This window comes from Fusicatenibacter sp. (genome assembly GCF_977045365.1).
On record NZ_CDRRUH010000019.1, the window covers coordinates 1 to 45,214 of the forward strand.

Below are 45,214 nucleotides of genomic sequence, written 5' to 3' on the forward strand. Positions count from 1 at the left end.
CGCCGGAAATTGATCAGATTCTGCGGGAGAAAAAAGAATCCGCGTTCCAGATGGCGTACGAGAGCGGGGACGATCTCTACATACTGCGCGGCTACGGAAAGCAGAAAAGCGGAGGCTTTTCCATACAGATCGAAGAAGTATCGAAATCGGAGAATGCCGTTTTCGTGCGGACAAAACTCGTCGGACCTGCCGCAAAGGAGGAGCAGAAAGGCGCCGCCTCCTGCCCTTACGTCGTGCTGAAAACGAAAGCAGCGGCGGGAATCTCAGTCGTATTTGAGGATTAGAGTGGGAGGAGCCTTATGGATTTTGTAAAAAAGATTCTGCATCAGATCTGCAGAAAAAGCGAAGCCGTATCACAGATTACGTTTGATGAGGACTACAACGTGCCGGACGCACGGCCCGATGTGGGGCGGATGATTCAGAAAAAAGGCGAGGTGACGATCGGGGATGTGCAGATTTCGGAAGGAAAAGCGCGTGTATTCGGCGGCCTCACCTTTCATCTGCTGTACGTCTCCGACGGCGAACGGCGCCGGATCTGCCAGCTTTCCGGAGAGCTTCCGATTGACGAGACGATCCACCTCGATGGGCTGACCGGCGGCGACAAGGTCTGCATTACCTGGGAAGTGGAGGATCTGAACCTGCATCTCATCAACTCGCGGAAGCTGGGCGTGCGCGCGATCGTCACGCTGCACGCGTGGATCGAGGAACTGTGCGACCTCGCCGTGCCGATGGAAATCCGCGGGGAGAGCGATGTTGCGGTAAAAAGGCAGGAATACCGTGTGGTTGAGCTTGCAGTGCAGAAAAAGGATGTGCTGCGCGTCAAAAAGGAGCTTACGATTCCATCCGGCAAGCCGGAGCTGCATGAGATCCTCTGGCAGGATCTGGAAGTGCGCGGCCTCGATCTCCGCTCTGAGGAGGGGCGGGTCAGTGCGCAGGGAGAACTCTTTGTCTTCTGTCTGTACAGCGACGGCGAGGAGGATCACCCGCTGCAGTGGGTGGAGCAGGCGCTCCCGTTCCAGGCAGAAGTGGAATGCCAGGGATGCACCTCCGAGATGATCCCGCGGATCGAAAGCACACTCGGCCAGACCACACTCGAAATCCAGCCCGATTCCGACGGCGAGGAGCGGGTCCTGCAGGCAGAGGCCGTGCTCGAACTTGATATCTGTCTGTATCAGGAGGAGACAGTATCTTTGCTGCAGGATGTCTACCATCCGCACCGAGAATGCATTCCAAAAGTGCAGGAGGAGACTTTGGAGAGCCTTCTGATCCGCAACTCCTCCAAATGCCGCCTGACCGACAAACTGCAGATGCGCGTGCCGAAAAACAAAATTCTGCAGATCTGCCACAGCGACGGCAAAATTAAGATCGACGAGGAAAGAATCGTAGAAAACGGCATCGAAGTAACCGGCGTGGTGGAACTTGGGGCGCTCTATGTCGTGAGCGACGATGAAATGCCATTCTATGCCGCCGAAACCGCCATCCCCTTCCGCCACACCATCGAAGTCCCGGGAATCGGACCGGACTGCCGCTACGAACTCCAGTCCTCCATCGACCAGCTCTCCACAACCATGCCGGACAGCAGCGACATCGAAGCCAAAGTCGTACTGAACCTGAATGCCCTCGTCTTCCGTCGCAGAAAAGAAATGGTAATGCAGTACGTCGAAGAAAAAGACCGCGACCCAGAAGAACTCCAGAGCCTACCGGGAATCACCTGCTACTTCGTCAAGCCGGGGGATACACTGTGGAATATCGCGAAGAAATTCTATACGACAACGGAAAAAATTCGGGAACTGAACGACCTTAAAACCGAAAATCTTACGCCGATGCAGCAGCTTTTAGTAGAGCGGGTATAGTAGGAAAAGACAGCCTCCTGCCTTAAGAATGGAGCCGATTCATCAGGCAGGAAGCTGTCTTTTTGCGAGTTAACGAAATTACGAAATTTTGATATGAGAAGCCTTTAAATCAATCAGCCTTTGCGCATAGCCCGTAATTCGTGATATCTGCTCTGCGGTATAATCAGCAGAAAGATATTCTGAGAACGTGTCATCAGGCAGGAGCAGTTCAATGGCAAAGGTATCAGCTTCGGTTTCATATTCTGCCGTTTTTAAATGAGTTCTGGTATCCATAAAGATGGCATTTGCCTTTTTGTGGAGAAACAAATGCCCAAGTTCGTGTGCCAGAACCAGCGTGCGCTCCTGCTCGGAAAGAGTTTCATCGAGATAGATGATATGGTTTCTCTGAAAATACTGATAAAAACCACGGACTCCGCTTAAAGGAGCATCCACGAGAATCACATTCAGTCCACGGACAATTTCGAAAGGATTCCGTGACTGGAATCGGTGAGCGATCTGATTCGCTCTTTTTTTTATGTCCATAGACATCAGTCCTTTTTATATTTTTTCGGTGTGTATTTTTCTTTGTTCTTCTTTTTAGCGAGTTCCATACCGATCTGCATTGCCGAAAGAATGGAATCGATGGCTTCCGGGGAAGCGGGATCGCCGTCAAACATCAGCCCCTCCTGAGAAAGAAGCTGTTCTTTGGTACGGGCGAGAATTTTTTCGATATCCCGTTCATCACGAGAAGTCAGTACCGGATCTGGTGCAGATTCCTCTCCGTACATCAGATATTGCGGGGAAAGACTCAGATAGTCGGCAATTTTGGAAAGACGCTCAGCAGGGAAGGAGCCTTTTTTTAGCTGACCGACATAACCGTTGGAAAATCCAAGGTCTTTTTCCAGCTTCGATATTGGAATTTTCCTCTCTTTACAGATTTGCTTTACACGTTCTACGCAGTTCATAACATACCTCCAATAAAAAAATAGATAAAAGCCTAAAAAATGTATTGACAAAATAGATGATACCCTATATAATAAGATCAAATTTAGAGAAAAGCCTAAAATGAATAAGATTATATTTCTATATTAGAGTTTTCATAGAGAAAAGTCAATAGGTGATTATCTAAATTTAGAACTTTATCAGAAGCGCGCAGATAAAGCATTCACGAAACCAGAAACGATACAGGATGAAGAAAAAGGAGAAATTAAAATGAGTCATAAAACAGATCGCGTAATTGCGGAAATTTTACAGAAACGAGACCGTTTTACCAAAACCTTCCGAACAGAAAATCATGGCGGTGCAGCCGTCATTTACGGATACCCGGTTCATTATAAAGAAGGGGAAGCGTGGAAGGAAATCGACAACAGACTGGAAAAAACAGAAAGTGGTTATCAGAACCATGCCTCCCGGGTAAAAGTACATTTTGCAGAAAGCAGTAATACAATTGAAATGGTTACTATTGAAAAAACGGGAAGAAAACTGAGCTGGGGATTTCTGGCAGAAAAGCAGAAAAAACAGAACATCCGAAGCCAGGCGGCAGTACAGGCACAGAAGCGTGAAGCTGTATTTCAGCCGGAAAATCTCTATCCGACAGAAGAAGGAATGCAGAACAGAGCCGCAGTGCAGAAAACAGAAGAAAAAAGCGTGGAGCAGGAAAATCAGGAGAAAATGAGTGTTCCGGGTCTTGTGGCTACAGGACATTATGCCGAGATTGCAGAGGATGTAGATCTCGAATACAAAATTATCGGAGAACAGGTAAAAGAAAACCTGATCTTAAAATCGGTAGAAGCAACAGCTCTTGAATATTCGTTTTCCCTGCAGTTTCCGGGGATGATGATTGTCATTCGGGAAGACGGAGGAATTGACCTGATTGATGAAGAAACAGAAGAAGTTTTTTACTATTTTGCCCCACCGTGCATGTACGATGCAGCCGGAAATTATTCGGAACAGGTACACTATGAACTGGAAACCGATGCGGAACAGCATTGCAGTATTTTAAGCGTCGTACCGGATCAGAAATGGCTTCAGGACGAAAACCGAGTATATCCGGTTGTGATTGATCCATCGGCAGAAACCTCGAAAACAAATAAGGCAATTGACGATACATTTGTCAGAGAAAAAAGTCCGGACAGCGCGGTGGTAGCTTCTTATGGTTCTTTTACCGTAGGCCATAACCGGGAATATGGAAAATGCCGTTCTTTCCTGAAATTCACCAGTCTGCCTGCCATGGAGCCCGGAGCAGTCATCTACGATGCAAAAATCTATGTATGGCAGTACCGGTATTCTTCGGATAGCAACCAGCCGTTTTTCATTACTGCCCATAAAGTAACGGGAGGATGGAATCCGGGTTCAACCACATGGAACAATCAACCGGCATATCAGTCGAATGTACTGGATTACTGCAGTGTAAAGCAGGTACAGTCCGGAAACACAATTACCGTTACACCGTGCGGATTCAACGTGACAAAACTGGTGCGTGAGTGGTACAACACAGGGGTAAATCATGGAATTGTTATCACGGCACAGAATGAGACACCATATCAGGAAGCCGTTTTCATTTCTTCTGATTATCCATCCAATAACTCTTATGGAATTACTTCCGAGTATTTCCCGCAAGGAATCTTTTATTACCGTAGTACAACAGGACTCGAGGACTATTACAGCTACCATGAGCAGGATGCCGGACGCGCAGGCCATGGCTATGTTAATGACTTCAATGGAAACCTTGTATGGGTGCATGAAGATGCGTCAACCAGCGGTGGACTGCTGCCGATTCATATCCGTCATGTGTATAATCTGTCAGAACGGAGTAAAAACAACCGTATGGGAAAAGGCTGGAGAATGAACTTCATCCAGGAAATGGAAGCCACAGGAAACGCAAACTTCCCGTATGTCTACACAGATGGAGACGGAACCCGACATTACTTTTATAAAGACACAGCGGATGGAAATAAATTAAAGGATGAAGATGGCCTTGGATATGAGCTGACGCAGACAAGCTCCTCCAACGGAGATTCCTATTACATCATGAAGGACAAAAACGGCTGGGAATATGCGTTTGGTCAGGACAAATACATGCGGAGTATCAAGGATTCCAATGGAAATCTGCAGAAAGCGCAGTATGGCCCGTCCACAGCAGGAAACTATCTGGCATATCTGATTGATCCGACCGGTGCAAGAATGGATTTCGGATATGGAAAAAATAATAATCTGGGCAATCTGAATGCGAATGGAAGAAGCATTTATTTTACCTATGACAGTGCAGGACATCTGACCAGAATCAGTTATCCGGACAATAAAAATACGGAATTCTTCTACGATGGAGATATTCTGGTAAGCGTGCAGAATAATGATGGACGACAGATTTCATATAAATACCAGGACGACTGTGGTGTAAAACGAGTATCAGAAGTTTTTGAACACACAGGACCGCAGAACGGTCAGAGAATGAAGATTTCCTATCGAAATGGAAATACCACGGTGTTTGAAACACAGGGATTGGATGGAGAAATCAGTCTGACAGGTGATAACCGAAAGTTTACCTACCATTTTGACAATTTCGGCTGCCCGGCGGATGTGTCGGATGAAGACGGTGCTGCAAACAGTTATCAGTTCCTGCGAGAAGGAAGAAAGAATAACAAGCTGAGCAAAACAGGTACACTGCAGAAGGTTGTGATGAATCGGATGGAGCCAGAACCATATTTTGTACAGTGGGATAAGATTAAAACCGGAAGTGAAAATACGATCGCTGACTTAGATATTCCAGACGGATTTCCAGTTAAAAAATGCTGTATCATAAGTAAGAATACAGTAAACGGAAGAAATGGATTTTCAAAGAAGCAGGTTTTAGAGAAAGGAACGTATACTTTTTCTTGTTATGTTAAGGTTGAAAAATGCGTACCAGATCCGGAGAAAAAGCGTTCTGAATGCGGCGCCGGAATTTTACTTTCTTCTGGAAATACAGAGAAAATGGATCTGGTAAAAGAGGTGAAAGATACAGATTCGGATGAATGGACTCGTGTATCGGCAACTATTACGATTGCATCTCAGGCGGAGGTAACTACTGCGTTTTTCTTGGATAATATGCAGGGATGGGCTTATTTTTCCTGCTTCCAGCTAGAAAAATCGGCAGCGGCAAATAAATTCAATATGCTGCGGAATGCGTTTTTTGAAGAGGCATTTAATACAACCGGAGAAAATGGCTGGAAATTAAGCCAGGGAGAAAGCACAGACCAGATTGTGACAGATTCTGTCAAGGGAAAATGTGCAAGACTCCGCGGAAACCTGTCCAAAGACAAGAGTCTGATGCAGACGGTAAATGTGAGCGGAAAAGAAGGCGATGTATTTGTCTTCGGATGCAGTGTAAAAGCAGATGCCATTCCGGGAAGAACCTTCCGTGTTCGTGCAGTGGTTCAGTTTACCGACAAAACAACGACAGAGACAATTGTGAACTGCAACCCGTATGTAACAGAGTGGCAGTTTGTCAATGGCGTGATCCTGACAAGAAAAGATGGCTCCACTACGAATAAGACCTACGAATCCATTCAGATCTATCTCGAATACCAGAAGCAGCAGAACGATGCATTCTTTACCGGCTTACAGCTGATCCGTGACGATGCAGAAAGCTATGTATATGATACAAATGGAAATATTGTCAGTGCCAAGACAGCAGCGGAGCAGAATGCATTTACCTGCAACAAAACTGACCTGCTTTCAAAACTGATCAAAGTAACAGGTTCTTCATTTGAGTATGAGTATGATGGAAATAAAAATATGACGGCGGCAAGAAACTCCGAAGGAGTTCAGTACCGTTATACATATGATACCAAAGGAAATCCACAGAACGTAGTAATTCATCATGACCGGGTGAGCACGGCGGTAATGGCAGGAAAAAGCTATTTTATCCGTCAGCGAAAATCCGGAAAATATCTGGATGTCAACGGCGCAGTCGATGCAGATGGAACAGTAGTTCAGCAGTATGAATTTAAGGGGACAAATGCACAGAAATGGAAACTGGAGGATGCAGGAGAAGGCTATGTGATTCTGAAAGCATTTAACGGAACAGGAACCCGTGTGCTGGATATCGGAACGGATGCGAATGGATCAAAGACAGTATTAAATGTGTATGCGAACAAAGATTCACAGAAATTCCGAATGAAACCAGTAGGAGGTGGTGTGTACTTGATTACAAGTAAGCTTTCCAAAGATCAGAGAGCAATTGATCTTCTGAACGGAAAGATGGATAATTCTGTACAGCTGCAGATTTGGGATCAGTCGGAAGTGAATGTAAATCAGCAGTGGTATTTGGAACCGGCAGAGTATGAAGGAAAGAGTGACACACCGGTATCCGGAAAAGTTTATATGATGCGTCTGCGCCACAGCGGTCAGTATATGCGGGTAAATGGTACAGAAGCAGGTTCCAGAATTGTACAGGACCGCTATTGGGGCAGCGAATCTCAGATGTTCCTGTTGAATACAGATGGAAAAGGTGCATTTTTCCTGGAACCGGCAAATGCAGAAGGAAAAGCACTTTCTATGGCTTCAAATGGAACACTCACGCTGCAGGAAAAAGATGCTTCGGACAGCAAACAGAAATTTACTTTTGCGGCAAATGGAAAGAACTACTGTATCAAACAGGGAAACTTCTATCTTACAATGCCAAGTAATTCCTACAATGAAAATGCATGGATCAAAGGAGTTCAGCAGACAACGGCGGCGACCGATGCGCAGAAATTCATTTTAGAGGCATGCAGCGAACGCATGACGGCTCAGTATACCTACACGGCAACCGGCCGAAATGTAAAAACACTGACAGATGCCAGAGGATTTGTAACAACAAACGAATACGACAGCAAAGAACGTCTGTTGACGGGAGTTACCGATGCAAAAGGGAATAAGGTAACGTATACGTATGATACCAAGAATGACCTTCTGACCGGTGCAACGGCTTCTGATGGAACAAATACGGTAAAACTGGGTTATACGTATGATGAAGGTGACCGGTTAAAAACGATTGCCCACAATGGATTCGAATATACCTATGAATATGATTTCCTCGGAAACCAGACCAGAATTCTGGCAGGCGGAAATGCACTGGAAGAATACGATTACCTTCCGTCGGATGGCCCGCTCAGCGAAGTAAAGTATGCGACAGGAGAAGTGCTGAAAAACAGCTATGATAAGTACGAACAGATCGTGGAGCAGAAGTGGAATGGAACGACAGTCTTCCGAAATGTCTATGACGACTATGGAAATGTATTTTACCATGAGGATCTGGAAAACGACAGAAAGATTTTCTTTGACTATGACATGATCCAGAGAATGGCAGGATACCGCACAACAGATGGAGAAACGGCGCGTATTCAGTATGACAACAAGAACAGACGCACAGGCATGGTACATCAGATTGATGACAGCAAAATTTCAACATCATGCGTATTTGGAGAGATTGGAAAAGCACAGGCACCGGATGTGATTTATCAGATCAAGGTAAATGATGCAGTCAAAATTTCGTATACCTTTGATACGTTATGCCGCGTTACCAGAAAAACTATTCATCTGAAAGATAAAACGTATCCAGTTGACTATACTTTTGTACCGGGAAGAAAAGCGGGAATTACAACTTTACTTCTTAAAGAAATCAACAACAACGGAAAGAAACTGTCATTTACTTACGACGCAGTAGGAAATATTGTTACGATTTCCGAAAATGGTGTTCAGAAAGTAAAATATACGTATAATGCACTGAGTGAACTGACTCGTGTGGATTCTGCATGGGAAAATAAGAGTATTACGTATACCTACGATGCCGGAATGAATATGACGTCCAGAAAAGAGTATTCCTATACAACGGGAACACTGGGCAATGCGGTAAAGACAGATCTGTTTACCTACCGCACTTCAGGATGGAAAGATCAGCTTATTTCCTACAATGGCAGCAGTATTTCTTATGATGCAGTCGGAAATATCACAGCTTATCAGGGAAAAACACTGACCTGGTACAGAGGAAGCCTGCTGCATAGTCTGACCTTAAACGGAAAGAAAGCAGTTTACCATTACGATAGTGAAGGACACCGAATCCAGTGGAAAGACCTGAATGGTATAAGTCATAAGAACTACTGGTGCGGAAACAAACTGATGGGAACGAAGTATGGAGATGTACTGGTTCAGTTTGTTTATGGCGCGGATAAATCCCCGATGATGCTGAAAAAAGGAGAAAAAGAGTATTATTACTTGTACAACAGCCAGAATGATGTCATCGGACTGATTGACAGCGATGGAAAACAGGTAGTAAACTATTCTTACGATGCATGGGGAAAGCAGACTGGTCTGACCGATACCAGCGGAGAAAATATCGGAAAACTCAACCCATTCCGTTATCGTGCTTACTGCTATGATGACGATACCAAACTCTATGTCACCGCCAGCCGTTATTATGATCCGGAACTGTGCAGATTCCTTTGCGCAGACAACTTCGATGTTGTAATAGAGAAAATGTTCAGCATGAATGGAAAGAATCTTTATGTATATTGCTGCAACAATCCGGTGAATGCGGTAGATGAGGAAGGCAGTTTGGCGCAGGTAGTAGGGGCGATTGAAAAACTGCTTGAAACACCATATGGAAGATTTTTTGTATTTGGAGTAGTAGGAGCAGTTGTATATTGGATTCAATGTGAACTTAGCGGTGATGAGGTGACAAAAGAAGGATTGTGTGTAGCGGCAATTTCAGGTGGAATTGATGGAGCTTTTGAAGATCCAATGCTGTCGACGATGGTAGGCGTTATGGGAAGTGTCTATTTAGAGTATCATGAAACAAAGGATATTAAAAGAGCTATTGCAGCAGGAATTTATGATAGGATTGTGGCAATATTAACCCCAGAAACTTATAATGCTCATGTGAAAAATCAAACAGAGGAGATGGTACTGTCAGCCTTTTCAAAATTTTTTGAAACACCAATTTTGGAACATGGAAAAAGCGGTGTATTAGATGGTGTGTGTGGAAAACCTAATAATCAGAGAAAAAAGAGTGGATCCTCAGCTAAAAATAGCAACTCTAATACAAAAAAATCTGGAGGAAAACAAAAAAGATGGCAGAGTAATAAGCCTGCGATTTCCCGAAAAATGCAAAATATAGGACTTCCAGCACTCAGATAGAAAAGTTTTAAGATGCCTTTGCACGAGATAAAGTATCTTCGTGCAAAGGTAAAAGTTAAATTAGTAGGTGAAATATGAAGATAGGATATCGTAAATTTAATAAATATTTTAATATATTGGTATTTATGGGGTGCGGATACCTTATGCTGAATTTTTGGGAAGAGGGAAAAGGCCAAATTAGTTCCTATAACATGCAAGATAAAGCGTTTATGATATTTTGGTTTATGATTTATACTTTTGGTGCAGCAAATGGAATTATAAATGCTTTAACCAGTATTTACATTTATGAATGGGGAATGAAGATTTTATTTTGGGGCTATGGAAAAAGCGTAAGATGGGAAGAGTTCATTGATATACAAAAACGTAATAATCATTTTCTTTTTCAGATGTCAAAACGAGAAGTTTTTTTGAACTTCCCTTATAATAGTCGTTTTTCTGTTAATCTATCAAAAAAAAGAGATCCTAATTTGCTTTTGGCTGTGTATCATCCCTTCACCAGTTTTGTAATCTGTGATAAAACAGAAACAATGAGTGCAAATATTATCCCGCTCAGTGCCGACGAATTTTGTGACCTCCTTACTTCATACGGTGTCAAGTATACGGAAAGTAAATAAAGTATGAGAAGAGTGGAAGTGGCCGTAAGATCCCACGAATTACCAGCCACTTCCCTTTTTATACGTAAATTTGGAAAAAGAAAGAAGGAAATGCCAATGAAATCAATTTATTGCACGATCATTGCCGCAGCAGGCAGCTTTCTTACGGCACAGTTTGGAGGCTGGGATGCGGCGCTGGAAACGCTGGTCTGCTTCATGGCAATTGACTGGATCACAGGAGGCGTTCTGCTTCCTATCGTTTTTAAAAAGAGCCCGAAATCTGAAAACGGAACATTGGAGAGCCGTGCGGGATGGAAAGGACTTTGCAGAAAAGGTATGATGCTGTTCTTTGTGCTGATCGCGGAAAAACTGGATCAGCTCACACAGACCAATTACCTGCGGGATGCCGTCTGCATTGGATTTATTTTAAATGAAGCAGTTTCGATCCTGGAAAATGCAGGACTGATGGGAGTGAAAATTCCTGAGATTCTGCGGTCGAGGATTGATGTGCTGAGAAAGGAGGAGCAGAGCAAATGAGGATTGACAGAAGCTATTGCAGTAACCAGAATACCTGGCCGGAAAATCATCCGCAGTGTATTGTGGTACATAATACAGACAACTTTGCCGCCGGAGCCGATGCCCGCGCACATGCAAGAGCGCAGTACCAGGGAAATTTTCAGGATATGTCGGCGCATTATTACGTAGATGACGGAGAAATTGCTTATCAGGCTGCGCCGCACAGCAGAGGATGCTGGCATATCGGGAGAAATTATGGAAGTAAAAATCTGTTCGGCAGATATGGAAACCGGAACAGCATCGCAGTTGAGATGTGCGTGCAGAAAGGATATGATTACGAAACCGCATTTTTACATACAGTGGAACTGGTGAAAGACCTGATGAACGAGACAGGGATTCCGGCAGATGCAGTTTACCGGCATTACGACATCTGTAGCAAAAACTGCCCGTCCCAGATTCAGAAGCGGGGAGACTGGGAGCGGTTCCAGCGTCTGCTTCGAGAAACGGAAAACGGCGGTGGAAAAAGTGAATACAATCCCGGCATTTACCGTGTAACGGACCCGGCACTAAACATCCGCACAGGCCCCGGAGTAGAATACCCAGTGGTGGGAGTCATCAAAGACCAGGGAAGCTATACGATCACAGAAATCAGAAACAAAAGCTGGGGCAGACTGCTGTCGGGAGCGGGATGGATCAATTGCCATAAAGCATATTGTTTTTACGGAGGAAAGAGTGTAGAATAAATGCAGATAGTATGACGGATCTGGAGGAAAAACAGTTGCTTGACTGGATTAATGTTTTTAAAGTAAACCGGAAAATTAAATCCCGTCTCTGGCCGTGGATCAAGATTATTTTGAGTATTATTCTTTTCTTTGCGGTATTTTACGGGGATACGTATGTTCACATTCTGGATAAAACAAAGACGGGACGAATCGTGGAAGCACTGATTCTGGTTGTGTTTTCGTTTCTGGACTATCTGGTCTGCTTTATTTCCGTAGCTGAAATGGACTGCCTGAAGGACCGGCGGTACGCGGCGGCGAAAGAAAGCGGCGAATTTTATAAGGTTTCTGAAATAGAAAGCTCTCTGTTTAATTATGTACCGCGTACCTATACGATTTATTACCGGAGGGGTAGCAGAAGACTTACATTCGGTGTACGGACAAGAACGACAGGAAATCCGCTGGAAATGGGAGGCAGGGAATATTTCATAGGACCGACAGGAAAGCGGGAGCAGATTGTGAAAGACCTCGATGCGTTGATGAAAGAAGTAAAAAAATACGCAAGATTTGACAAAGTCCTGGTACAGACAGTGAACGGAGAACCGGTAAAGAGATGATGATGCCGGTTCTCCGTTGTTTTTTGTAAATGGATTGACAAGGAGAGAACTTGCCATACGAAGGGATGAACTTTCAGAAGTAATTGAAAAATACCAGATTGAGTTAAAAAAAGTAAAGTAAGAGAAGGTGAATAACGAGAAATGAAAATAAAAAGTTTTCTGCCATCCAAAATAATTGCATGTATGGAGTGCTTTGGGCTTTATGTGACATTAGTATATTTGTTTGTTGAACTAAAACCTGAAAAGCATGAAGCAGTCATTTACCTATGTTTTCTCTATGGGGTGATATGTCTCGGATTAACCGTGATATTCTATAATCTTCGAAGAGTATATTTTTATCGTGAAAAGTGTGTTCTTCATTTTGGAAAATATTCAAAAACAATTTCGTGGGATGAATTTGAAGTAAAACGAATCGTTCAGTTTAAAAAAGATACATGGCATGAAATTTGTTTTTCTTTATATCCAGGTATAGACGAGCATAACATGGATTATTTTCATCCGTTTACGATTGTTATAGTAACGTTGGAAGATGGTTATTATTGGGCTGACGGATTGTTTATGAAAAGTGAAGATATTGTTCCTGTTCTGGAAGATTATGGAATTCAATTTACAGAGAGAAAATAAGGAAGAGGGCAAACAGTAAACGGAGAACCATAAAGTGATGATGCCGGTTCTCCGTTTTTTTTTTTTTTTTTTTCTGTCACCTTTCCAGAAACTGATGCGCCCAGCGTCCCGCGTCCGTATTTTTGAGGTAGACGACATTCAGTTCGTGCGCCCCGGTGAGCGGGGGGCAGAAGAAGCGGCCGAAGCGGGGGTCGTCTTTGACGACGGCTTCGTAGACGAAGCTGATGCCGCAGTTTTCGCGGACGAGTTCTTTTAACAGTTTAAAGGAACTGATGCAGGCGCAGTCGGAGAAGGCGCTGACGTGGTAGCCGGACTGGGTGAGTTCGCGTTCGAGGATTTTCCGGGTGCCGGAGCCTTCTTCGCGGAGAATCAGGCGTTCGGAGAAGAGATCCGGGATGGGAATCTGTTTTCCGGCGAAGGGATGGATGGCGGCGCAGATGCCGAGATACGGTTCCTCGCGGAGCAGGAAAAAGTCATAGCGCTGCTTGTCAAAAAGTCCTTCCAGAACAACAAAATCGAGTTCGCCGTCTTCCAGCTTGGCAAGAAGATGCGCCGTGTTGTCAACGAGAAAGTGAAGCTGCTGATCTGGTTTGGCGAGAAAGCGGCGGATTTCCGGCAGCAGAATATAATCGCCGATGGATTTTGTTGCACCGATGCGGAGCAGGGTCTTTGAAGTTTCGTGAAGACGCGAAAGAAGCGTTTCCTCATTGTAGCGCAGGGAGAATGCATACTGCTCGAGAAGGTCGCCCTCGCGTGTCTTCTGCAGCCGCCGCGCCTGATACGTAAAGAGACGGACACCGTACTGCGCCTCGAGTGCCTGAATGTGCTTGCTGACGGCCGGCTGCGAGAGATGGAGCAGTTCCGCGGCGCGGCCGTAGTGCATGGTCTTGCAGAGGGTTAAAAAAGTTTCCAGTTTCTGATCCATAAAAACTCCTTTGTAAAATTCTCAATAACAAAATGGAATGAATACATTCTTGCTTATGCGTTTATTTTATCATGAAAGCATATTAAAATAAACGGGCAAAGAGAGAAAATGAAAAAGAAAACTGGAGGAAACGTATTGTGAAAAACGGAAAGAAACTGATTCCCGGAGCGGTGATGGCACTGGTGATTGCAGCTGCGGCGAAATTCCTGGAAAGCCTGGAAGAGAGCGCCGGTCTGCACTTTATCGGAGCTTCGGTCATCGCGATGTTTATCGGTATGATTGTAAATGCCTTCTACAAACCGAACAGCGTGACAGCGCCGGGAATTAAATTTACATCGAAAAAGATCCTGAAATTTGCGATTATTCTGCTCGGCGCGAGCCTGAATATCCGCACGGTGCTGACAGTCGGAAGATTTTCCCTCACGGTTATGGTCTTTACCCTGGCAACGTGCTTCGGTCTCGGCGCTCTGATCGGAAAAGCGCTCGGCCTGAACTGGAAAACAAGCAGCCTGATCAATGCCGGTACCGGTATCTGCGGCGGTTCTGCGATTGCAGCGATCGCGCCGGTCATCGAGGCGACCGATATGGATATCGCCTATGGCCTGTCCGCAACGTTTTTATTTGACACGATCATGATCGTCGTTTTCCCGATCCTCGGCCGCTGGATGGGCCTGTCAGATGCCGCTTTCGGTCTCTGGGCAGGAACCGCAGTCAACGATACTTCAAGCGTTGTTGCCACCGGCTACGCATTCAGCGAGGCAGCCGGTGATTTCGCGACGATGGTAAAACTGACGCGAACCCTCGCCATCATCCCAGCCGTCCTTGCATTCGCTGCCATCAACGTGCATCTGAAACGAAAAGCACAGGCAGAAGAAGGAACCGCCGTAAAGGTGAGCATCAAATCCATCTTCCCGTGGTTCATCTTAGGCTTCCTCGCCATGTCCGCCCTGACCTCATCAGGCCTCATCCCGGCAGGCGCAGCAGCCGTATTAAAAACGATCAGCAAATTCCTAATGGTAGCCGCTCTTGCGGCCATCGGCCTGAACACCGATTTCAAATCCCTCTGCCGCTCCGGTGCAAAGCCGATGCTGCACGGATTCATCATTTCGCTGCTGGTAGTCATTGTGGCGATCGCTGTTGAATTTGCTATCGGCATTGCGCCGCATGGGGTACTATAAAGGAACAGAGGATTAAAAATCCAGACATCTGTATAAGATGCCTGGATTTTTTGAAGTTGCGGGATAATTGAATCTCTTACATATTACTGCTTATGCGAGGGATTACAGATTCCCTTGCGGTTATAGACAAGATGGAGATAATAGCACGCCTGGAAGAGATACCGGATGGGTGTACGGAACAGATGTAGAATAATTGTGGAAGCAATGATTCTGGTTGTGAAGTCTTGGTACAGACAATCAATGGAGAACCGGTAAAGAAATGATGCCGGTTCTTCTTGCTTTTACGTAAAAATGCAGGTAAGATAAAAACAGCATGAGCGTAATACGCATGCGTGAAAACTCATCAACGGAGAAGGTATGAAAATGGAGGGAACCAAAGATGAATTATCTGAAGGAACGGGATGGTGACCTGTTCTCCAATGCGGATCTGAAACGGCTGATTGTGCCGCTTCTGATTGAACAGCTTCTTGCCATCGCAGTCGGCATGGCGGACTCAATTATGGTATCAAGTGTCGGCGAGGCGGCGGTGTCGAGTGTGTCGCTGATTGATACAATCTTTATTCTGCTGATCAACATGTTTACCGCGATTGCAACCGGCGGAGCCGTCGTGTGCGGCCAGTATATCGGAAAGAAGCGGCCACAGAAAGCATGTGAGGCAGCTGACCAGCTTCTGCTGGTGACAACGGCGCTGTCAGTTGTGATCATGGCGGCGGTCTATCTTTTAAAGCCGTTTATTCTGCATGTTGTGTTTGGAAACATTACGGCAGAGGTAGAAAGAAACTGCAATATTTATCTGATGATCGTAGCGGCTTCCATTCCGTTTCTGGCGGTTTACAACGGCTGTGCGGCCATTTTCCGCGCGCAGGGTGATTCGAAAACGCCGATGAAAATATCCATCGTTATGAACCTGATCAATATTTCGGGAAATGCGTTTCTGGTCTATGCGCTCAAATTCGGCGTGGACGGCGTTGCGATTCCGACGCTGCTTTCGCGTATGTATGCGGCTGTGGCAGCATTTGTTCTCGTACATAATAAGCGGTATCCGGTGCGGTGCTCTTATCCGGTGAAATTAAAACCGGATTTCCATATGCTGAAAAAAATCCTTGGCATCGGCATTCCGAACGGCCTCGAGAACAGTATGTTCCAGCTCGGCAAAATTATGGTCTTAAGTATGATCACACAGTTCGGAACAGCGTCGATCGCGGCAAATGCCGTGTCCAACACGATTGCTGTCTTCCAGACACTGCCCGGTATGGCGATCGGAAATGCAGTGCTGACCGTAAGCGCACAGTGCGCGGGAGCGGGAGACTATGAGCAGGTAAAATACTATGCGAAAAAGCTGCACATCATCATTTATGGCCTGATGATCGTCTGCTGTCTCGGTGTCATCGCGGCGCTTCCGGCAGTGCTTCACGTTTACAGTCTGTCTGCGGAGGCAACAGCCATGACGGAAGATATCATCGTTTACCATGGTATCTGCTGTATGGTAATCTGGCCAATTGCCTTCACCCTGCCGAATGTACTCCGCGCGTCCAATGATGTGGCATTTTGCATGATTCTCTCGATTCTTTCCATGTGGATCTGTCGAATCGGCATGAGCTATGTGCTCGGTGTGCGTATGGGATTCGGCGTATTCGGTGTATGGGTCGCCATGACGATGGACTGGGTTGTTCGTGCCATTTTCTTTGTCATTCGCTATCGAAGCGGGAAGTGGCAGCATCAGATGTGATGAAAAATACGGAATGTTTTGGGGAGAGAGAAAGAAAAAACGATACATCTGGAGGAAGCTGATTCCCGGAGCGGCGATCGCTGTTGAATTTGCTATCGCACGGGTTTGTCGTTTACTTCAAAAACGTTTTCAGAACCTGCAGCACCCCGTTCTCCCAGTACGGCGGGCAGGTGTGTTTTGCCGAGGCGATGACTTCCGCTCGGGCGTTGGAGACGGCGTAGCTTTCGCCGGCGTTCTGAAGCATCTCGATATCGTTCAGGTTGTCGCCGAAGCAGCAGACTTCGTCCGGGGTAAGGCCAAAGTAGCTCATCAGGAACGAGAGACCGGTCCACTTGCTGACACCGCGGGCGTTGCAGTCCAACCATTCCTTACCGGCGACAGCGAGTTTTGCCTGATGCTTCCACGCCGGGATGAAATTTGGGGAGCAAAGCTCTTCACAGGAGGTTGGATGGTAGATTGTGAATTTGATAATGTCCTCGTTTTCTACCTTCGACAGATCCGGCACTTCGCGGACATCGAAGCCGTAGGAGTCGCGGAGCCAGTGAAACATGCGGCTTCCGGCATCTTCGGCGAGACAGTAGTCCGGGGTAGCGGCGAAGCAGTCGCAGGACGGGAGTTCGTCGTGTACCATGCGGCACATGGATTTCCAGAGTGCCGTTTCCATCGGATATGTTTTCAAAATCTTTTCCGGTGTGCGCACGACAGTTCCGCCATCGGAGATGTAGAGCAGGCGGTCCTTGATCGGAGCGAAAAGCTTCTGCTCACTGGAAAACTGGCGGCCGGAACAGACAACAAAATGGATGCCCTGGTCGACAAGCCTGGAAACAACAGTCATATATTCCGGGTCGATCAGAAGTGTGCCGTCTTTGACGAGCGTTCCATCGACATCGGTTGCAATCAACTTTATCATAATAGAAAATCTCCTTATCTTGTCACAGAAAAAATTCAAACTATAGCAAGACCAGAAAATAACGCAAAAAAGGCAGTGCTGAATTTTTTGCATTATTTTCTGGTCTTGCTATAAACATGATTATATCGTGAATTGCTTCGGGGTGCAAGCCGGAACCGGAGGAACGCAAAACTCCACGTTGACGAAACGCAGAAATAAGGCGTAAAATAAAGAAAAATATATATCCACAGGGGGATTTTTATTATGGCATTTATTCAGGTAAGCTTCATGTCAAAAACTTTAATGCGCACCGTACCGCTGCAGGTTATTCTGCCGGTCGACAAATTTACCTTTGGGCAGCCGGAGCGCGAGGAAAAACCGTTTAAAACGCTGTATTTGCTTCACGGCATTTTTGGAAATGAGACAGACTGGGTTCATGGAACCAGAATCCAAAGATGGGCAGAGGAGAAAAACCTTGCCGTTGTCATGCCGGCCGGCGAGAATGCGTTTTATGTGGATCAGCCGTCCATCGGTGCCATGCACGGACAGTTTATCGGAGAAGAACTGGTTGAGATTACAAGAAAAATGTTTCCGCTGTCCAGAAAAAGAGAAGACACCTTTATCGGAGGCCTTTCCATGGGTGGTTTTGGCGCACTCAGAAATGGCCTGAAATATCACGATACCTTCGGGGCTGTGATCTGCCTGTCCGGTGCACTTCATGTGCTGGAAAATCCGGAAGAGAGCAGAGCGGACAGCTTTGCACATGAAGAAGGTTATTTCGGAAATCTGGTCGAAGCAGCAAAGAGTGACAAAAACCCGGCTGTTCTTATCGAGCAGTTAAAGGAAGCACGGAAAAAAGATCCGTCTGTCAATGTGCCGACCGTATTCCAGGCGTGCGGAACAGAGGACGGACTTCTGGAAGTAAACCGTCTCTACCATAAACGGATGGAAGAGAGCGGCATGGACATTGTCTACTATGAGAGCAAGGGTGGCCATGAATGGGATTTCTGGGATGAGTGGATCAAAAAGGCACTGGACTGGCTGCCACTTGAGGAAAAGACGGAAGGTCTGAACAGCGGAAACGTAAATGTTTAAAGGAAAAAGGGAGACAGGCAATGCCAGAAACGAGAAATGACGAATTGTACCGTGCGTTAAAACACAACGGTTACCCGGACGACTTCTGCCGGGAAATTGCATACCGCCAGATGAACACCGATTTTACCGCCACGCGGATGCTCGGCTATCTCTACCGCGTCACAAGCCCGCGCGCCGAGGACGTTGTCGATGAGATGCTGGCTATCCTGAGTGACCGCAAAGCATGGATTGAGAAAAAACAGTCTGAGGAAGCCCAGGCGGCAATCAGCAGAATGTACCGGGAAGGCCTGTAACCTGGGCGGGCGTTTATGCAGAAAAAGCAGAAGGAACGGGCTTGCATTCTTTTCCGGTTTCTGCTACAATCAGTGCAGTGAAAAAGCGACGAAAAGAAACAGTAGCGACAGAGCGCATTCAGAGAGAAAGCGGCAGGTGAAAGCTTTTTGCAGAATCTATCGTGAACCGGTCTTGGAGCTGTGCACCGAAGAGAAGAAAATCCATCAGGGAAAATTTATTTCGTAGGCTGCACCGGGATCTCCCGTTACAGAGAAGGTACAGAGAGCAGAGATCACGCGTATTACAAAATACAAAAATCGTGGGGTCAAATGCTCTGTGTCAGAGTGCAGGAGTTTTCCTGAATTTAGGTGGTACCGCGGATAAAAAAATTCGCCCTAAACTGCAGCTTGCGGTTTAGGGCTTTTTTCTGTTTGAAAATGAAGCATCGCATTCTCGTTACTTCAGTGATGAGTTAGATGCGTAAAATGTTGACTAAAAGCTTAAAATCGGACAGGCTGGAATGTTCTCGCGTCTGGAAGACTTCAGATGTTGAAAACCCAAAGAATAAGGAGGAAATCAGAAAATGAAACTTGAAAAATTAGTAGGAGAGCGCTTCAAAGAAAGACCTGCTGACTGTGTCATCGACAGCCATGCTATTATGGTAAAAGGCGGATACATCAAATATATGGCAAACGGAATCTATTCTTCCTATCTGCCGCTGCGCCGCATTGTGCGCAAAATCGAGCAGATCCTGCGCGAGGAAATGGACAAAATCGACGGCCAGGAAGTGCAGTTCCCGGTTGTCATGCCGGCTTCTCTGTGGGATGAGTCCGGCCGTTACGATAGCATCGGCGATGAACTGCTGCGTTTCACCGACCGCAACAATGCCAAAATGGTACTCGGCATGACCCACGAGGAGGCAGCCGTACACCTTGTACGCGAGTATGCACAGAGCTACACCAAATATCCGTTTATGATCTATCAGATCCAGACAAAATTCCGTGATGAGGCCCGTCCGAGAGCCGGACTGATCCGTGTGCGTGAGTTTACGATGAAGGATGCTTACTCCTTCCATACCAGCCAGGAAGATCTGGAGCAGTATTACGAGAAATGCCACGCAGCATACGAGCGCATCTTCGAGCGTGTCGGCGTGCCGGAGGTGGTATCTGTCAAATCCGATTCCGGTATGATGGGCGGAAATATCTCCCACGAGTTCATGCTTCTGACTCCGGTCGGAGAGGATTCCATCGTTCTGTGTGATTCCTGCGATTACAGAGCCAACATGGAAGCAGCTGAGAACATTTCCGACATCGCAAGAGACGCAGAATCCGCTGCACTCGAAAAGGTTTATACACCGAACGTCCACACCATTGAAGACGTCTGCAATTTCTTCGGAGACGAGACAAAGAACTCCTGCAAAGCCGTTGTTTATCAGCAGAATGTTGATGATAAATACGTTGTCCTTTTCATCCGCGGTGATCTCGAAGTCAACGAGACGAAGCTGGTCAACTTCCTCGGCGAGCAGGTTCACGCAGCCGTGATCACCGAAGAATGCGGACTGAACGCAGGCTATATCGGACCTGTGGACCTGAAGGTGAACGGAGATGCCGTTGTTCTCTATGATAAATCCCTCGAGGGAAGAAACAACCTTTCCTGCGGAGCCAACGAGGCAGAGCATCATTACAAAGGACTCGACATGGAGCGCGACGTTCCGAATGCCGAGTATCACGATTTTGCAAAAATCCAGGAGGGCGGCATCTGCCCGAAATGCGGCAAAAAGACCGTAAAGATCTCCAGAGGTATCGAGGTCGGAAACATTTTCCAGCTTGGAACCAAATATACAAAATCCATGAATATGACCTATGTCGATGCAAACGGCGAGAGCAAGACCCCGATCATGGGATGCTACGGTATCGGTGTCGGCCGTCTGGCAGCATCGGTCTGCGAGGCACATCACGATGAGTACGGCCCGATCTGGCCGAAAGCTATCGCTCCGTGGCAGGTACACCTCTGTGCGGTCCGCGTCGATGACGAGGAAGTAAGAGCATACGCGGACAAGCTGTACGAGGATCTGCAGAACGCAGGCATCGAAGTGATCTACGACGACAGAAGCGTCAGAGCCGGCGTAATGTTTGCCGATGCCGACCTGCTCGGTATTCCGCTTCGCATCATCGTAAGCCCGAAAAATATGAAACAGGGCGTTGTCGAGGTTGCATCCCGCGATAAGACTCTGAAAACACAGATTCCGCTGGAAAATGTGATGGAAGAGATTAAACAGTATCTGTAATGATTCAGAACCATGCGAAAGGGAAGAAAAATCGCGATGGGGTTCGGAAGAAGTTCGACAGGAGAAAACACGATATGGAACTCTGGGATATCTATGATGAAAACAAACAGCCGACCGGCCGCACGATGAAGCGGAATGACTGGCATATGAAGCCGGACGAGTTTCACCTGACGGTGCTCGGCGTAATCGCAAGACCGGACGGAACCTTCCTTATCACAAAACGTGTCATGACGAAAGCCTGGGCACCGGGCTGGTGGGAGGTTTCCGGCGGCGCGGCACAGGCAGGAGAGAGCTCGTTGGAGGCCGTGCGCCGTGAGGTCAGAGAGGAAACCGGACTCGATGTGAGCAAGGCAGACGGCGGCTACCTCTTCACTTACCGGCGTATCAACCCGGATGAGGGAGACAACTACTTTGTCGATGTCTATCGCTTCGTGATGGATGTCAAAGACGAGGATCTTCACCTTCAGGAGGAAGAAACGGACGGCTACCGTTTTGCTACGCTGGACGAAATCAAAGGATACGCCGCAGAAGGCAAATTCCTGCATTACGACAGCATCTGCCAGGCATTTGAACTGTAACAGAAAAATAAGATAAGAAAAACGCGTTCCCGCCGGAAACCACAGGGGTTTCCGAAAACGGGAACGCGTTTTTGTAATTTACAGGATTCTTTCTTGCCGTAGGCATGCCTGAAAAGGGCTTTTCGTAAGCGCGTAAGCAGTTCATTGCGGTTAATTGCGATTGAATACTTCGCGGTTGAGCGCCTTTTCCTGATGGCTGACAATCGTTGTGCAGACAGCATCGCCTGTGATGTTGACTGCGGTGCGCAGCATATCGAGAATACGGTCGATACCCATGATAAGAGCGATACCCTCCGTTGGCAGTCCGACGGAATTCAGTACCATAGCCAGGGTAACAAGTCCGACGCTTGGGATACCGGCGGTACCGATGGAAGCCAGTGTTGCGGTAACAACAACCGTTGCGAGGTTTGCCGGGGTCAGATGAATACCGTACGCCTCTGCGATGAAGATGACAGCGACACCCTGCATAATGGAGGTACCATCCATGTTGATGGTTGCGCCGAGCGGAATGGTGAATGAAGAGATCTGTTTCGAGACACCCATCTTTTTGTTCAGCGTATCAATCGACATCGGGATTGTCGCGTTGGAGGTTGCGGTGGAAAATGCAAATCCCATAACCGGAAGGAATTTTTTTACGAATTTAATCGGATTCAGCCGTGTGAATACGAACAGAAGAACCTGATAAATGATGAAGCACTGCAGTGCCAGCGCCAGTGTTACATTTCCCATGTATTTCAGCATCGGTGCGAACGCAGAAAAGCCGACCGTTGCAAAGGTACGTGCAATCAGACAGAAAACGCCGACCGGGGCCACCTTCATGACCGTCATGGTCATTTCCATCATGACATCGTTAAACTGGCTGATAAAGTTGGAAACGACCGAAGCGCGGTTTCCGAGCTTTGCCAGCATTACGCCGACAAACAGGGCGAATACGATGATGGGAAGCATATCGCCGTTTGCCATGGAACCAATCGGGTTCTTCGGGATGATGTTGAGCAGTGTATCCACCAGGCTGACGCTGGAATCTGCTGCTGTCGAGGACAGGTCGGCTTTCTGAACCGCACTCATGTTAAGTCCGAGCCCCGGGTGAATGAGCAGGGCGGTTCCAAGTGCGATGCAGACGGCAAGTGCTGTGGTAACAAGGTAAAAGCCGATCGTTTTTACGCCGACCTTTCCGAGGGTTTTGCTGTCTCCGATGGACATACTTCCGCAGACGAGGGAGCAGAAGACAAGCGGTACGACAAGCATCTGCATCAGGCGGATAAAGCCCTGTCCGATGACATACAGCACACCTTCTACGATGACGGTGTCCTTGATATAGCTGGACGGGATCCAATAGTGAATCACCACGCCGAGCAGCGCACCGGCCAGCAGGGCAATAAAAATCTGGGTGGAAAGCCCGAGCTTCTTTTTTGACTTTTCCGTTGTTTCTTTTCTGTTTCGGACCATTATTCGATTCCTCCGGTTTCTTCGAGATATTCTTTCAGTGCCGTTTTCCAGTCGAGCGGCTCAGGAATACCGGTCAGGCGGAGCATCATGTTGTCCAGAACAGAATAGGTCGGGCGGACATCATCGCGTGCGACAACCGGGTAGAGATCAAGGTCACCGGTTTTTCCGGTATACTCGAGGATGGTTCTTGCAAACTCATAGCGGCTGCAGCTTCCGGGGCAGACAACGTGGTACAGACCATACTCCTCGCTGTCGATAAAGTGGCAGATCACGCGCGCAAGCTCAAAAGCACTGGTCGGAGCCGCATACTGGTTGTTTGGAACCTCCATCGTGCCGCCCTTTGCCGCATTGCGGAGTACTTCGTCCACAAAATCGCGGCCGATCCCGTAAATCCAGGAGCTTCGGATGATGACAAAGCGGTTCAAAAGCTGTGTCAGGATTTTCTCTCCGGCCTCTTTTGATTTTCCGTAGATCGTACGCGGATGCACGGTATCAAACTCGTTGTACGGGATGCGGGATTCCTTGTCGAAAACGTCATCCGTTGAGATCTGAATAACCTTTGCGTCGATATCATTGGCGGCAAGCGCTACGTTGCGCACACCGATGGCATTGACACGATAGGCTTCGTCGATGTTTTTTTCACACTCGGCAACGTCGGTCATACCGGCGCAGTTGATGATAACGTCGGGACGGTTGACATAAACAAACTGTGTGACTTCATCGATTTTGGTAATATCAACCTCGTGAATATCCGTTGGAAGAAGCTGATATTCCACACCCTCCAGCAGTTCCAGAAGGGCAGTACCGATGTGGCCTTCGGCACCTGTAATCCATATTTTTTTCATAGGTTCTCTCCTGTCCTTGATTTATATACAGAAAAACTGTAATTGTATTTATTTTACCTGTGGACTTTACAGAAGTCAATAAATTATGGAAAGTCTCTGTGCAGAACCGGAAAAAAGTGGTATCATTTCTGTATATGTCTGCGGTGTAAGACTGCATATCTGCTACAAAAGAAGGAGGAGTATTTTTGAAAAAGAACAAATATGAAATCGACATGTGCAACGGCACGATTATGGACAAGCTGATTTCCTTTTCGCTGCCGCTGATGGTGTCCGGCATTCTGCAGCTGATGTTCAACGCGGTGGATATCATCGTCGTCGGACGGTTCAGCGGAAGCCAGGCGCTTGCGGCTGTCGGATCGACAACGGCACTCATCAACGTGTTCATCAACCTGTTTATGGGAATCTCGCTCGGTGCGAATGTGCTTGCGGCGCGGTATTATGCAGCGGGGCGCGACCGGGAGATGTCGGAAACGGTACATACATCGATCATGCTGGCGCTGATCAGCGGCGTTGTGATGGCGTTTGTGGGCGTATTTTTTGCAAAAGGCGCGCTGGAGCTGATGGATACACCGGCGGATGTCATTGATCAGTCGGCATTGTATATGAGAATTTACTTTATGGGAATGCCGTTTTTCATGCTGTACAACTACGGTGCGGCGATTCTGCGTGCCGTCGGCGACACGAAGCGGCCGCTGTATTTCCTGATTGTATCGGGTGTGATCAACGCTGGTCTGAATATGTTCCTCGTGATCGTGTTCAGTCTCGGCGTGGCAGGTGTGGCGATTGCAACGGTGGTTTCGCAGGCGATCTCCTGCGTGCTGGTTCTGCGGTGCCTCTATAAGAGCGAGGGAAGTTATCAGCTCCGGTTCTCGAAGCTGTGCATGAAAAAGGATTACATCATCCCGATTTTCCAGGTCGGCATCCCGGCGGGTATTCAGAGTACCGTTATCAACTTCTCGAACGTGCTGCTGCAGTCATCCGTCAATTCCTTCGGTTCGATTGCAATGGCAGGCTACACGGCGGCCAACAATGTGCTGGGATTTTTATACACCTCAGTCAACTCCGTCACCCAGGCGTGCATGAGCTTCACAAGCCAGAACTATGGTGTCGGAAAATACAAACGAATGGATAAGGTGCTGATCGACTGCCTGATTCTCTCCAGCGGCATCGCACTGGTGATGGGTGGCGGCGCGTATCTGTTCGGTACGGAAATCCTGCAGATTTACACCGGGGACCCGGAGGTTATCCGCTGCGGTATGGAAATTCTGTCGATCACGACGGTTCCGTATTTCCTCTGCGGCATCATGGACCTCTTCCCGGGAGCCCTGCGCGGTATGGGATGCTCGGCGGTGCCGATGATTCTGTCCGTCATCGGAACGGTCGGAACGCGAATCGTGTGGATCTTCGGCATTTTCCCGCAGCACCGCTCGCTGTATGTGCTGTTCATTTCGTATCCGGGATCGTGGATCATCACGATTATCCTGCAGGTGATCTGCTATCTGATTGTGCGGAAGAAAGTCCACAGCCGGGCAGCAGCCGTATAAAAAAGAGAAAAAAGACAAAAAGCCAGAAAAACCGCGGATAAATCCATTTTTAGGTGGAATTATCCGCGGTTGTGTGATAAGATGGCCGTATGCGAAGAGGCAGGTAGAAGATACAGGGACACCTGCCTCTTACTCTGTGAAAAAGGAGAGAAGAGAGAACATATGAAAAAGTTTTATGCATGGTATCAGAAGCATATTACAGGTGCGATCTTTACCGGACTGATTCTCGGTATCTTAACCGGACTTCTTCTGGCGGACCGCTTTACGCCGATTCTGACCGTAACCGGCGTCATCGGCGGCATCTACATGAACGCCTTGAATATGATGATTTTCCCGATGGTATTCTGCTCAATTGTCATGGGCATCTGCAGCATCGGAAATGCAAAAACGACAGGTAAGATCACCGGCTACTCGATGATTTTCTTCCTGTGCACCACCGCGATTGCAAGTGCAGTCGGCATTATCATTCCAAGACTGATCCGCCTCGGAAAGGGAGTCCATTTTGAGATGGCAACTTCCGATATCCAGGCGACCGAGATGACCAGCATCCTCGACACGATCAAAAACCTGATCCCGTCCAACCCGGTCAAGGCGTTTGCGGAGGGTAATATGCTTCAGGTGCTCGTCTTCGCTGTTGTGGTCGGCTTTACGCTGATTGCGGTCGGAGAGAAGGGAAAGGCACTCTTAAATGTGATCGATTCGTTGAATGAGGTCTGCTTAAAGGTCATCAGCACGGTGATGTACTTCACGCCGATCGGAGTCTTTTGTACGATCGTGCCGGTTGTCGAGGCGAACGGAACAAAAACCATCGTTTCGCTGGCAACACAGCTGATCATTCTGTACGTCACATTTTACGGCTTTGCGATCGTTGTTTACGGCGGGTCAGTCAGATTTCTTGGAAAAACGAGCCCGGTGAAATTCTTTCAAGCGATTATGCCGGCAGCCCTGAACGCATTCGGAACGTGTTCGAGCTCCGCAACGATTCCGATCAGCAAGCGCTGCGTCGAGGAAGAACTCGGCGTTTCCAATCAGATCAGCAGTATCGCAATTCCGCTCGGCGCTACCGTCAATATGGATGCGGTATCGATCCTGATGTCGTTCATGATCATGTTCTTCGCAAATGCCTGTGGCATCAACGTCAGCGTTTCCATGATGGTGGTCATTCTGCTTGCGAACGTGTTACTTTCCGTCGGAACACCGGGTATCCCGGGAGGCGCGATTGCATCGTTTGCGGCACTGGCTACGATGGCAGGTCTTCCGGCCGGTGTCATGGGTGTTTACATCAGTATCAACACGCTGTGTGATATGGGCGCGACCTGTGTCAATGTCATCGGCGACCTGGCAGGCTGTGTTGTTCTGAAAGAGAAAATCAAACTGGAAGAAAACTAAAAAATAATACATAGCATAAAAAAGAGGGATTCCTTTCACGGGAGTCCCTCTTTTGTTGGACAGAAAAACCATTAAATATAATCTGAAACGTATGGAATATGGTGGAACAGCAGATCATCCAGGCATTCCACGGCTTCCGGTGTCGTCTCAATGCGCGCCATCTCATACAGTTTGGCAGCCGTCTTGTAGCCGAGCAGCAGCGTCGTGAGTGATGCGATCGTCATTTTCATCACATGGTCCGGCTCGCGGTCGGTCGGCATGCAGCTTCCCTTCTGGAAGAAGAACGTAAAGCTGTCGTTGTTCCACGGAAGCAGTTCGTCCTCGATCTCAAAACGGATACACACATCCGGCTCGTCCGGGTCGCAGGCGTAATGTTCCATAAACTGCACGACATCGATGATGCGTCCCATCGAGTACGGGCGGATCGTCTCTTTGATGTCGCTGTCCTCGAGCTCGAACGCGATCGGCTCGCTGTAGTAGTTGTTTCCCTTGACCTCATCGATCATGGAATCGTGTGCATGAATATACTCCCAGAGTCCCAGCTGCGCCTCGCGGTTCAGATAGATCATCTCTTTGATATGCATGATATCGGAGCTGATCAGATAGACCATGTAGCCGTACGGCACATCATCAGCGGAATAGTAGATCGCAACGACGGTATCATCCTCATCCCAGCGGAAATATTCTTCCCACGCCAGATTGTTGCGGTAGAGGCAGCCGTGCGTCTTCGAAGCAAATTTGGTATGTAGTTCCTTGAAATCCTTGTCATCCCATGCCACGCGGCGCACATAGCCAGGGGCTTTGAGTTTCCGCGGCACCTGCGTGTCCTTGATGGTGTACGTCATCTTATTGGAAATGATTTCCCATCCGAGATTCCGGTAGAGCGGAATGGAGTAGGGATAGAGAAGCGCAAAGGAACGGTGGTTTTCCCGCATGCGCGTGAGACTCCGGATCATCAGCTTTTTCATGATGCCCTGGCCGGTGTATTCCGGGTAGGTGCAGACGCTGGTGACAAAACCGACGGGATAGCGGACACCGTAGATATTCATGTCCAGCGGATAAACCGCGAACTGTGATACCAGATCCTCCTCGCAGAAACAGCCGAGCACATCGGCACGGACGAGAACCGGGAATTTGGACTGCTTGATTTCATCGTCTTTCCATCCGCTTTCGGAAAGCTCCTGCTCTGTAACCTGAAAGGCGTAGCGCAGAAGTGCGTTGTACTGCTCTGCGTCGTCGATGGTCAGCGGGCGGAAGGTTAAGTTCGAATCTTTCGTTTGAATCATGGATTACTCCCTCATTTTATTGTGAATCAAAGTATAGTGAATCAGATACTTTATTTTTTTCGTAAATATTCTATCATAAGAAATGGAATTTGTGCAGTTAAAAATAAAGCCCATTCCGCAAATTTGGTAAAAAGATCAAAATAGTGTTAGAAATCGGATAAAAACTTCAAGAAACAGACAAAAAGGAAAAACCGGCTGTGATCCGAACCGTCCGTTTTTTTGGGGGGGGGCAGGATTCTTTCTTACATTACGGAATAGTTTTTCCTTGACGAAACACGAAACAATCGTTACACTATACATGTAGCTATAATTAAAATGGGGAAATGTAGCAGAACAGCGGAAACACACAAAAACAGAACTGGAAAATTGTGTGTACCGGGGAGAAGAGAGGGAAACAGATGAATCGGACCGAATTGCCGGAATGTGAAAAAATAAATAAGAAAGAATCCAGAAAAGATGTTCAGATGACACAGGAACAGGCAGACCGTCTGGTGGAACATCTGAAAAATATTTTCATGTATGTGCGGGTTCTCCGTCCGGATGAGATCGGAGATTTTGTTATCGATGAAGAGAATGGCAAGCTGTGTGAATGCTACGCAGTATGGAACAAAGCGATGCCGTGCCTTAACTGCATTTCCGAAAAAGCCCTGCGGGAGAAATCGCAGAAATCAAAACTGGAATGCGTTGCGTCGAATGTATATCAGGTCATTGCAAGATACGTGGAGATCGAAGGAGAACCATGCGTGATCGAGATGATCAACCGTCTCGACGATGAAACACTGATGGACTCCGAAGGACGCCAGAATCTGGTAAGCAAGCTGAACAGCTACAGCGAAGAGCTGTACCGTGACGCGCTGACCGGAGTATTCAACCGCCGCTACTTCGAAGATCAGATCCGGGACGCCAGCTTTTGCTGCGGCGTAGCCATGATCGATCTCGATGATTTCAAATTATACAACGATACATACGGCCACAATGCCGGAGATATGGCGCTTGACACCATTGTAAAGACTGTCAACCGCTGCATCCGACGTACTGACCGTCTGATCCGTTTCGGAGGAGACGAATTTCTGCTGCTTCTGCCGGAGCTGGATGAGGAAAACTTTGTACAGAAATTAAAACAGATTCAGTCACAGATCCATGAGGCGCAGGTGCCGGGCTACTCGAAGATGCGCCTTTCCGTCAGCGTAGGAGGTGTTCTGACAAGAGATGAGACGATCGGCGAAGCTGCGATGCGTGCCGACCAGCTGATGTATCTTGCAAAACAACGGAAAAACATGGTTGTCACCGAGAAAGACCAGATCCAGGGTTGTCAGGACGATGTTGTCCGTCAGGAAAACCGCAGAGAAAAACAGCGCATCCTGATCGTGGATGATTCCGAGATGAACCGTATCATCCTCTCGGAGATTCTGCAGGATGAATACGATATCATCGAGGCCTCCACCGGCGAAGAGTGTCTGCGTCTGCTGGAAGAATACGGAACAGGCCTTGCGCTGATCCTTCTGGATATCGTCATGCCGGGCATGGACGGTTTCGGAGTGCTTGACTACATGAACCGCAACCACTGGATTGAAGAGGTTCCGGTCATCATGATATCGAGCGAGGATTCCACCGCATTTGTGCGCCGCGCGTATGAGCAGGGTGTATCCGATTATATCAGTCGTCCGTTTGATGCAAAAGTTGTTTACCAGCGTGTCTTCAACACGATCAAATTATATGCAAAACAGCGCCGTCTCGTGACGCTCGTCACCGAGCAGATTTACGAAAAAGAGAAAAACAATCAGATGATGATCAGTATCCTGAGCCATATCATGGAATTCCGGAATGGCGAGAGCGGACTTCATGTCCACCACATCAACGTTCTGACCAGTATGCTCCTCGAGCGTCTGGTACAGAAGACAGACCGCTACCACTTAAGCTGGTCCGATCAGCTGATGATCACAACGGCATCCGCGCTGCACGATATCGGAAAGATGGGCATTGACGAGAACATTTTAAATAAGCCGGGAAGGCTGACGAAAGAAGAGTTCGAGGAGATGAAGAAACATACCCTGATCGGAGCGTCCATGCTGAGGAGCCTGGAACTGTATCAGGACGAGAAGCTGGTACAGATTGCGTACCAGATCTGCCGCTGGCATCATGAGCGGTACGACGGAAAGGGTTACCCGGACGGCTTAAAAGGTGAGGAGATCCCGATTGCAGCCCAGGTTGTATCGATTGCCGATGTTTACGATGCGCTGACAAGCGAGCGTGTCTACAAATCGGCATACACGCACGAGAAAGCCATCGAGATGATCCTGAACGGCGAGTGCGGTACCTTCAGCCCGCTGATGCTCGAGTGTCTGCTCGACATCAAAGATGCCATCTGCGAGGAGCTGAACACCATATCCGAAGAAGAACAGACTTCGATTCAGATTGAAAAGCTGAAAAAGAATCTGAAGTCGGGGGGGGGGGCAGAGCTGAGTTTTCTGAACTCTGATGAAAAGTTATCCACAGAAGATGCCTGGGAGAACAGGCATCTTGTGGATTCGAAAGACGATCTTAAATAAAAATATACCAAAACCCATGGATTTCTGAAAAGATTCCATGGGCTTTTCGCATCTTTGTGCAAATTTTTGTTGTGATTCCGTAGGACAACTGCTATAATAACAGAAAATGTCAAAAAATACGACAAAAATACCGGAAGAGGGCTGTGCGAACAAGTACACACAAGTCTGGAAAGGATAAAAACATGAATCAGTTGGAAGTATTACGAGAAAGCCTTGGACAGTGCGATGAGATTATTCTGGATGCGCTGCTGATGAGAAACCGTATTGTCGAGGACATTATGGTATATAAAGAAGCAAATAACGTGCCGATTCTCCAGCCGGAGCAGGAAGCAAAACAGAAGGAATGGCTGAACCGCCGGATGCAGGAAAAACGCCACAAAAACGAAGTGGCAGATGTTTTCGAGAGCATCACCAGAAACAGTAAAAAGATTCAGGCAAGAAAGCTGTTCAATTATAATATTGTACTGATTGGCTTCATGGGAGCCGGAAAGAGCACCATTTCCGATTATCTCAAAACCGTGTTTGCCATGGATATCATCGAGATGGATCAGATCATCGCAGAGCGTGCCGGTATGAGCATCTCCGATATTTTTGAGACTTACGGCGAACAGTATTTCCGTGACTGCGAGACGAATCTTCTGATTGAAATGCAGTCGAGAACAAACGTTGTCATTTCGTGCGGCGGCGGAACTCCGATGCGTGAGTGCAACGTTGCGGAGATGAAAAAGAACGGCCGCGTTGTTCTTCTGACTGCAAAGCCGGAGACGATTTTAGACCGTGTCAAAGACAGCCACGACAGACCGCTGATCGAGAACAACAAAACCGTTCCGTTTATCGCAGATCTGATGAGCAAGCGCCGTGAGAAATATGAGGCCGCAGCCGACATTATCATCGAGACGGACGGAAAGAGCGAGCTGGAGATCTGTGAGGAGCTGATCCACAGCCTGCGGCAGATGGATGCAAAAGCGGAATAAAAGAGAAAAAGCAAAGAAAAAGAAGAAGCAAGAAAAAGAAAGAAAAAGAAGAAGGAGAATGCTGTGTGCGACGGCAGCCTCCTTCTTTTCCTTTTGATACCGAATTGTTGCGCACTTAAAAAATACAAAATGTGTAGGAAAAAAGATTGACAAAAAAGATATTTTTCGATATTCTGATAAAAGTTGGGCTAAAATCACGTGAAAAGATTGAAAAAACAAGGTATTATTTCGTGCTATTGTCCGAATAAGAGAAAAAATTCAGGATAATTATATGAAAAACAATGGCCCGTGTGCAGACATAGCCGGATCAGCCGGGGAGGGTCTGCGGAAAACAAAGGAGGAACACCAATGAGAAAAAGAAACAAAGTCGTTTCTCTGCTTTTGGCAGGATGCATGGCAGCCGGTCTTCTGGCCGGATGCGGAAGCAGCGGAGAGGCACAGGTAGCAACTGCTGACAATGCTACAGCGGCATCAACCAGTACTGGAGCAGCGGATTCAGCAGCACCGGAGACTGCAGGTGAAGTGGACGGACAGATCAATCTTCGCGCGGTATCCTTTGGAAACAATTTCGATGTGCAGGATATGGGATGGCGCTGGATGATGGCGGAGTGCTATGAAGGACTGATGCGTGACGTGGCAGATGAAAACGGAGACCGTTTCGAGTATGCCGGTGCAGAATCCATGGACGTATCCGATGACGGACTGGTTTATACCTTCCATCTGAGAAAGGATGCAAAATGGTCCGACGGACAGCCGGTTACCGCAGCAGATTATGAGTACGGCTGGAAACGTCTGTTAAATCCGGAATACGGATATTCCTATTCTTTCTTCCTGTTCAACGTAGTAGGAGCAGAGGAGTATTATAACGGACAGGGTTCTGCCGATGAGATCGGAATCAAAGCAGTTGACGATTACACCTTCGAGGTTACCTTAAAGGTAGCGGATCCGACCTTCCAGTCCAAGCTGGTAGCAACTCCGCTTTACCCGACCCGTCAGGATGTCGCAGAGGCAGCCGGAGACCAGTGGGGAAAAGACTGGACAAAATGTGTCTACAACGGACCGTTTGCCATGACAAACCTGGTAGAAGATAACTCCATGACATGGGTGAAGAATGACCAGTACTGGGATAAGGACAACGTAAAACTGAATCAGGTAAACTGGTACTGTGTAGCAGAGAACGCAACAGCAGCAACCATGTTCGATAACGGACAGCTGGACGTTTTCGATGCAGCAGGCGATTACATTGCAAAATATGACAAAGAAGTAGAAGCAGGCAATATGCAGACCATGACCACCGAGTACCCGGGAACTATGGTTCTGTGCTACGAGCAGTCTGAGGGCGGAAAATCCGGTCTGATGAAAAACGTAAACATCCGCAAGGCAATTTCCTACTCCATCAACCGTGAGGAGATGGTATCAGCTGTTTACGGAAGATACACCGCAGCTTACGGCTTCGTTTCCCCGGCGATCACGCTCGACGGAACTTCCTACCGCAAGCAGGCGTCGGAGACCATGAAAGAGGAATATGAGCAGTATGCAGGAGATGCAGACAAGTTAAAAGCACTGTTCCAGAAAGGCCTTGATGAGCTTGGTATCACCGACAAACCGGAAGACATCACCATTACACTGCTGTCCCAGGGTTCTGCTACCGAGAATCAGCTCGAGAGAGAGTACCTGCAGCAGTCCATTTCCCAGAATCTGGGCGTAAAGGTAGAGCTGAACACCGTTGGCGATTACCAGATGTTTGCAAACGAGCGCGATAACAAGAACTACGATATCTTTGTAGGCGGATGGTTCAGCGATTACAACGATCCGCTGGATTTCCTGAACGTCATGAAGACAGGCGTTTATGATTCCTACGGCCTCTATAGCAACAGCGAGTACGACAGCCTGATCGATTCTCTGACCGGAGAGAACGACAACGCAAAACGCCTTGAGATTTACCAGAAGCTGGAAGATCTGCTGGTTGCACAGGATTGTGGTGTTGCACCGCTGTACTACTCTGATAAACATTACTATTATCAGAACTGGGTAAAAGATTTCTACACATCCTCCTTCGGCGCAAGCCAGGAGCTTTACAGAGCATCTGTACAGAAATAAAAAAGCAGCAAAACAGAAGAAATGAGGGAAGAAGGGCTTATGAAACAATAGGCTCTTCTTTCGCTATCATAATAAAAATTCCGGTCGGAAAAGACCGGACAGGGAGAGGATTTTTATGCCAAAATATTTACTGCGCCGTTTTGCAGAAATGCTGATCACACTGTTTCTGATTGCAACGGCCACGTTTTTCCTTCTGGAAGCGGTTCCGGGAGATCCGCTGACGGAGCGTGCGAGCAAGCTCTCGCCGACCGTAAAGGAAAACCTCTATAAGCGCTACGGCCTCGACAAGCCGATGATGGAGCGCTATGTGATCACAATGAAGGGAATCTGCAAGGGAGAGTTCGGGGAATCTGTTGTCTATGCGGGACAGACGGTACAGAAGCTGATTCATGACCGTCTTCCGGTATCCGCCCGCCTTGGTATCCAGCAGGTGCTGGTCGGTATCACGATCGGTCTGCTGCTTGGAATTCTTGCGGCAATGAGGAGGGGAAGCTTCTGGGACTATATGGTGATCGCCCTGTCGGTCCTCTTGATTTCCATTCCGAACCTGATCTTTGGTCTGATGCTTCAGAAAATTTTCGCAGGTAACCTGAAGGTTCTGCCGACGATCGGCTGGCCTGCGGGAAAGGATCTGTGGTTCGGAGGATGGGAATACACGATTCTTCCGACCCTGACAGGATGCTTTTCTTATATTGCAACGTATGCGCGTCTGCTGAAAACCTCGATGCTCGATGTGATCAATCAGGATTACGTGCTGACTGCTGAATCGAAGGGCTTAAGCCGCGGACAGATTATCCGCCGCCATATCCTTCGGAACTCGTTTATCCCGGTTATCACACAGCTTCCGATGTCGGTTGCCATGTGTATCACAGGCTCCTTCTTCATCGAGAGCATCTTTTCCATCCCGGGAATCGGACAGTATTATGTGACGGCGGTCAATAACCAGGATCTTTCCATTATCATGGGAGAGACGGTTATTATCGCAGCACTTTACATCGGTGTTCTCTTTATCACGGACCTGCTGTACGTGGTCGTTGACCCGAGAATCAGTCTGACAGGAAAGAGCAGATAAGGAGGATATTATGGCAGCATTAACACCGGAAAAATTTAAAGTAATAGGATACACCGAGGAAGATGCGAACCGGATTGACCGCCCGACCATTTCCTACTGGCAGGACGCCTGGAGACGGCTCCGCAAAAATCCGATCGCAATGGGATCTCTTGTTGTGCTCGGCATTCTGCTTGTCATGGTCATCATCGGACCGCATATCAAAGGATATGATTATGTATCCATGAATATCGCCGAGAAAAACCAGGGCGTATCGTCAAAATACTGGTTTGGAACCGACAACCTGGGACGTGACCTCTTCTCAAGAGTCTGGGTCGGCGCGCGGGCATCACTGATCATCGCGATCGTTGCAACGGCAATCAAACTCATCATCGGAACGGTATATGGCGCGCTGATGGCACATTTCGGCGGCTGGGTCGATGAGGTTCTGATGCGGATCATCGAGGTTATCAACTCGATTCCGTCTCTGCTTCTTACGATTCTGATCATGATGATTCTTGGAAATAACCTGTTTGCACTTCTGGTCGCGCTTAGTGTCACCGCATGGTGTAACACGGCACGTCAGGTGCGCGGTATGATCAAACAGCTCCGTGAGACGGAATACGTTTACGCGGCGGAGGTGCTCGGTGCAAAACCGCTCCGCATCATCTTAAAACACTATGTACCGAATATGCTGGGTATCCTGATTCTGGATACGGCGACGGCAATCCCGATGTTTATTTTTACGGAGGCAGGTCTTAGCTTCCTCGGCATCGGCCTCAAGGCACCATCGATCAGCCTTGGTGTCCTGATTTCGATGGGACAGCAGAACATGGATTTCTATCCGTCACAGCTTCTGTTCCCATGTCTCGTGCTCTGTATCATCGTTATGGCATTCAACCTTCTGGGAGACGGCCTGCGCGATGCCCTGGATCCGAGACTTCGCCAGTAATAAGTGGGAGATAACGATATGAACGAACAAAACAATCCGATTCTGGAAGTAAAAAACTTAAGAGTCTCTTATCACACCTATGCCGGTGAAGTAAAGGCAGTCCGCGGTGTACAGTTTTCTCTCGAGAAAGGTCAGGCGCTCGCAATTGTGGGCGAATCCGGCTGCGGAAAATCTGTAACGGCGAAATCCATCATGGGCCTCATCAAGGCCCCGCAGGGTGAGATTAAAGAGAACAGTGAAATTCTCTATCATGGAGAGAATATTCTGAAATACAACAAAAAACAGTGGCAGCATTACAAAGGCGGCGAGTGTGCAATCATTTTCCAGGATGCGCTGGCTTCCTTAAATCCGACGATGCGTGTCGGAAAACAGATTATGGAAAATCTGATGGGCCATAAAAACATGACAAAACAGGAAGCGGCAAAGGAGGCTGTCGAGATGCTGCGCATGGTCGGCATCCCGGAGCCGGAAAAACGTGTCAGACAGTATCCGCACGAATTTTCCGGCGGTATGCGTCAGCGTGTTATGATCGCGATTGCATTTGCCTGTGATCCGAAAATTCTGATCTGTGACGAGCCGACGACCGCGCTCGATGTGACAATTCAGGGACAGATTCTCGATATTATCAAAAATCTGCAAAAGAAAAATCAGACGTCCGTCATCATGATCACACATGATCTCGGTGTTGTGGCAAATATCGCACAGAAGATTGCTGTTATGTATTCCGGTATTATCGTGGAAAGCGGAACGTGTGAGGATATTTTCTATCGTCCGCGTCACCCGTATACCTGGGCGCTGATCCGTTCCGTACCGCGTCTGGATCTGAAAAACAAGCAGGAACTCGCGACAATTCCGGGAACTCCGCCGGATCTTTTAAACCCGCCGGTCGGATGTCCGTTCTGCACGCGGTGCAGCTACTGTATGCCGATCTGTAAGGAAGAGATGCCGGAGGCAACGGAATTCGGCGGCGAGCATAAGGCTGCCTGCTGGCTCCATCACCCGATGGCACCAAAAGTAGAAATGCCAGATCTGGAAGGAGGAGAACTGTAATGGAAAATAACGAAAAAGAAGTGCTTTTTTCCGTTTCCCATCTGAAAAAATATTTTCAGGTCGGAAACCATGCGACCTTAAAGGCCGTGGATGATGTCTCCTTCGAAATTTACAAGGGTGAGACACTTGGAATGGTTGGCGAGTCCGGATGTGGAAAGACAACGTGCGGCCGTACCTGCATCGGCCTGTATGACAAGACCGACGGACAGGTGCTCTACAAGGGAACCGATGTCCATGCATTAAACGGAAAAGAGCGGTTTGCCTTCAAAAAACAGGTGCAGATGGTCTTCCAGGATCCGTATGGATCGCTCGACCCGCGTATGACCGTTGCCGACATCATCGGCGAGGGCATCGACATTCACCATCTGGCAAAGAATAAGAAAGAGCGCCAGGAGATGATCTACAAATATCTGGAGCTGGTCGGACTGAACCGCGAGCATGCGAACCGTTTTGTGCACGAGTTTTCCGGCGGACAGCGCCAGCGAATCGGTATCGCGCGTGCGCTTGCCGTGCAGCCGGAATTCATCGTTCTCGATGAGCCGATCTCCGCACTCGACGTTTCGATTCAGGCGCAGATCGTCAACCTGCTTGTGGACTTACAGAAGAAGATGGGTCTGACCTATCTTTTCGTTGCGCATGATCTGTCGATGGTTAAACATATTTCCGACCGTGTGGCGGTTCTGTATCTGGGAACGCTCGTCGAGCTGACGACATCCGAGGAGCTGTACGCCAACCCGCGCCACCCGTACACACAGGCACTGCTCTCCGCGATTCCGATTCCGGACCCGAAAGTAGAGGCAGAGCGCGACCGCAAAAAAATCCGCCTCGAAGGCGAGGTGCCGAGCCCGATCAACACGAAGCCGGGCTGCAAATTCCAGGGAAGATGCAAGTACGCAAAAGACATCTGCCGACAGCAGATGCCGGAATTAAAAGACGTGGGCAACAATCACTTTGTGGCATGTCATTTCTGCGATGCGTTAGAAGAAAATAAGGAATTATAAAACATGGAAAAGATAAAGAACATCTGCCGTGATCTCGGCAAAGCATTTACAATCGGCCTGCTCTCCGGCGGCGCTGCGGCAGCTGTGCTGCTGCTGGGAGGATTCCTCTTTGGGGGATTCACGTTCCGCGCTGCCCTTGAGGCGGCGAAAGACGGCCTGCTGCTGATCGCGGCCCTCGGCATGTTCGTGATCGCCGGAATGCTGATGGTAAAAGGCAAAAACCCGGAGAAATTCACGCAGAAGGAAAAATGGCGCGTCCACTTTGCCGTGCTCGGATATAAGAGTGTGTTCGCAGTTCTCTGCGTTTCCTGGGTGCTGTGGGCGGCAGCGGCGGATTATCTTTTGTATCGGATGTGAAAATAGTTTCTATAAATAAAAAGAGAATTTTGCAGACTGTAAAAATGAGGTCCGGCAAAATTCTCTTTTTTCGTTTAGTCGTTATTCGTCTTCGAGACGGGAGATAACCATCTCCATGGATTTCTGATATTCTTCATCCGAAGAATTGTAGAACAGCATCAGATCGAGGCAGCTGCTCATTTTCTTCAGTGCTTCCGGGATGGAGTAGTCGATCGTTTTCACATATTCATCCCAGTGCTCCAGCTTCCACGTATCGCGCACGGAGTTGCGGTCGATCATGCGCTGGTGGCAGATCTCCGGTTTTGTGACAACCCAGATCACAACAAGCTTTGCCCCATGGTCAGCGAGCTTTTTGGAGAAGTTTTTCAGGAACTTCTCATCATGCACTTCGCGTGTGAATGGTGCGTTGATCAGCACAATATCGTCATACTCGAGTGCTTCCAGTCCGAAATTGACCGTTACTTCATATTCATAATCGCGGATATTCTCCTCGAAGAAATCAGAACTGCGGTTGATTTCCTGTCCGCCCGCTTTGAAAACGCGGTTCGACAGCGGAATGACTGTGTCCTTGTCGAGATAAACAACGTGTTTCAGCTCCTTGGCGAGCTGTTTTGAAATGTATGTCTTTCCGCACGCCGGCGGCGAGGTTACGAGGATCATCTTTTTCATCGTTTGTATGTCTTCCTTTCCAGTTGAATCAAAAAAAATCACTCCTAGCATTATAGAAAATTTGGGAAAAAATTGCAAGAGAAAAGACGGTTGTGCCAGAGAAAAAATTGTCTTATAATAAAATAAGATTTTTATGCCATCACGGAGAAAATAAATGGAGGAAAGACAATGAGCAGAGCAAATACACGAGTTGTGAAAATCGGCGACCGGGTCATCGGAGGCGGAAATCCGATTCTGATCCAGTCCATGACGAATACCAAAACAGAAGATGTGGAGGCAACCGTAAAGCAGATCCAGGCGCTCACGGAAGCCGGATGTGACATTATCCGATGCGCCGTCCCGACCATGGAGGCAGCCAGGGCGCTGTCCGAGATCAAAAAGCAGATCTCGATTCCGCTTGTAGCAGATATTCATTTTGACTATCGATTGGCGATCGCCGCGATCGAAAACGGAGCCGATAAAATCCGCATCAACCCGGGCAACATCGGCAGCCGCGACCGGATCCAGGCGGTTGTAGATGCAGCAAAAGAACGCCAGATTCCGATCCGCGTCGGCGTCAACAGCGGTTCACTCGAAAAAGAGCTGGTGGAAAAATACAACGGCGTAACGGCAGAGGGCCTGGTGGAGAGCGCGCTCGACAAAGTGCGGATCATTGAGGAGATGGGCTATGACAATCTCGTCATCAGTATCAAATCGTCTGATGTGATGATGTGTGCAAAAGCGCATGAGCTGATCACGAACCAGACGGATCATCCGCTTCATGTCGGCATTACGGAGGCAGGAACGCTGTATTCCGGCAACATCAAATCGGCAGTGGGGCTCGGTATTATTTTATATCAGGGCATCGGAGATACGATCCGTGTTTCCCTGACCGGCGATCCGCTCGAGGAAATCAAATCCGCAAAACGGATCTTAAAGACCCTGGGACTTCGAAAAGGCGGCATTGAGGTCGTATCGTGTCCGACCTGCGGACGGACCCAGATTGACCTGATCGGACTGGCAAACCAGGTGGAAACACTGGTGCAGGGCTACGATCTTGATATCAAGGTTGCCGTCATGGGCTGCGTGGTCAACGGACCGGGCGAGGCAAAAGAGGCGGATCTTGGTGTTGCAGGCGGAAAAGGCGTCGGCATTTTAATTAAAAAAGGTGAAATCGTGAAAAAAGTACCGGAGAGCGAGCTGCTGTCCGTCTTAAAGGACGAGCTGGATCACTGGGGCAAGTAAAAAAGAAAGCAGGAATAGGAATGGAAAAACAGTTTCAGGAAGTATTTCCGGATTTGAGAATCGAAGGGGGCATGGCAGAGCTTCTCGATACCGTGGAGGTTTCGCGGGTATCGATCAATAAGAAAAAAGATCTGCTGCGGATCTATGTGGTCAGCCATCAGTGGATTCACAAAAAATATATTTATCAGCTGGAGCGCCAGATCGAGGAGCAGCTCTTTTCCAACGTGCCGCTGCGCGTGAAGATTATTGAGCGGTTCTATCTGTCGCGCCAGTATACGCCGGAAAACTTTCTGGAGGTGTACCGTCCGAGTATCCTGCTCGAGCTGAAAAACCACAGTGTCTTTCTGAATCATCTGTTTTCGACTGCCGAGATTACCTTCCCGGAGACGAACAAAATGCACCTGGTGCTCGTGGATTCCGTTGTGGCAAAGGAGCGCGAGGAGGAGCTGGTCCACATTCTCGAGAAAATCTTCTGTGAGCGGTGCGGCTTCGACCTGATCGTGGAAACCGAGATGAGAAAGCCGGAGGGCGAGAGCCGCGCCATGAGAAATTCCGAGCTCCGCATCCGGGAGGAAGTGCGCCACGTTCTGGCGCATACCCATTACGGTGAGATGCTCGGCGAAAAAGAGCAGAACCGGATGGAAGAGCAGGCGGAAGCAGCAGGCGAACAGCCAAAAGCAGCCGCAGCAGCCAAGGGCGGCGAGGCGAAAAAAGAAAAAGCAGCAGACGGCGGAAGGGGAAAAGGTTTTTCCGGCGGCGGACGCGGTTCCTTCAAGAAAGGCAAGGGCAGTTTCAGCCGGAATGCGGACAATCAGCCGCGCAAATCCTCCAATCCGGATGTGCTGTACGGAAGAGATTTCGAGGATGAGAGCGTGGAGATTCTGAAAATCGGCGATGAGATCGGTGATGTTGTCATCCGAGGAAGAGTCCAGAGTGTGGATATGCGCGAGATCCGGAATGAGCGTACGATTTTCATGTTCACGATCACCGACTTTACGGATACCATCGGCGTCAAGATTTTCGTCCAGAACGCGGAAGTGCCGGAATTAAAGGATGCGATCAAAAAAGGCGCGTTCATTAAAGTAAAAGGAAAAACGACGGTTGATGCATTTGACCACGATCTGACGGTTATGTCTGTCTGGGGCATCAAGAAGATCACCGATTTCCGTACCGGCCGTCAGGATACGAGTCCGGTGAAGCGTGTGGAGCTGCACTGTCATACAAAGATGAGCGATATGGACGGTGTCACCGATGCTGCCCGTCTGGTACAGCGTGCCTACGAGTGGGGCCATCCGGCGATCGCGATCACTGACCACGGCGTGGTGCAGTCCTTCCCGGAGGCAAACCATGCGATCGAGGCGATCGACGGCGCTTACCGGAAAAAATACCAGGCAGAGCACCCGGATGCGACAAAAGATGAGCTGAAAAAAGTTTCGGCTCCGTTCAAGGTCATCTACGGCATGGAGGCTTATCTCGTCGACGACTTGAAAGATATCGTTGTCAACAGCAAAGGACAGGACATCCACGGAAGCTACGTTGTGTTTGATATCGAGACGACGGGATTTTCCCCGGTTGTCAACAAAATCATTGAGATCGGTGCCGTCCGTGTGGAAAACGGAGCGATTGTCGATAAGTTTTCCACCTTCGTCAACCCAAAAGTCCCGATCCCGTTCCGGATTGAGAACCTGACCGGCATCAACGACAACATGGTTCTTGACGCGCCGGACATCGAAACGGTGCTGCCGAAATTCCTGGAGTTCAGTGAGGGAGCCGTTATGGTTGCCCACAATGCTTCGTTCGATATGAGCTTTATCGAGCACAACTGCGTCCTGCAGGGGATCGAGCGGGAATTTACAACGGCGGACACCGTCGCCATGGCGCGTTTCCTGCTGCCGGGCCTGAACCGTTTCAAGCTGGATACCGTTGCGAAGGCGGTCGGCGTATCGTTGGAAAACCATCACCGTGCGGTGGACGATGCCGGCTGTACGGCGGAAATTTTCGTGAAATTCGTAAAAATGCTGGAGGAGCGCAATATTCTGACTCTGGATGACCTGAATGCGCAGGGAAAAGTATCGGAGGAGGCTGTGCGCAAGCTTCCATCGTACCATGCGATCATTCTGGCAAAGAACGAGACGGGACGTGTCAATCTGTACCGCCTCGTGTCGGAATCCCACCTGAAATACTACAACCGCCGGCCGAAGCTGCCAAAGAGCGTCTACCTGAAATACCAGGACGGTCTGATGATCGGATCTGCCTGCGAGGCGGGCGAACTCTACCAGGCAATCCTGCGCGGTGAACCGGATGCGGCGATTGCGCGTCTCGTGGACTTCTACGATTATCTGGAAATCCAGCCGATCGGCAACAACGCGTTCATGATCAAAAAAGAGGACGTTTCTGCCGTAGAGAGCGAGGAGGATTTAAAGGAGATCAACAGGCGCATCGTCAAACTTGGCGAGCAGTTCCATAAGCCTGTTGTGGCAACGTGCGACGTCCACTTCATGGATCCGCAGGACGAGATCTACCGCCGCATCATCATGACCGGAAAAGGTTTTGACGACGCGGATGAGCAGGCACCGCTGTTCCTGCGCACCACCGAGGAGATGCTTGAAGAGTTTTCGTATCTCGGAAGTGAGAAAGCGGAGGAGGTCGTCATCACCAATCCGCGCAAAATCTCCGACCTTGTCGAGAAAATCTCCCCGATCCGTGCCGGAAAATTCCCGCCGGTCATCGAGGATTCCGACAAGACACTGCGAAGAATCTGTTACGACCGCGCGCATGAAATCTACGGCGAGGAGCTGCCGGAGATCGTTTCCGCGCGCCTCGAACGGGAGCTGAACTCCATTATTTCCAACGGATATGCCGTTATGTACATCATCGCACAGAAATTAGTGTGGAAGTCGAACGAGGACGGCTACCTCGTAGGATCGCGTGGTTCCGTCGGTTCCTCGTTCGTTGCGACGATGGCGGGAATCACGGAGGTAAACCCGTTGAGCCCGCATTACTACTGTGAATCGTGCCATTACAGCGAGTTCGATTCGCCGCGCGTCAAAGAGTACGTCGGCCGTGCCGGATGCGATATGCCGGACGCCGTCTGCCCGAACTGCGGCAAGCCGCTGAAAAAAGCCGGATTTGACATTCCGTTCGAGACGTTCCTTGGATTCAAGGGAAACAAAGAGCCGGATATCGACCTGAACTTTTCCGGTGATTACCAGAGTAAGGCGCACAAATACACAGAGGTTATTTTCGGCGCCGGTCAGACGTTCCGTGCGGGAACCATCGGTACGCTGGCGGATAAAACAGCGTTCGGTTACGTGAAGAACTATTACGAAGAGCGCGGCCAGCACAAACGGAACTGCGAGATCGACCGTATCGTGGAAGGATGCACCGGCATCCGCCGTACCACCGGCCAGCACCCGGGCGGTATCATCGTTCTGCCGTTCGGTGAGGACATCAACTCCTTCACCCCGGTGCAGCATCCGGCGAACGATATGACAACCGACATCATTACGACCCATTTCGATTACCACTCCATTGATGCCAACCTCTTAAAGCTCGACATTCTCGGACACGATGATCCGACCATGATCCGTATGCTCGAGGATATCACGCACCTTGATGCGCAGACGATTCCGCTCGATAACCCGGAGGTCATGTCGCTGTTCAAGAGCACCGAGGCGCTTGGCATCAAGCCGGAGGACATCGGCGGCTGCCCGCTTGGATGTCTTGGCGTGCCGGAGTTCGGTACCGATTTCGTTATCCAGATGCTTCTGGACACGAAGCCGCAGTCGTTCTCTGACCTGATCCGTATCTCCGGTCTGTCGCACGGAACCGACGTATGGCTCGGCAATGCGCAGACCCTGATCGAGGAGGGCAAGGCGACGATTTCCACCGCCATCTGTACCCGAGACGATATCATGATCTACCTGATCGACAAGGGACTCGAAAGTGAGCTTTCCTTTACGATCATGGAGAGTGTGCGAAAAGGAAAGGGCTTAAAACCGGAGTGGGAAGAGGAGATGAAGGCACATGACGTGCCGGACTGGTACATCTGGTCATGTAAAAAGATCAAGTACATGTTCCCGAAAGCCCACGCGGCGGCGTACGTCATGATGGCGTACCGCATCGCTTACTATAAAATTTTCTATCCGCTGGCGTACTATGCGGCGTACTTCTCCATTCGTGCGTCCGCATTTTCCTACGAGCTCATGTGCATGGGACGCGACCGGCTGGAATATTATATGAAAGATTACGAAAAACGGAAAGACACGCTGACTCAGAAGGAGCAGGCAACCGTCAAGGATATGAAGATTGTCCAGGAAATGTACGCCCGCGGCTTCGATTTCGTGCCGGTGGACCTCTATAAGGCACAGGCGCACCGCTTCCAGGTCTACGATGACAAACATCTGATGCCGGCGCTCGACTCGATCGAGGGTCTGGGCGACAAGGCGGCCGACGCCGTTGTCCTTGCGGCACGAAACGGAAAATTCCTCTCGAAAGATGATTTCCGCGACCGCACCAAGGTCAGCAAGACGATTATCGACTTTATGGCGGACCTCGGTGTCTTCGGAGATCTGCCCGAAAGCAACCAGTTTTCGCTGTTCGACTATTAAAAGGAGCGTCCCCTTTCCGTTGCAATCCCGTGCGTCTTGGGGTATAATCAGACGTTGTGGAAAAGAACGAAAACGATTTAGATAAAATAAGGTGAAAAACATTGAGAAGAAGATTGGAACAACTGCTGAACGGCAGATTTGAATATGAGGTTCCC

General features: G+C 48.6%; 34 protein-coding genes and 1 other annotated feature. Of the genes, 26 read left to right on the forward strand and 8 right to left on the reverse strand.

The genetic code is table 11. From position 1 onward, the window contains the following. The coding region (locus ACY2VW_RS06150; protein ID WP_461877431.1) for a protease complex subunit PrcB family protein at positions 1-284 on the forward strand (284 nt) is incomplete at its 5' end. A gap of 15 nt (positions 285-299) precedes the next feature. Then, positions 300-1,853: a DUF3794 and LysM peptidoglycan-binding domain-containing protein gene (locus tag ACY2VW_RS06155; protein WP_461877433.1), complete on the forward strand. Its 1,554-nt coding sequence runs from the start codon at positions 300-302 to the stop codon at positions 1,851-1,853. Positions 1,854-1,931: 78 nt separating this feature from the next. On the opposite strand, the gene ACY2VW_RS06160 is transcribed toward ACY2VW_RS06155, so the two are convergent. Further along, entirely contained in the window at positions 1,932-2,375 is a 444-nt protein-coding gene (locus ACY2VW_RS06160) for an ImmA/IrrE family metallo-endopeptidase (RefSeq protein WP_461873745.1), read from the reverse strand. Between the two features lie 5 nt (positions 2,376-2,380). Beyond that, entirely contained in the window at positions 2,381-2,797 is a 417-nt protein-coding gene (locus ACY2VW_RS06165; protein WP_461873744.1) for a helix-turn-helix domain-containing protein, read from the reverse strand. Between the two features lie 247 nt (positions 2,798-3,044). On the opposite strand from ACY2VW_RS06165, the gene ACY2VW_RS06170 reads away from it, so the two are divergent. The 6 genes from ACY2VW_RS06170 to ACY2VW_RS06195 all read left to right on the forward strand — a co-directional run bounded on the left by ACY2VW_RS06170 (position 3,045) and on the right by ACY2VW_RS06195 (position 13,058). Next, positions 3,045-9,989, forward strand: coding sequence for a DNRLRE domain-containing protein (locus tag ACY2VW_RS06170; RefSeq protein WP_461877435.1), 6,945 nt, complete (start codon positions 3,045-3,047; stop codon positions 9,987-9,989). Positions 9,990-10,063: 74 nt separating this feature from the next. Continuing rightward, positions 10,064-10,603, forward strand: coding sequence for a hypothetical protein (locus ACY2VW_RS06175; RefSeq protein ID WP_461877437.1), 540 nt, complete (start codon positions 10,064-10,066; stop codon positions 10,601-10,603). 96 nt (positions 10,604-10,699) lie between these two features. Then, positions 10,700-11,119: a phage holin family protein gene (locus tag ACY2VW_RS06180; RefSeq protein ID WP_461877438.1), complete on the forward strand. Its 420-nt coding sequence runs from the start codon at positions 10,700-10,702 to the stop codon at positions 11,117-11,119. Next, on the forward strand, positions 11,116-11,841 hold the full coding sequence (locus tag ACY2VW_RS06185; protein WP_461877440.1) for an N-acetylmuramoyl-L-alanine amidase: 726 nt from the start codon (positions 11,116-11,118) through the stop codon (positions 11,839-11,841). The genes ACY2VW_RS06180 and ACY2VW_RS06185 overlap by 4 nt, the downstream gene beginning before the upstream one ends. Positions 11,842-11,876: 35 nt before the next feature. Next, positions 11,877-12,434 (forward strand): hypothetical protein, encoded by a 558-nt coding sequence (locus ACY2VW_RS06190; RefSeq protein WP_117814136.1) that lies wholly within the window; start codon positions 11,877-11,879, stop codon positions 12,432-12,434. Positions 12,435-12,575: 141 nt separating this feature from the next. Beyond that, positions 12,576-13,058 (forward strand): hypothetical protein, encoded by a 483-nt coding sequence (locus tag ACY2VW_RS06195; protein WP_461877442.1) that lies wholly within the window; start codon positions 12,576-12,578, stop codon positions 13,056-13,058. Between the two features lie 76 nt (positions 13,059-13,134). Here ACY2VW_RS06195 and ACY2VW_RS06200 read toward each other — a convergent pair whose 3' ends face one another. After that, the gene (locus tag ACY2VW_RS06200; RefSeq protein WP_461877443.1) at positions 13,135-13,983 is read right to left on the reverse strand and encodes a LysR substrate-binding domain-containing protein; all 849 of its coding nucleotides are present in this window, start codon (positions 13,981-13,983) and stop codon (positions 13,135-13,137) included. A gap of 137 nt (positions 13,984-14,120) precedes the next feature. Between ACY2VW_RS06200 and ACY2VW_RS06205 the strand changes: the two genes are divergently transcribed. Beyond that, entirely contained in the window at positions 14,121-15,161 is a 1,041-nt protein-coding gene (locus ACY2VW_RS06205) for a YeiH family protein (RefSeq protein ID WP_461877445.1), read from the forward strand. A gap of 379 nt (positions 15,162-15,540) precedes the next feature. Next, positions 15,541-16,890, forward strand: a complete 1,350-nt coding sequence (locus ACY2VW_RS06210; RefSeq protein WP_461877446.1) for an MATE family efflux transporter — start codon at positions 15,541-15,543, stop codon at positions 16,888-16,890. 112 nt (positions 16,891-17,002) lie between these two features. On the opposite strand, the gene ACY2VW_RS06215 is transcribed toward ACY2VW_RS06210, so the two are convergent. Next, on the reverse strand, positions 17,003-17,800 hold the full coding sequence (locus tag ACY2VW_RS06215; protein ID WP_461877448.1) for a Cof-type HAD-IIB family hydrolase: 798 nt from the start codon (positions 17,798-17,800) through the stop codon (positions 17,003-17,005). Between the two features lie 243 nt (positions 17,801-18,043). Here ACY2VW_RS06215 and ACY2VW_RS06220 point away from each other — a divergent pair, with 243 nt between their 5' ends. The 4 genes from ACY2VW_RS06220 to ACY2VW_RS06235 all read left to right on the forward strand — a co-directional run bounded on the left by ACY2VW_RS06220 (position 18,044) and on the right by ACY2VW_RS06235 (position 22,012). Then, positions 18,044-18,874: an alpha/beta hydrolase gene (locus ACY2VW_RS06220; protein ID WP_055219937.1), complete on the forward strand. Its 831-nt coding sequence runs from the start codon at positions 18,044-18,046 to the stop codon at positions 18,872-18,874. 20 nt (positions 18,875-18,894) lie between these two features. Further along, complete coding sequence (locus tag ACY2VW_RS06225) at positions 18,895-19,167, forward strand: hypothetical protein (RefSeq protein WP_022461797.1); 273 nt, start codon at positions 18,895-18,897, stop codon at positions 19,165-19,167. A gap of 79 nt (positions 19,168-19,246) precedes the next feature. Further along, positions 19,247-19,548, forward strand: a binding site (T-box leader). Between the two features lie 182 nt (positions 19,549-19,730). Continuing rightward, entirely contained in the window at positions 19,731-21,434 is a 1,704-nt protein-coding gene (locus ACY2VW_RS06230; RefSeq protein ID WP_117802373.1) for a proline--tRNA ligase, read from the forward strand. A 74-nt stretch (positions 21,435-21,508) separates the two neighbouring features. Next, positions 21,509-22,012, forward strand: coding sequence for an NUDIX hydrolase (locus ACY2VW_RS06235; protein ID WP_117509862.1), 504 nt, complete (start codon positions 21,509-21,511; stop codon positions 22,010-22,012). A 150-nt stretch (positions 22,013-22,162) separates the two neighbouring features. On the opposite strand, the gene ACY2VW_RS06240 is transcribed toward ACY2VW_RS06235, so the two are convergent. Then, positions 22,163-23,461 carry a dicarboxylate/amino acid:cation symporter gene (locus ACY2VW_RS06240; RefSeq protein WP_118659406.1) on the reverse strand — a complete coding sequence of 433 codons (1,299 nt, stop codon included), beginning with the start codon at positions 23,459-23,461 and terminating at the stop codon, positions 22,163-22,165. Then, on the reverse strand, positions 23,461-24,306 hold the full coding sequence (gene rfbD, locus ACY2VW_RS06245) for a dTDP-4-dehydrorhamnose reductase (protein ID WP_117509864.1): 846 nt from the start codon (positions 24,304-24,306) through the stop codon (positions 23,461-23,463). Before rfbD ends, ACY2VW_RS06240 begins: the two co-directional genes overlap by 1 nt. Before the next feature lie 212 nt (positions 24,307-24,518). Between rfbD and ACY2VW_RS06250 the strand changes: the two genes are divergently transcribed. Further along, a complete protein-coding gene (locus ACY2VW_RS06250; RefSeq protein WP_461877456.1) occupies positions 24,519-25,850 on the forward strand; it encodes an MATE family efflux transporter in 1,332 nt (443 codons plus the stop codon). Between the two features lie 162 nt (positions 25,851-26,012). Beyond that, a complete protein-coding gene (locus ACY2VW_RS06255) occupies positions 26,013-27,239 on the forward strand; it encodes a dicarboxylate/amino acid:cation symporter (protein ID WP_461877450.1) in 1,227 nt (408 codons plus the stop codon). 71 nt (positions 27,240-27,310) lie between these two features. On the opposite strand, the gene ACY2VW_RS06260 is transcribed toward ACY2VW_RS06255, so the two are convergent. Next, entirely contained in the window at positions 27,311-28,525 is a 1,215-nt protein-coding gene (locus ACY2VW_RS06260) for a GNAT family N-acetyltransferase (protein ID WP_461877451.1), read from the reverse strand. A 398-nt stretch (positions 28,526-28,923) separates the two neighbouring features. Between ACY2VW_RS06260 and ACY2VW_RS06265 the strand changes: the two genes are divergently transcribed. The 8 genes from ACY2VW_RS06265 to ACY2VW_RS06300 all read left to right on the forward strand — a co-directional run bounded on the left by ACY2VW_RS06265 (position 28,924) and on the right by ACY2VW_RS06300 (position 38,556). Then, a complete protein-coding gene (locus tag ACY2VW_RS06265; RefSeq protein WP_461877453.1) occupies positions 28,924-31,074 on the forward strand; it encodes a diguanylate cyclase in 2,151 nt (716 codons plus the stop codon). A gap of 182 nt (positions 31,075-31,256) precedes the next feature. Next, positions 31,257-32,048, forward strand: coding sequence for a shikimate kinase (locus ACY2VW_RS06270; RefSeq protein ID WP_461877454.1), 792 nt, complete (start codon positions 31,257-31,259; stop codon positions 32,046-32,048). A gap of 348 nt (positions 32,049-32,396) precedes the next feature. Beyond that, complete coding sequence (locus ACY2VW_RS06275; RefSeq protein WP_117802379.1) at positions 32,397-34,148, forward strand: peptide ABC transporter substrate-binding protein; 1,752 nt, start codon at positions 32,397-32,399, stop codon at positions 34,146-34,148. Positions 34,149-34,263: 115 nt separating this feature from the next. Next, complete coding sequence (locus ACY2VW_RS06280) at positions 34,264-35,220, forward strand: ABC transporter permease (protein WP_022462669.1); 957 nt, start codon at positions 34,264-34,266, stop codon at positions 35,218-35,220. Between the two features lie 10 nt (positions 35,221-35,230). Beyond that, the gene (locus tag ACY2VW_RS06285; protein ID WP_022462668.1) at positions 35,231-36,148 is read left to right on the forward strand and encodes an ABC transporter permease; all 918 of its coding nucleotides are present in this window, start codon (positions 35,231-35,233) and stop codon (positions 36,146-36,148) included. An 18-nt stretch (positions 36,149-36,166) separates the two neighbouring features. Further along, positions 36,167-37,198 carry an ABC transporter ATP-binding protein gene (locus tag ACY2VW_RS06290; RefSeq protein ID WP_118719756.1) on the forward strand — a complete coding sequence of 344 codons (1,032 nt, stop codon included), beginning with the start codon at positions 36,167-36,169 and terminating at the stop codon, positions 37,196-37,198. Continuing rightward, positions 37,198-38,199: an ABC transporter ATP-binding protein gene (locus ACY2VW_RS06295; protein WP_022462666.1), complete on the forward strand. Its 1,002-nt coding sequence runs from the start codon at positions 37,198-37,200 to the stop codon at positions 38,197-38,199. The genes ACY2VW_RS06290 and ACY2VW_RS06295 overlap by 1 nt, the downstream gene beginning before the upstream one ends. Before the next feature lie 3 nt (positions 38,200-38,202). Continuing rightward, positions 38,203-38,556, forward strand: coding sequence for a hypothetical protein (locus ACY2VW_RS06300; protein WP_055219923.1), 354 nt, complete (start codon positions 38,203-38,205; stop codon positions 38,554-38,556). 81 nt (positions 38,557-38,637) lie between these two features. Here ACY2VW_RS06300 and ACY2VW_RS06305 read toward each other — a convergent pair whose 3' ends face one another. Next, positions 38,638-39,225: a P-loop nucleotide/nucleoside kinase family protein gene (locus tag ACY2VW_RS06305; RefSeq protein WP_117802383.1), complete on the reverse strand. Its 588-nt coding sequence runs from the start codon at positions 39,223-39,225 to the stop codon at positions 38,638-38,640. A gap of 168 nt (positions 39,226-39,393) precedes the next feature. Here ACY2VW_RS06305 and ispG point away from each other — a divergent pair, with 168 nt between their 5' ends. Together ispG and ACY2VW_RS06315 are read left to right on the forward strand one after the other, a co-directional pair. Continuing rightward, positions 39,394-40,449 (forward strand): flavodoxin-dependent (E)-4-hydroxy-3-methylbut-2-enyl-diphosphate synthase, encoded by a 1,056-nt coding sequence (gene ispG / locus ACY2VW_RS06310; RefSeq protein WP_117509872.1) that lies wholly within the window; start codon positions 39,394-39,396, stop codon positions 40,447-40,449. 20 nt (positions 40,450-40,469) lie between these two features. Then, positions 40,470-45,059: a PolC-type DNA polymerase III gene (locus ACY2VW_RS06315; protein ID WP_022462662.1), complete on the forward strand. Its 4,590-nt coding sequence runs from the start codon at positions 40,470-40,472 to the stop codon at positions 45,057-45,059. Positions 45,060-45,214 lie beyond the last annotated feature (155 nt).

Bases quoted from the DNA above. Each gene is read 5' to 3' on its own strand.
- ACY2VW_RS06270 (WP_461877454.1), top strand. From the start codon at position 31,257: ATGAATCAGTTGGAAGTATTACGAGAAAGCCTTGGACAGTGCGATGAG.
- ACY2VW_RS06225 (WP_022461797.1), top strand. From the start codon at position 18,895: ATGCCAGAAACGAGAAATGACGAATTGTACCGTGCGTTAAAACACAAC.
- ACY2VW_RS06175 (WP_461877437.1), top strand. From the start codon at position 10,064: ATGAAGATAGGATATCGTAAATTTAATAAATATTTTAATATATTGGTA.
- ACY2VW_RS06160 (WP_461873745.1), bottom strand. From the start codon at position 2,375: ATGGACATAAAAAAAAGAGCGAATCAGATCGCTCACCGATTCCAGTCA.
- ACY2VW_RS06230 (WP_117802373.1), top strand. From the start codon at position 19,731: ATGAAACTTGAAAAATTAGTAGGAGAGCGCTTCAAAGAAAGACCTGCT.
- ACY2VW_RS06300 (WP_055219923.1), top strand. From the start codon at position 38,203: ATGGAAAAGATAAAGAACATCTGCCGTGATCTCGGCAAAGCATTTACA.
- ACY2VW_RS06295 (WP_022462666.1), top strand. From the start codon at position 37,198: ATGGAAAATAACGAAAAAGAAGTGCTTTTTTCCGTTTCCCATCTGAAA.
- ACY2VW_RS06155 (WP_461877433.1), top strand. From the start codon at position 300: ATGGATTTTGTAAAAAAGATTCTGCATCAGATCTGCAGAAAAAGCGAA.
- ACY2VW_RS06255 (WP_461877450.1), top strand. From the start codon at position 26,013: ATGAAAAAGTTTTATGCATGGTATCAGAAGCATATTACAGGTGCGATC.
- ACY2VW_RS06185 (WP_461877440.1), top strand. From the start codon at position 11,116: ATGAGGATTGACAGAAGCTATTGCAGTAACCAGAATACCTGGCCGGAA.
- ACY2VW_RS06180 (WP_461877438.1), top strand. From the start codon at position 10,700: ATGAAATCAATTTATTGCACGATCATTGCCGCAGCAGGCAGCTTTCTT.
- ACY2VW_RS06275 (WP_117802379.1), top strand. From the start codon at position 32,397: ATGAGAAAAAGAAACAAAGTCGTTTCTCTGCTTTTGGCAGGATGCATG.
- ACY2VW_RS06290 (WP_118719756.1), top strand. From the start codon at position 36,167: ATGAACGAACAAAACAATCCGATTCTGGAAGTAAAAAACTTAAGAGTC.
- ACY2VW_RS06285 (WP_022462668.1), top strand. From the start codon at position 35,231: ATGGCAGCATTAACACCGGAAAAATTTAAAGTAATAGGATACACCGAG.
- ACY2VW_RS06240 (WP_118659406.1), bottom strand. From the start codon at position 23,461: ATGGTCCGAAACAGAAAAGAAACAACGGAAAAGTCAAAAAAGAAGCTC.
- ACY2VW_RS06220 (WP_055219937.1), top strand. From the start codon at position 18,044: ATGGCATTTATTCAGGTAAGCTTCATGTCAAAAACTTTAATGCGCACC.
- ACY2VW_RS06250 (WP_461877456.1), top strand. From the start codon at position 24,519: ATGTGCAACGGCACGATTATGGACAAGCTGATTTCCTTTTCGCTGCCG.
- ACY2VW_RS06200 (WP_461877443.1), bottom strand. From the start codon at position 13,983: ATGGATCAGAAACTGGAAACTTTTTTAACCCTCTGCAAGACCATGCAC.
- ACY2VW_RS06215 (WP_461877448.1), bottom strand. From the start codon at position 17,800: ATGATAAAGTTGATTGCAACCGATGTCGATGGAACGCTCGTCAAAGAC.
- ACY2VW_RS06315 (WP_022462662.1), top strand. From the start codon at position 40,470: ATGGAAAAACAGTTTCAGGAAGTATTTCCGGATTTGAGAATCGAAGGG.
- ACY2VW_RS06260 (WP_461877451.1), bottom strand. From the start codon at position 28,525: ATGATTCAAACGAAAGATTCGAACTTAACCTTCCGCCCGCTGACCATC.
- ACY2VW_RS06280 (WP_022462669.1), top strand. From the start codon at position 34,264: ATGCCAAAATATTTACTGCGCCGTTTTGCAGAAATGCTGATCACACTG.
- ACY2VW_RS06265 (WP_461877453.1), top strand. From the start codon at position 28,924: ATGAATCGGACCGAATTGCCGGAATGTGAAAAAATAAATAAGAAAGAA.
- ACY2VW_RS06170 (WP_461877435.1), top strand. From the start codon at position 3,045: ATGAGTCATAAAACAGATCGCGTAATTGCGGAAATTTTACAGAAACGA.
- rfbD (WP_117509864.1), bottom strand. From the start codon at position 24,306: ATGAAAAAAATATGGATTACAGGTGCCGAAGGCCACATCGGTACTGCC.
- ACY2VW_RS06305 (WP_117802383.1), bottom strand. From the start codon at position 39,225: ATGAAAAAGATGATCCTCGTAACCTCGCCGCCGGCGTGCGGAAAGACA.
- ACY2VW_RS06165 (WP_461873744.1), bottom strand. From the start codon at position 2,797: ATGAACTGCGTAGAACGTGTAAAGCAAATCTGTAAAGAGAGGAAAATT.
- ACY2VW_RS06235 (WP_117509862.1), top strand. From the start codon at position 21,509: ATGGAACTCTGGGATATCTATGATGAAAACAAACAGCCGACCGGCCGC.
- ispG (WP_117509872.1), top strand. From the start codon at position 39,394: ATGAGCAGAGCAAATACACGAGTTGTGAAAATCGGCGACCGGGTCATC.
- ACY2VW_RS06195 (WP_461877442.1), top strand. From the start codon at position 12,576: ATGAAAATAAAAAGTTTTCTGCCATCCAAAATAATTGCATGTATGGAG.
- ACY2VW_RS06210 (WP_461877446.1), top strand. From the start codon at position 15,541: ATGAATTATCTGAAGGAACGGGATGGTGACCTGTTCTCCAATGCGGAT.